Annotated in this window: 49 protein-coding genes (2 of these 49 running past the window's edge); 23 read left to right on the top strand and 26 right to left on the bottom strand. The window is 59.5% G+C overall.

Going from position 1 to position 57671, the window contains the following annotated elements; translation table 11 throughout:
* Positions 1-627, bottom strand: partial view of a tellurite resistance TerB family protein gene (locus tag DOCECA_RS01910; protein WP_434609775.1) — the 5' portion only. Its footprint begins 84 nt before the window's first position; the window shows 627 of its 711 coding nt (coding positions 1-627); the start codon lies at positions 625-627; its stop codon lies off the left edge, out of view.
* A gap of 185 nt (positions 628-812) precedes the next feature.
* On the opposite strand from DOCECA_RS01910, the gene DOCECA_RS01905 reads away from it, so the two are divergent.
* From DOCECA_RS01905 to DOCECA_RS01865, 9 genes are all read left to right on the top strand, one after another.
* Entirely contained in the window at positions 813-1727 is a 915-nt protein-coding gene (locus DOCECA_RS01905; RefSeq protein WP_420764201.1) for a LysR family transcriptional regulator, read from the top strand.
* Positions 1728-1824: 97 nt separating this feature from the next.
* On the top strand, positions 1825-3282 hold the full coding sequence (locus DOCECA_RS01900; protein WP_445571389.1) for a gamma-aminobutyraldehyde dehydrogenase: 1458 nt from the start codon (positions 1825-1827) through the stop codon (positions 3280-3282).
* Positions 3283-3364: 82 nt separating this feature from the next.
* On the top strand, positions 3365-4516 hold the full coding sequence (gene ydcS / locus DOCECA_RS01895; RefSeq protein WP_420764199.1) for a putative ABC transporter substrate-binding protein YdcS: 1152 nt from the start codon (positions 3365-3367) through the stop codon (positions 4514-4516).
* A 193-nt stretch (positions 4517-4709) separates the two neighbouring features.
* The gene (locus DOCECA_RS01890) at positions 4710-5747 is read left to right on the top strand and encodes an ABC transporter ATP-binding protein (protein WP_434609772.1); all 1038 of its coding nucleotides are present in this window, start codon (positions 4710-4712) and stop codon (positions 5745-5747) included.
* A gap of 1 nt (position 5748) precedes the next feature.
* Positions 5749-6696, top strand: a complete 948-nt coding sequence (locus DOCECA_RS01885; protein ID WP_420764197.1) for an ABC transporter permease — start codon at positions 5749-5751, stop codon at positions 6694-6696.
* Positions 6686-7498, top strand: a complete 813-nt coding sequence (locus tag DOCECA_RS01880) for an ABC transporter permease (protein WP_434609768.1) — start codon at positions 6686-6688, stop codon at positions 7496-7498. The genes DOCECA_RS01885 and DOCECA_RS01880 overlap by 11 nt, the downstream gene beginning before the upstream one ends.
* A 146-nt stretch (positions 7499-7644) precedes the next feature.
* Positions 7645-9069, top strand: coding sequence for a gamma-aminobutyraldehyde dehydrogenase (locus tag DOCECA_RS01875; RefSeq protein ID WP_434562487.1), 1425 nt, complete (start codon positions 7645-7647; stop codon positions 9067-9069).
* 145 nt (positions 9070-9214) lie between these two features.
* Entirely contained in the window at positions 9215-9478 is a 264-nt protein-coding gene (locus tag DOCECA_RS01870) for a CopG family ribbon-helix-helix protein (protein WP_420764194.1), read from the top strand.
* Complete coding sequence (locus tag DOCECA_RS01865; protein ID WP_445571388.1) at positions 9441-9740, top strand: type II toxin-antitoxin system RelE/ParE family toxin; 300 nt, start codon at positions 9441-9443, stop codon at positions 9738-9740. The genes DOCECA_RS01870 and DOCECA_RS01865 overlap by 38 nt, the downstream gene beginning before the upstream one ends.
* A gap of 45 nt (positions 9741-9785) precedes the next feature.
* On the opposite strand, the gene DOCECA_RS01860 is transcribed toward DOCECA_RS01865, so the two are convergent.
* Complete coding sequence (locus tag DOCECA_RS01860; protein WP_434562483.1) at positions 9786-9971, bottom strand: hypothetical protein; 186 nt, start codon at positions 9969-9971, stop codon at positions 9786-9788.
* Positions 9972-10330: 359 nt separating this feature from the next.
* Here DOCECA_RS01860 and DOCECA_RS01855 point away from each other — a divergent pair, with 359 nt between their 5' ends.
* Positions 10331-11956, top strand: a complete 1626-nt coding sequence (locus DOCECA_RS01855) for a glucan biosynthesis protein D (protein ID WP_445571387.1) — start codon at positions 10331-10333, stop codon at positions 11954-11956.
* A 76-nt stretch (positions 11957-12032) separates the two neighbouring features.
* Here the strand turns inward: DOCECA_RS01855 and DOCECA_RS01850 are convergent, their stop codons facing one another.
* The 3 genes from DOCECA_RS01850 to DOCECA_RS01840 all read right to left on the bottom strand — a co-directional run bounded on the left by DOCECA_RS01850 (position 12033) and on the right by DOCECA_RS01840 (position 15813).
* Entirely contained in the window at positions 12033-13139 is a 1107-nt protein-coding gene (locus DOCECA_RS01850; protein ID WP_420764190.1) for an NADH:flavin oxidoreductase/NADH oxidase, read from the bottom strand.
* A gap of 264 nt (positions 13140-13403) precedes the next feature.
* A complete protein-coding gene (recJ, locus tag DOCECA_RS01845; protein WP_445571386.1) occupies positions 13404-15113 on the bottom strand; it encodes a single-stranded-DNA-specific exonuclease RecJ in 1710 nt (569 codons plus the stop codon).
* A gap of 157 nt (positions 15114-15270) precedes the next feature.
* Positions 15271-15813, bottom strand: a complete 543-nt coding sequence (locus tag DOCECA_RS01840; RefSeq protein ID WP_434650079.1) for a YaeQ family protein — start codon at positions 15811-15813, stop codon at positions 15271-15273.
* 147 nt (positions 15814-15960) lie between these two features.
* Here DOCECA_RS01840 and DOCECA_RS01835 point away from each other — a divergent pair, with 147 nt between their 5' ends.
* Entirely contained in the window at positions 15961-17160 is a 1200-nt protein-coding gene (locus tag DOCECA_RS01835) for a CaiB/BaiF CoA transferase family protein (protein ID WP_445571385.1), read from the top strand.
* A 245-nt stretch (positions 17161-17405) separates the two neighbouring features.
* Here the strand turns inward: DOCECA_RS01835 and DOCECA_RS01830 are convergent, their stop codons facing one another.
* The 11 genes from DOCECA_RS01830 to ffh form a co-directional block, all read right to left on the bottom strand.
* Entirely contained in the window at positions 17406-17693 is a 288-nt protein-coding gene (locus tag DOCECA_RS01830) for a DUF3509 domain-containing protein (protein WP_420764186.1), read from the bottom strand.
* A gap of 157 nt (positions 17694-17850) precedes the next feature.
* Positions 17851-19227, bottom strand: coding sequence for a transporter substrate-binding domain-containing protein (locus DOCECA_RS01825; protein ID WP_434562475.1), 1377 nt, complete (start codon positions 19225-19227; stop codon positions 17851-17853).
* Between the two features lie 120 nt (positions 19228-19347).
* Positions 19348-20757, bottom strand: coding sequence for a threonine synthase (gene thrC / locus DOCECA_RS01820; RefSeq protein WP_420764184.1), 1410 nt, complete (start codon positions 20755-20757; stop codon positions 19348-19350).
* Between the two features lie 104 nt (positions 20758-20861).
* Entirely contained in the window at positions 20862-22166 is a 1305-nt protein-coding gene (locus tag DOCECA_RS01815; protein WP_420764183.1) for a homoserine dehydrogenase, read from the bottom strand.
* Between the two features lie 132 nt (positions 22167-22298).
* Positions 22299-23030, bottom strand: coding sequence for a DsbC family protein (locus DOCECA_RS01810; RefSeq protein WP_445571384.1), 732 nt, complete (start codon positions 23028-23030; stop codon positions 22299-22301).
* Between the two features lie 161 nt (positions 23031-23191).
* Positions 23192-24088, bottom strand: a complete 897-nt coding sequence (gene xerD, locus DOCECA_RS01805; protein WP_445571383.1) for a site-specific tyrosine recombinase XerD — start codon at positions 24086-24088, stop codon at positions 23192-23194.
* A gap of 125 nt (positions 24089-24213) precedes the next feature.
* Positions 24214-24564, bottom strand: coding sequence for a 50S ribosomal protein L19 (rplS, locus tag DOCECA_RS01800; RefSeq protein WP_003175895.1), 351 nt, complete (start codon positions 24562-24564; stop codon positions 24214-24216).
* A gap of 45 nt (positions 24565-24609) precedes the next feature.
* Entirely contained in the window at positions 24610-25383 is a 774-nt protein-coding gene (gene trmD / locus DOCECA_RS01795) for a tRNA (guanosine(37)-N1)-methyltransferase TrmD (RefSeq protein WP_434562473.1), read from the bottom strand.
* Positions 25365-25901 carry a ribosome maturation factor RimM gene (gene rimM, locus DOCECA_RS01790; protein ID WP_420764180.1) on the bottom strand — a complete coding sequence of 179 codons (537 nt, stop codon included), beginning with the start codon at positions 25899-25901 and terminating at the stop codon, positions 25365-25367. Before rimM ends, trmD begins: the two co-directional genes overlap by 19 nt.
* Before the next feature lie 5 nt (positions 25902-25906).
* Complete coding sequence (gene rpsP / locus DOCECA_RS01785; RefSeq protein ID WP_003198088.1) at positions 25907-26158, bottom strand: 30S ribosomal protein S16; 252 nt, start codon at positions 26156-26158, stop codon at positions 25907-25909.
* A gap of 251 nt (positions 26159-26409) precedes the next feature.
* On the bottom strand, positions 26410-27786 hold the full coding sequence (ffh, locus tag DOCECA_RS01780) for a signal recognition particle protein (RefSeq protein WP_413794151.1): 1377 nt from the start codon (positions 27784-27786) through the stop codon (positions 26410-26412).
* A 206-nt stretch (positions 27787-27992) separates the two neighbouring features.
* Between ffh and DOCECA_RS01775 the strand changes: the two genes are divergently transcribed.
* The 8 genes from DOCECA_RS01775 (at position 27993) to cmoB (ending at position 37359) form a co-directional block, all read left to right on the top strand.
* On the top strand, positions 27993-28805 hold the full coding sequence (locus tag DOCECA_RS01775; protein WP_434562471.1) for a cytochrome C assembly family protein: 813 nt from the start codon (positions 27993-27995) through the stop codon (positions 28803-28805).
* A 12-nt stretch (positions 28806-28817) separates the two neighbouring features.
* A complete protein-coding gene (locus tag DOCECA_RS01770; RefSeq protein WP_434650074.1) occupies positions 28818-30056 on the top strand; it encodes a CNNM domain-containing protein in 1239 nt (412 codons plus the stop codon).
* 429 nt (positions 30057-30485) lie between these two features.
* Positions 30486-31799: an MFS transporter gene (locus DOCECA_RS01765; protein ID WP_434562467.1), complete on the top strand. Its 1314-nt coding sequence runs from the start codon at positions 30486-30488 to the stop codon at positions 31797-31799.
* Between the two features lie 150 nt (positions 31800-31949).
* Positions 31950-34364, top strand: coding sequence for an endopeptidase La (gene lon, locus DOCECA_RS01760; RefSeq protein WP_420764176.1), 2415 nt, complete (start codon positions 31950-31952; stop codon positions 34362-34364).
* A gap of 208 nt (positions 34365-34572) precedes the next feature.
* The gene (locus DOCECA_RS01755) at positions 34573-34965 is read left to right on the top strand and encodes a protease inhibitor I42 family protein (protein WP_434650073.1); all 393 of its coding nucleotides are present in this window, start codon (positions 34573-34575) and stop codon (positions 34963-34965) included.
* Positions 34966-34967: 2 nt separating this feature from the next.
* Entirely contained in the window at positions 34968-35603 is a 636-nt protein-coding gene (locus DOCECA_RS01750; RefSeq protein WP_420764174.1) for a lysoplasmalogenase, read from the top strand.
* 59 nt (positions 35604-35662) lie between these two features.
* The gene (gene cmoA, locus DOCECA_RS01745) at positions 35663-36406 is read left to right on the top strand and encodes a carboxy-S-adenosyl-L-methionine synthase CmoA (protein ID WP_434562463.1); all 744 of its coding nucleotides are present in this window, start codon (positions 35663-35665) and stop codon (positions 36404-36406) included.
* Positions 36403-37359: a tRNA 5-methoxyuridine(34)/uridine 5-oxyacetic acid(34) synthase CmoB gene (gene cmoB, locus DOCECA_RS01740; protein WP_445571382.1), complete on the top strand. Its 957-nt coding sequence runs from the start codon at positions 36403-36405 to the stop codon at positions 37357-37359. Before cmoA ends, cmoB begins: the two co-directional genes overlap by 4 nt.
* Before the next feature lie 197 nt (positions 37360-37556).
* On the opposite strand, the gene tadA is transcribed toward cmoB, so the two are convergent.
* Positions 37557-38054 (bottom strand): tRNA adenosine(34) deaminase TadA, encoded by a 498-nt coding sequence (gene tadA, locus DOCECA_RS01735; protein WP_420764171.1) that lies wholly within the window; start codon positions 38052-38054, stop codon positions 37557-37559.
* Complete coding sequence (locus DOCECA_RS01730) at positions 38054-39430, bottom strand: multicopper oxidase family protein (protein ID WP_445571381.1); 1377 nt, start codon at positions 39428-39430, stop codon at positions 38054-38056. The genes tadA and DOCECA_RS01730 overlap by 1 nt, the downstream gene beginning before the upstream one ends.
* A gap of 352 nt (positions 39431-39782) precedes the next feature.
* On the opposite strand from DOCECA_RS01730, the gene DOCECA_RS01725 reads away from it, so the two are divergent.
* Positions 39783-45734: an RHS repeat domain-containing protein gene (locus tag DOCECA_RS01725; protein ID WP_445571380.1), complete on the top strand. Its 5952-nt coding sequence runs from the start codon at positions 39783-39785 to the stop codon at positions 45732-45734.
* Positions 45735-45920: 186 nt separating this feature from the next.
* On the opposite strand, the gene DOCECA_RS01720 is transcribed toward DOCECA_RS01725, so the two are convergent.
* The 7 genes from DOCECA_RS01720 to DOCECA_RS01690 form a co-directional block, all read right to left on the bottom strand.
* Positions 45921-46214, bottom strand: coding sequence for a hypothetical protein (locus tag DOCECA_RS01720; RefSeq protein WP_445571379.1), 294 nt, complete (start codon positions 46212-46214; stop codon positions 45921-45923).
* 218 nt (positions 46215-46432) lie between these two features.
* Positions 46433-46957, bottom strand: coding sequence for a helix-turn-helix transcriptional regulator (locus tag DOCECA_RS01715; RefSeq protein ID WP_434650066.1), 525 nt, complete (start codon positions 46955-46957; stop codon positions 46433-46435).
* 4 nt (positions 46958-46961) lie between these two features.
* Complete coding sequence (locus DOCECA_RS01710; RefSeq protein ID WP_434650065.1) at positions 46962-47237, bottom strand: hypothetical protein; 276 nt, start codon at positions 47235-47237, stop codon at positions 46962-46964.
* 356 nt (positions 47238-47593) lie between these two features.
* Positions 47594-49171: a glutamine-hydrolyzing GMP synthase gene (gene guaA / locus DOCECA_RS01705; RefSeq protein WP_420764167.1), complete on the bottom strand. Its 1578-nt coding sequence runs from the start codon at positions 49169-49171 to the stop codon at positions 47594-47596.
* 79 nt (positions 49172-49250) lie between these two features.
* Positions 49251-50720 (bottom strand): IMP dehydrogenase, encoded by a 1470-nt coding sequence (gene guaB, locus DOCECA_RS01700; RefSeq protein ID WP_420764166.1) that lies wholly within the window; start codon positions 50718-50720, stop codon positions 49251-49253.
* A 242-nt stretch (positions 50721-50962) separates the two neighbouring features.
* Positions 50963-51511: a sugar ABC transporter ATPase gene (locus DOCECA_RS01695; protein WP_420764165.1), complete on the bottom strand. Its 549-nt coding sequence runs from the start codon at positions 51509-51511 to the stop codon at positions 50963-50965.
* Positions 51512-51581: 70 nt separating this feature from the next.
* Positions 51582-52349: a sulfite exporter TauE/SafE family protein gene (locus DOCECA_RS01690; RefSeq protein ID WP_434562441.1), complete on the bottom strand. Its 768-nt coding sequence runs from the start codon at positions 52347-52349 to the stop codon at positions 51582-51584.
* A gap of 216 nt (positions 52350-52565) precedes the next feature.
* Between DOCECA_RS01690 and xseA the strand changes: the two genes are divergently transcribed.
* Both xseA and DOCECA_RS01680 read left to right on the top strand, forming a co-directional pair.
* A complete protein-coding gene (gene xseA, locus DOCECA_RS01685; RefSeq protein ID WP_445571378.1) occupies positions 52566-53945 on the top strand; it encodes an exodeoxyribonuclease VII large subunit in 1380 nt (459 codons plus the stop codon).
* Positions 53946-53948: 3 nt separating this feature from the next.
* On the top strand, positions 53949-54770 hold the full coding sequence (locus DOCECA_RS01680; RefSeq protein ID WP_445571377.1) for a peptidoglycan DD-metalloendopeptidase family protein: 822 nt from the start codon (positions 53949-53951) through the stop codon (positions 54768-54770).
* Positions 54771-54893: 123 nt separating this feature from the next.
* Here DOCECA_RS01680 and DOCECA_RS01675 read toward each other — a convergent pair whose 3' ends face one another.
* Positions 54894-55841, bottom strand: a complete 948-nt coding sequence (locus DOCECA_RS01675) for an IS110 family transposase (RefSeq protein WP_434649985.1) — start codon at positions 55839-55841, stop codon at positions 54894-54896.
* A 567-nt stretch (positions 55842-56408) separates the two neighbouring features.
* Here DOCECA_RS01675 and leuA point away from each other — a divergent pair.
* Positions 56409-57671: the 5' portion of a 2-isopropylmalate synthase gene (gene leuA, locus DOCECA_RS01670; protein WP_420764161.1), read on the top strand. It continues 417 nt past the right edge of the window; 1263 of the gene's 1680 nt are visible here — the first part of the coding sequence; its start codon is at positions 56409-56411; the stop codon falls past the right edge of the window.

Here is a 57671-nt window from a genome sequence, read left to right as displayed (position 1 = left end):
GTAGGACTTTTCCATGAAATTCTCTTCGTCCACCAACATCACACTGGCGATGTACATCTCTGCGGCGATTTCCGGCGTGCTTGCGGCACGTGCCACGTCGGTGGGGTCCAGCGGTTTGTTGAGCTCGGCATGCAGCCAGTGTTGAAGCTCCTGGTCGTTATCGAGCTTGGTGAATTCGCCTTCGATCAACTGCCGCTCGCGGTCATCCACATGGCCGTCAGCCTTGGCCGCCGCGACCAGGGCCTTGAGGATCGCCTGGCTGTGTTGCTCGACTTGCGCCGCCGGCACGCGGTCCAGGGTCTGCGGCTCGGTTTTCGGCGCGTTGCCCTGTTGGGCCTGCCAATTGCCGTAAGCCTTGTAGGCAATCACGCCCAGGGCAGCCAGGCCACCATAAGCCAGCGCCTTGCCACCAAAATTGCGGGCTTTCTTGTTGCCCAGCAGCATGCCCATGGCGCTCGCCGCCAGCGCCCCGCCCCCCGCGCCGGACAGCATGCCGCCCAGGTTGCCGGAGCCGCCGAGCAACCCGCCCAGGCCGCTGGATGGCTTGCCTTGCGAACCGCCGGCCTTGTTCTGCAACATTTCCTGACCGGACTTGAGTAACTGATCGAGCAATCCACGGGTGTTCATTTGCCGCCTCCACGCATTCGGGTTAACCGGATCATAAGGCCCTCAGCCTAGAACGAAAGTGCCCTACTACCCTTGGTCACATTGCTTCGAGATGTTGCCTGGGCAACCAAAGTCTCGCCGGCAACATTCGATAAAAACGATATACACTTCAAGGTCTCGATAAATCCGATCTCAGGATGTGCGTCATGATGACCCTGCGCCAGATCCGTCATTTCATCGCAGTGGCCGAGACCGGCTCGATCTCCGCCGCCGCGCAGACCGCATTCATCTCCCAATCGACCTTGACCCTGGCAATCCAGCAACTGGAAGAGGAAATCGGCGTCAGCCTGTTCAACCGCCACGCGAAAGGCATGACGCTGACCCATCAGGGACACCAGTTCCTGCGCCAGGCCCATCTGATTCTCGCCACGGTCGATAACGCCAAGCGTAGCCTGCAGCAAAGCACCGACCAGGTGGCCGGCCAGATCACCATCGGCGTGACCAGCCTGGTCGCCGGTTACTACCTGGCGGATCTCCTGACCCGTTTCCAGCGCGCCTACCCCAATGTGGCAATCCGGGTTATGGAGGACGAACGTCCCTACATCGAACATCTGCTGGTCAGCGGTGAGATCGATGTCGGCGTGCTGATCCTCTCCAACCTGGAAGACCGCCACGCCCTGCAGACCGAAGTGCTGACCCACTCACCCCATCGCTTGTGGTTGCCGGCGCAGCATCCGCTGCTTGAAAACGACAGCATCCACCTGGCGGATGTCGCCCGGGAACAGCTGATCCAATTGAACGTCGATGAAATGGACCGCAACGCGCAACGCCTGTGGCGCGGCGCCGGCCTGCAACCGCAAATCACCCTCCGCACAGCCTCGACCGAAGCGGTACGCAGCCTGGTGGCGGCCGGCCTGGGTGTTTCGATCCAGCCGGACATGACCTACCGCCCCTGGTCGCTGGAAGGCGACATCATCGAGGCGCGCCCCATCGCCGACCTCAACCAGACGCTGGATGTCGGGCTGGCCTGGCGCCGGGGAACTGCACGCCCGGCCTCGGTCGACCCGTTCCTGGCGGTCGCTCGGGAACAATCCCATGGCGGACGCAAGCCATCGATTTAATCGAACGCAGCGTTGAGTATTTCGAATTTGTAGGCCTTGCGAGTGCGCACTAGTCTTGCTGAATCCTCAAGACTGCTGACAACTCGAGAAATAAAACATGGCTGGCACGCAAACCCCGTTGTGTACCGCGTTGTTGATCAACGGAGAATTGGCGGCCGGCGAGGGTTTTGTCGAGCCGATTCTCAACCCGGCCACGGGTGAAGTGGTTGCGCAAATCGCCGAGGGCAGTATCGAACAGGTCGAAGCCGCGATCCTCGCGGCTCATCACGCCTTCGGCGGCTGGTCACGTACCACGCCGCAACAACGCTCGAACCTGCTGCTGGAAATCGCCAGCGCCATCGAAAAAAATGCCGATCACCTGGCCCGTCTCGAATCCTTGAACTGCGGCAAGCCCTTGCACCTGGCTCGCCAGGATGATTTGAGCGCCACGGTGGATGTGCTCCGTTTCTTTGCCGGCGCGGTGCGCTGCCAGACCGGCCAGCTCAGCGGTGAATACCTGCCGGGCTACACCAGCATGGTGCGCCGCGACCCGATCGGCGTGGTGGCCTCCATCGCGCCGTGGAACTACCCCATCATGATGGCGGCCTGGAAGATCGCCCCGGCCCTGGCCGCTGGCAATACCTTGGTGTTCAAGCCTTCCGAGCACACGCCGCTGTCGATCCTGGCCCTGGCGCCAATACTGGCCGAGATCCTGCCGCCCGGCGTCATCAACATCATCTGCGGTGGCGGCGAAGGCGTCGGCAGCCATCTGGTCAGCCATCCGAAGGTGCGCATGGTCTCGCTGACCGGCGATATCGTCACCGGCCAGAAGATCCTTCAGGCGGCGGCGAAAACCCTCAAGCGCACGCATCTGGAACTGGGTGGCAAGGCCCCAGTGATTGTCTGTGACGACGCCGATCTCCAAGCGGTGATCGAGGGCGTGCGCACCTATGGTTATTACAACGCCGGACAGGATTGCACCGCCGCCTGCCGGATCTACGCCCAGGCCGGTATCCACGACCGGCTAGTGGCGGAACTCGGCGCGGCGGTCGGCAGCCTGCGCTTTGCCGGCAAGCGCGACGCCGACAATGAAATCGGTCCGCTGATCAGCGTGCGCCAGCGCGACCGTGTCGCCAGTTTTGTCGAGCGAGCCCTTGGCCAGCCGCACATCGAACGCATCACCGGTGCGGCGGTGCATTCCGGGGCCGGTTTCTACTATCAGCCGACGCTGCTGGCCGGCTGCAAGCAAAGCGATGAGATCGTCCAACGGGAAGTGTTCGGCCCGGTGGTCACCGTGACCCGCTTCGACGAGCTCAGCCAAGCGGTGGACTGGGCCAACGATTCGGAATATGGCCTGGCCTCCTCGGTATGGACCCAGAACCTGGACAAGGCGATGCAAGTGGCGGCACGGCTGCAATACGGCTGCACCTGGATCAACAGCCATTTCATGCTGGTCAGCGAGATGCCCCACGGCGGCTTGAAACGCTCGGGCTACGGCAAGGATCTGTCCAGCGATTCGCTCCAGGACTACAGCGTGGTGCGCCATATCATGGCCCGGCATGGCCGGGAGCTTTGAGCTTGCAGCTAAGCTAAAACAATAACCAGCGACACGTTCTCAAAAAACTGCCCCGACCATAATTAAAGCAAGAGGGATTTCCATGTACGCGCACAAGACCGTATTGCTCAGTGCAATCACCACGGCGCTGCTGACCAGCGTCAGCGTCCAGGCCGCCGAACCGCTCAAGGCCATTGGTGCCGGCGAAGGCCAATTGGATATCGTCGCCTGGCCGGGCTACATCGAACGCGGTGAAAGCGACAAGGCCTATGACTGGGTCACCGGTTTCGAAAAGGAAACCGGCTGCAAGGTCAACGTCAAAACCGCCGCCACGTCCGATGAAATGGTCAGCCTGATGAGCAAGGGCGGCTATGACCTCGTCACTGCTTCGGGCGATGCCTCGTTGCGGCTGATTGCCGGCAAACGCGTGCAGCCGATCAACACCGCGCTGATCGCCAATTGGAAAAACCTCGACCCGCGCCTCAAAGACGCGCCGTGGTATGTGGTTAATCAACAGACCTACGGCACGCCCTACCAGTGGGGCCCAAACGTGTTGATGTACAACACCCAGGTATTCAAGCAGGCACCGACCAGTTGGAGCGTGCTGTTCGAAGCCCAGAACCTGCCCGACGGAAAGCCGAACAAGGGGCGCGTGCAAGCCTACGACGGCCCGATCTACATCGCCGACGCGGCGCTTTATCTCATGACCGCCAAACCTGAACTGGGTATCAAGGACCCGTACCAGCTCGACGAAACCCAGTACAAGGCTGTGCTCCAATTGCTACGGGCCCAGCAACCGTTGATTCACCGCTACTGGCATGACACCACCGTGCAGATGAGCGACTTCAAGAACGAAGGCGTGGTGGCGTCCGGCGCCTGGCCGTATCAGGTCAACGGTTTGATGAACGAGAAACAGCCAATCGCCTCGACCATTCCCAAAGAAGGCGCCACCGGCTGGGCCGACACCACCATGCTGCACGCCGAGGCCAAGCACCCCAACTGCGCCTACAAGTGGATGGATTGGTCGCTGCAACCGAAAGTCCAGGGTGACGTGGCCGCATGGTTCGGCTCCTTGCCTGCCGTGCCCGAGGCGTGCAAAGGCAGCGAACTGCTGGGCGCCGAAGGTTGCAAAACCAACGGTTTCGATCAGTTCGACAAGATCGCTTTCTGGAAAACGCCCCAGGCCGAGGGTGGCAAGTTCGTACCGTACAGCCGCTGGACCCAGGATTACATAGCGATCATGGGTGGGCGTTAACGCACTATCTCCGTGGCGAGGGAGCTTGCTCCCGCTGTTGGCGCAGCCATCCCAAAACCAGCCGATGCGGTGAAACAGGCAAGACCGCATCGGTCGGTTTTGGGCGTGCTTCGCCCGCCAGCGGGAGCAAGCTCCCTCGCCACGGGATTGCATTTCAATATTCATAGCGCCCCGTTTTGTGGAGCCCCGCACCATGACACTTGCAGTCCAGTTCACCCATGTGTCCCGTCAGTTCGGCGATGTGAAGGCCGTCGATCGGGTCTCCATCGACATCCAGGACGGCGAGTTCTTCTCCATGCTGGGCCCTTCCGGCTCCGGCAAGACCACCTGCCTGCGGCTGATTGCAGGCTTCGAGCAACCCAGCGCCGGTTCGATCCGTATCCACGGTGAAGAAGCCGTGGGTCTTGCGCCCTACCAGCGGGACGTGAATACGGTTTTCCAGGACTACGCCCTGTTCCCCCATATGAATGTGCGCGACAACGTGGCCTATGGCTTGAAAGTCAAAGGCGTCGCCAAGGCCGAGCGCATCAAGCGCGCCGACGAAGCCTTGGAGATGGTAGCCCTGGGCGGCTACGGCGAGCGCAAGCCGGTGCAACTTTCCGGCGGCCAGCGCCAGCGTGTCGCCCTGGCCCGTGCGTTGGTCAATCGCCCACGGGTATTGTTGCTGGACGAGCCGCTGGGCGCCCTCGACTTGAAGCTGCGTGAACAGATGCAAGGCGAACTGAAGAAGCTGCAACGGCAGCTGGGCATCACCTTCATTTTCGTTACTCATGACCAGACCGAAGCGTTGTCGATGTCCGATCGCGTGGCGGTGTTCAACAAGGGCCGCATTGAACAGGTCGATACGCCGCGCAACCTGTACATGAAACCGGCCACTACCTTCGTTGCCGAATTCGTCGGCACCTCCAACGTGATCCGCGGCGAACTGGCGCGACAACTGAGCGGTTATCCACAGCCGTTCTCGATTCGTCCGGAACACGTGCGTTTTGCCGAAGGACCGCTGGCGAGTCATGAAATAGAGGTCAATGGCCTGCTCCATGACATCCAGTACCAAGGCAGCGCGACACGCTACGAATTGAAGCTGGAAAACGGCCAGACCCTGAGCCTCAGCCAGGCCAACACCCAGTGGAGCGACAACGGCACCCGGCATCAGGCCGGCCAGCACCTGGCCGTGCGCTGGGCCCGCGAGGCGATGGTTGCCCTGCACGACACCGTCGGCAGCGAGGTCTGAGATGAGCACCCTGGCCATGACTCAAACAGCGACGCACGGCTCGGCGTTGCGGCGCTTTTCGAATCTGCTGTACCGACGACCGAATCTGTATCTGTCGATGCTGCTGGTGCCTCCGCTGATCTGGTTCGGCGCGATCTACCTGGGTTCGTTGCTGACCCTGCTCTGGCAGGGCTTCTACACTTTCGACGACTTCACCATGGCGGTCACGCCGGACCTGACCCTGGCGAATTTTTCAGCACTGTTTCAGCCATCGAATTTCGACATCATCGCTCGCACCCTGACCATGGCGATTGCCGTGTCCATCGCGAGCGCCCTGGTTGCGTTCCCGATTGCCTATTACATGGCGCGCCACACCAGCGGCAAGACCAAGGCGTTCTTCTACATCGCGGTGATGCTGCCGATGTGGGCCAGCTATATCGTCAAGGCTTATGCCTGGACGCTGTTGCTGGCCAAAGGCGGCGTGGCGCAATGGTTCGTCCAGCACCTGGGCCTGGGGCCGCTGCTGCAATGGGCGCTGGAGATTCCCGGCGTGGGCGGCAGCACGTTGTCCACATCGCACTTGGGGCGCTTCCTGGTGTTCGTCTACATCTGGCTGCCGTTCATGATCCTGCCGATCCAGGCATCCCTCGAACGCCTGCCGCCATCGCTGCTGCAGGCCTCGGCGGACCTGGGCGCCCGTCCACACCAGACATTCATGCAAGTGATCCTGCCGCTGTCGGTCCCAGGCATCGCGGCCGGCTCGATCTTCACCTTCTCGCTGACCCTGGGGGATTTCATCGTGCCGCAACTGGTGGGCCCGCCGGGCTACTTCGTCGGCAGCATGGTCTACGCCCAGCAAGGCGCCATCGGCAACATGCCCATGGCCGCGGCATTCACGCTGGTGCCCATCGTGCTGATCGCCATCTATCTTTCCATCGTCAAGCGACTGGGGGCTTTCGATGCACTCTGACTCTCGAGCGTCATGGGGCCTGCGCATCGCGGCATGGGGCGGGCTGGTGTTCCTGCACTTCCCGATCCTGATCATCTTCCTTTATGCCTTCAACACCGAAGACGCCGCGTTCAGCTTCCCGCCCAAGGGCCTGACGTTGAAATGGTTTAGCGTGGCCTTTTCGCGCCCGGACGTGCTGGAAGCGATCAAGTTGTCGTTGCAAGTGGCGGCTGTCGCCACGCTGATCGCCATGGTGCTCGGCACCCTGGCCTCGGCGGCGCTGTATCGCCGGGACTTCTTCGGCAAACAAGGCATTTCGCTGATGTTGATCCTGCCGATTGCCCTACCGGGGATCATCACCGGCATTGCGCTCTTGGCGACCTTCAAGAGCCTGGGCATCGAGCCGGGGATGTTCACCATCATCGTCGGCCACGCAACCTTCTGCGTGGTGATCGTCTACAACAACGTCATCGCCCGCCTGCGCCGCACGTCCCATAGTCTGATCGAAGCCTCGATGGACCTGGGCGCCGACGGCTGGCAGACCTTTCGCTACATCGTCCTGCCCAACCTGGGATCGGCCCTGCTGGCCGGCGGGATGCTGGCGTTTGCCTTGTCGTTCGATGAAATCATCGTCACCACCTTCACCGCCGGCCACGAGCGCACCTTGCCGCTCTGGCTGCTCAACCAGCTCAGCCGCCCTCGCGACGTCCCAGTAACCAATGTGGTGGCGATGCTGGTGATGTTGGTCACGATGTTGCCGATCCTCGGCGCGTATTACCTGACCCGTGGTGGCGAAAGCGTGGCGGGGAGCGGTGGGAAATAGATTCGCCGCCAAAATGAATATCCCCTGTGGGAGCGAGCCTGCTCGCGATGACTGACCAGCGCTCAACACAGATGTCGGCTGCAAGGACGCCTTCGCGAGCAGGCTCGCTCCCACAGAAAAGCACTAACGTTCAAGAGGACATGGACATGCAAACCAAACTGCTTATCAACGGCCACCTCGTCAACGGCGAGGGCCCTGGCCAGGCCGTTTTCAATCCGGCCCTGGGCCGGGTGCTGGTGGAAATCAACGAAGCCAGCGAGGCCCAGGTCGATGCCGCGGTCCGCGCTGCCGATAACGCCTTCGAATCCTGGTCGCAGGTGCCGCCCAAGGACCGTTCCCTGTTGCTGCTCAAGCTGGCGGACGCCATCGAGACCCATGGCGAGGAACTGGCGAAACTGGAATCGGATAACTGCGGCAAACCGTTCAACGCCGCGCTGAACGACGAAATCCCGGCAATCGCCGACGTGTTCCGCTTCTTTGCCGGCGCCAGTCGCTGCATGAACGGCTCGGCGGGCGGCGAATACCTGCCGGGCCACACCTCGATGATCCGTCGCGACCCGGTGGGCGTCATCGCGTCCATCGCACCGTGGAATTACCCGTTGATGATGGTTGCCTGGAAAATCGCCCCCGCCCTGGCCGCCGGCAACACGGTGGTGCTCAAGCCGTCGGAGCAGACGCCGCTGACAGCGTTGCGCATGGCGGAATTGGCATCAGAGATATTTCCGGCGGGCGTGCTCAACGTGATCTTCGGCCGCGGGCAAACCGTGGGCAACCCGCTGGTCACCCACCCGAAAGTGCGCATGGTATCCCTCACAGGCTCCATCGCCACTGGCTCGAACATCATTTCCAGTACCGCCGACAGCGTCAAACGCATGCACATGGAGTTGGGCGGCAAGGCCCCGGTGATCATTTTCGATGATGCCGACATCGACGCTGCGGTGGAAGGCATCCGCACCTTCGGCTTCTATAACGCTGGCCAGGATTGCACCGCCGCTTGCCGCATCTACGCCCAGCAAGGCATCTACGACAAGTTTGTCGAGAAACTCGGCGCCGCCGTCGCCAGCATCAAGTACGGTCTGCAGAACGAGCCCGACACCGAGATGGGGCCGCTGATCACTGCCCAGCATCGTGACCGAGTGGCCGCCTTCGTCGAGCGAGCCATTGCCCAGCCCCACATCCGCCTGGTCACCGGGGGCAAGGCGGTAGAAGGCAACGGTTTCTTTTTCGAACCGACAGTGCTGGCCGATGCCCAGCAGGATGACGAAATCGTCCGGCGCGAAGTCTTCGGCCCGGTGGTGTCCGTCACGCCGTTCCTTGATGAAGCGCAAGTGTTGGCCTGGGCCAACGATTCGGACTACGGACTGGCCTCATCGGTATGGACCACCGACATCGGCCGCGCCCATCGCCTCTCGGCGCGGCTGCAATACGGCTGCACCTGGGTGAATACCCACTTCATGCTGGTCAGCGAAATGCCCCATGGCGGTCAGAAACGTTCTGGCTACGGCAAGGACATGTCCATGTATGGGTTGGAGGATTACACGGTGGTGCGGCATGTGATGTTCAAGCACTGATGTAGAGACAACGTTGGCAACACATGCCCATGCCTGCCCCGCGTTCGTCCTGCTAAGGTTTTCGTCGATCGGTGCACGCCGCCGGTTGACGGAGATTCTGGCAGCGCCTAGGGTGTCTACAATGTATACATCCAGGAGATGAACCATGGCCTCGCCCGTTTTGTCCTTTCGTGTCGAAGAAGGTCTGGCCCAGCAATTGGACTTGCTGGCTGCCGCCACCGACCGCGACCGTCAATATCACCTCAAGCGTGCATTGGTTCGATATGTGGAAGCCGAATCGTGGCATCTGCAAGCGATCAGCGAAGGCATGGCGGATGCCGATGCTGGACATCTGACCGACCTGGACGCCGTGAAGGCTAAGTGGGCAAAGCGTGCCGAGCATCGTACTGACCGACAAAGCACAGAGTGACCTCGACTCGATCCATGAATATTACTCCCACGCTATCGGCCCGGACGATGCTGATGAGGTCGTCCTCACGATCCTTGGAACGTTGCAGCAACTGCAGCGTTTTCCTGGCTCGGGTCGTCCCTCACCTGCTCCCGATATCCGAGAGCTGGTGCTGACGCGCTATCCGTTTTTTGCGCCTTACCGACTCTTGCATGGGCAACTGCAGGTCCTGCGAGTATTGCACCAGCGCACCGAGCGCCCCCAGGACTGGTCAGAGCAGTAACGCCGACTAACACGTCCCGACCCAGCCGCCGATCTCCATCGGTATTCAAAACCGCGAAACACTGCGCATCGCATCCAGCAGGTAGCGCATGGCGATCCGGTCGCTTTCCGACAGCTCCCGGTACCGTTCGACCAATCTCAATTCTTCCCGGCTGAGCCGGCGTTTCTTGCGCGCGTTGATCAGGCCCGGGAAGACTCCCAGCATTTCGGTAAGGCCCTGTATTTTCGTCATGACTTGTCCTTCTGTTACGTCGAGTTGACCTGATAGCGCCCGGTGAACCGGTTACATCGTCCTTCACACTCAAGAATAGGGAGGATTCATCGGGTGAAAAGGGAGTTTTAGAGTAATTAGTCAAAAAAACCCAAAATGTTCATAAAAAAGGAAATAACTGTAAGAAATTTTGACCAGGTCACGCTTTCCTGTCTCTCCAAGCTCGCATTTCCCCTATGATTTTGCGCCTCGGTGAACCGATCCAGCTCTCAGGTATCTGTTCTTACGTTCGTCGCGTTTGGCCAAAGGCATGTCCGAACTCCTTTTTCAATCTCTGTTGCCAGGATCGGCTCGGGATTGCTTTGATTAAGGTTGTATTTATGCACCGCAGGAATTTGCTCAAGGCCTCCATGGCCTTCGCCGCCTACACCGGGCTATCGGCGTCGGGACTCATGGCCGCACGCGCCTGGGCCGCTGACCAGACCGCCGACGGCGAAGCCCGTCCCTTCGATTTCAAAGGGCTGAAGGATCAGGCGCGGCGGCTGGCCGAGAGCCGCTACGTCGACACCAAGCAAGTCCTGCCACCGACCCTGGCCCAGATGTCGCCGCTGCAGTTCAATGCCATCCGGTACGACGCCAACCACTCCCTGTGGAATGAGCTGGACGGGCAATTGGACGCACAGTTCTTCCATGTCGGCATGGGTTTCAAGCAACCGGTTCGCATGTACAGCGTCGACCCAAAGACGCGTATGGCCCGTGAGGTGCATTTCCGCCCGGAGCTGTTCAACTACGAAAAGACCACGGTCAATACCTCGCAATTGACGGGTGACCTGGGCTTCGCGGGTTTCCGGGTGTTCAAGGCACCGGAGCTGGACCGGCACGACATCGTTTCATTCCTGGGGGCCAGCTATTTCCGCGCCGTCGATGCCAGCGGCCAGTACGGGCTGTCGGCCCGGGGCCTGGCCATCGACACCTATGCGAAGAAGCGCGAGGAGTTTCCGGATTTCACCAAGTTCTGGTTCGAAACCCCGGACAAGAACAGCACCCGTTTCGTGGTCTACGCCCTGCTCGACTCGCCCAGCGCCACCGGCGCCTATCGTTTCGATATCGATTGCCAGCCGACCCGGGTCGTCATGGAAATCGATGCGCACATCCATGCCCGTACCGCCATTGAGCAACTGGGCATCGCGCCGATGACCAGCATGTTCAGCTGCGGCACGGTCGAGCGGCGCATGTGCGACACCATTCACCCGCAAATCCACGACTCCGACCGGCTGGCCATGTGGCGCGGCAACGGCGAATGGGTCTGCCGCCCGCTGAACAACCCCGCCACCCTGCAATTCAACGCGTTCGCCGACAAGAATCCGAAAGGCTTCGGGCTGGTGCAGACCGACCATGACTTCGACAGCTACCAGGACACCGTGGATTGGTACAGCAAACGTCCGAGCCTGTGGGTCGAGCCTAAGACCGCATGGGGAGAAGGCTCAGTCGATCTGTTGGAAATTCCTACAACCGGCGAAACCCTGGATAACATCGTCGCGTTCTGGACCCCGAAAAAACCCGTCGCCGCCGGTGATTCGCTGAATTACGGCTACAAGCTCTACTGGAGTGCCTTGCCACCCGTGAGCACCGACCTGGCGCGTGTCGATGCCACCCGCTCCGGCATGGGCGGCTTCATCGAAGGCTGGGCACCCGGCGAGCATTACCCGACCGTCTGGGCGCGGCGCTTTGCCGTGGACTTCACCGGCGGTGGCCTCGACCAGTTGCCACCGGGCACCGGTATCGAACCGGTCGTGACCTGCTCCCACGGCGAGGTCAAGGACTTCAACTTGTTGGTACTGGACGCGATCAAGGGCTACCGCATTACTTTCGACTGGTACCCGACCGACGATCGCGTGGACCCGGTAGAGATGCGGCTCTTCCTGCGTTCCAAGGACCGCACGTTGAGCGAGACCTGGCTGTACCAGTATTTCCCGCCGGCGCCGGATCGGCGTAAGTATCCCTGAACCAACTCTGGACACCCGATAAACAAAAAACGAAAAGCCCCGGCCAATGACCGGGGCTTTTTGTTTCATCGCCAATTCAGTCCCGCAGATCCGACTCATGGATCGGCTGGTCCCGATGCGTCGCTCGCTGGTACTGCGCCGGCCAAGTGGCCTTGCGCCCACCCAAGTCATCATCGGCATGCAAGGCCCAATACGGATCGCGCAACAATTCCCGGGCGAGGAAGATGATATCGGCCTGGCAGGTGCGTAGGATGTGCTCGGCCTGGGCCGGCTCGGTAATCATGCCCACGGTGCCGGTGGCAATTTCCGACTCCTTGCGTACCCGCTCGGCGAAGCGGGTCTGATAACCCGGGCCGGTGGGAATTTCCGCATTCGCGGCGGTTCCGCCCGACGACACGTCAATCAAGTCCACCCCCAACATCCTGAATCGTCGCGCCAGTTCCACGGTTTCGTCCGGGTTCCAACCGTCTTCGACCCAGTCGGTGGCGGAGACGCGAACGAACACCGGTAGTTCTTCTGGCCACACCGCCCTCACCGCTTCAGTCACTTGCAGCACCAGCCGGATACGGTTTTCGAACGACCCGCCGTATTGATCGCGGCGCTGGTTGCTCAAGGGCGACAGGAACTGATGCAGCAGGTAACCGTGGGCCGCATGGACCTCGACCACCTTGAAGCCTGCGGTCAGGGCACGCTTGGCCGCGTCCACGAATGCCTGGATCACGCCAGCGATCTGCCCCTCGTCCAATTGCATCGGCTGGGTGTGTTGTGGGTCGAAGGCGATTGGCGAAGGACCGACCGGGACCCAGCCGCCGTCCTCCGGCTTGACGCTGCCATGCTTGCCCAACCAGGGCCGCCAGGTACTTGCCTTGCGACCTGCGTGCGCCAGCTGGATGCCGGGGACGGCCCCTTGGGCGGTGATGAAACGGGTGATGCGTTGCAGCGCCGGGATTTGCTCATCGTTCCACAACCCAAGGTCCTGGGCGGTGATACGGCCGTCCGCGGTGACTGCGGTGGCTTCGGTGAACACCAGCCCGGCGCCGCCCACGGCGCGACTGCCAAGGTGTACCAGGTGCCAGTCGTTGGCCAGGCCATCGACGCTCGAGTATTGGCACATCGGCGAAACCGCGATGCGATTGGGAAGGGTCAATTGGCGAAGGGTATAGGGTTCCAGCAGCAGACTCATGGGGCACCTCTCGAATCAGTGGGCAGGCTCCAGGGTTCTGTTTGAAAAGTCGACGAGTGACAAAAAGGTACAACACCCGCCCCCGCGGGCAAAAAATCCGACAAGACGTCACAAGGGCTATCAAGCAGTGCTTAGAGACTAGTCGACAACTTCGAAGAAGGGAGGGTTCCGATTCCAAAAACCGACCCTGGGCGGCCAAGCTGTTTGCCTGGGTCTTGTGGCAAGCGAGCTTGCTCCCTCGCCACAGGTTTCGCTTGGGTTCTGCTATCGCGGCTCGATATGGGCGATCATCAGTTGCACCGTTTCCTGGCCACGAAACTCGTTGAGGTCAAGCTTGTAGGCCAGTTCCACCCAGCGCACAGTCGGGTTCGGCCAGATCTCACGGTCGATGCCAAAGGCGATGCCATCGAGCTTCAGCGAGCCGCACTCACTTTTGAGAACAACCTTCAAGTGACGTTCGCCCACCACTCGCTGCTCGACCAACTGGAAAACACCGTGGAACACTGGCTCCGGGAAATGCTGGCCCCACGGTCCCGCATGGCGCAGTGCCCGGGCCAGTTCCAGATGGAATTCCTCGACCGCCAGGGTGCCGTCCGACAGCAGTCGTCCAGTCAGGTCCTCCTCACGCAGTTGCCTACGTACTTCAGCGTCGAATGCCTCGGCGAACAACGGAAAATTCGCCTCGGGCAATGTCAGCCCCGCCGCCATGGCGTGGCCGCCGTATTTGCTGATGAGGGTTGGATGCTGTGCCGCAACGACACTCAGGGCATCGCGGATATGGAAGCCCGGCACCGAACGACCGGAGCCCTTCAGAAGACCGTCGCCGGCATCGGCGAAAGCGATGGTCGGACGGAAATAACGCTCCTTCATGCGCGAGGCGAGGATACCGATCACGCCTTGGTGCCATTGCGGGTCGAACAGACACAAGCCGAACGGCATCGACTCCACCGGCAGGTCCTTGAGCTGAGCCAGGGCTTCACGCTGCATGCCCTGCTCAATGGATTTGCGATCCTGGTTCATGCCGTCCAGCTGGGCCGCCATCTCACGGGCCAGCGTTGGGTCGGCGGTCAGCAGGCATTCGATGCCCAGGCTCATATCGTCCAGGCGTCCCGCCGCATTCAGTCGTGGACCGACGATGAAACCCAGGTCCGTGGAGGTGATGCGCGACGGATCGCGCTTGGCCACTTCCAGGATGGCCTTGATCCCGGGACGCGCGCGGCCAGCGCGAATACGCTCCAGACCCTGGTGAACCAGGATCCGGTTGTTGGCGTCCAGGGGCACCACGTCGGCCACGCTGCCCAGCGCCACCAGGTCAAGCAACTCACCAATGTTCGGCTGGGGCGTGCTGGCATACCAGCCCAGGCCGCGCAGGCGCGCCCGCAGCGCCATCAGTACATAAAAAATCACCCCGACGCCCGCCAAAGCCTTGCTTGGGAATTCGCAGCCCGGCTGGTTCGGGTTGACGATTGCATCGGCCTGCGGCAACTCCAACCCAGGCAAGTGGTGATCGGTAACCAGCACCTTCAGGCCCGCCGCCTTGGCCGCCGCCACGCCTTCCACGCTGGAAATGCCATTGTCCACGGTGATCAGTAACTGTGGCTCGCGTGTCAGGGCGACTTCGACGATCTCCGGCGTCAAGCCATAGCCGTATTCGAAGCGATTGGGCACCAGGTAATCGACATGAGCCGCGCCCAGCAGCCGCAGGCCCAACACACCCACGGCACTGGCCGTCGCGCCGTCGGCGTCGAAGTCGCCGACAATCAGGATCCGCTGGCGTTGCTCGAGCGCCGCCACCAACAGATCCACCGCCGCATCGATCCCCTTGAGCTGCTGGTAGGGAATCAGGCGCGCCAGGCTTTTGTCCAGCTCAGCCGCCGATTGCACGCCTCGAGCGGCATAGAGGCGAGTCAACAAGGGCGGCAGGTCACCAAGGAACGGCAGGGTGTCGGGGAGTTGGCGGGGTTCTATGCGCATGGGGGACGGACATTTCTCTACTTTTTGGTCCTGGACCGTGGCGAGGGAGCTTGCTCCCGCTGGGCTGCGTAGCGGCCCCCTTGATTGTGGGCGCTGCGCACCCAAGCGGGAGCAAGCTCCCTCGCCACAATGAGTTCACTCAATACTTGTCAATGGCTCAACCACGCTCACCCAGCAACCATTGCAACTGGACTTCATGCTGGCCACGGTCGTCGGTCACGAAAATGGTCCCTTCGCTGATCATCACGTCCCACTTGATGACGCGGGGCATGTCCTTGGCCAGGGTTTCGAGGACTTCCTGGGGCACGGCGGCGATGTTCACGTTTTTCAGGGTCTTCACGGCTGGAATCACCTTGCCCTCCCAGACACGCAGGCTGCCATAGGCCAGCAGGCTGGTGCGCTCGGTACGACGCGAGCACCACGTCAGGCGTTCGGCATCCGGCTGGCCGACTTCGATCCAATGCAGGACACGGTCATCCAGGCTTTTTTCCCACAGGGCAGGTTCATCGACGTCTGCCAGGCCACGACCAAACGCCAGCAGCTCGTTGTACCAGAACGCGTAGGCCAACAAGCGCACGGTCATGCGTTCCTCGGTTTCCGAAGGATGGCGGGCGATGGTCTGCTTCACGCTCTCATACACACTGCGGTCGAGGTCGGTGAGGTTCAGTTCGAATTTGTAGGTCGTGGACGGCTGGGCCATGAACGGGCTTCTTGATACGAGGAAAGTCGGCAAGTCTAACCGATGAGGCGGCCAATCCACGAATTGCCGACCATCAACCTGCGGCGACAGGCGTTGGCCTATGATAAAACGCTCTATTCGTTCTGCCTTTGTCCTACAGGATTCGTCATGTCGCTTACTGCCAAACCCCTTGCCGGCGTCAAAGTCATTGAACTCGGCACCTTGATCGCCGGCCCTTTCGCCTCGCGGATCTGCGGTGAATTCGGTGCCGAGGTGATCAAGGTCGAATCCCCCGACGGCGGCGATCCGCTGCGCAAATGGCGCAAGCTGTATGAAGGCACGTCCTTGTGGTGGTTCGTCCAGGCACGCAACAAAAAGTCCCTGACTCTGAACCTCAAGCACCCCGAAGGCCTGTCGATCCTGAAACAGCTGATCGGCGAAGCGGACATCCTGATCGAGAATTTTCGCCCGGGCGTGCTGGAAAAGCTCGGTCTGGGCTGGGACGTATTGCACGCGCTGAACCCTAAACTGGTCATGGTGCGGCTCTCCGGTTTCGGCCAGACCGGGCCGTTGAAGGATCAACCGGGGTTTGGCGCCGTCGGCGAATCCATGGGCGGCCTGCGCTACATCACCGGTTTCGAGGATCGTCCGCCAGTGCGAACCGGAATTTCAATCGGCGACTCCATTGCCGCACTCTGGGGCGTGATCGGCGCACTGATGGCCTTGCGTCACCGCGAGGTAAATGGCGGGACCGGACAAGTGGTGGACGTGGCGCTGTACGAGGCGATCTTCGCCATGATGGAAAGCATGGTGCCGGAGTTCGATGTGTTCGGCTTCATCCGCGAGCGCACCGGCAATATCATGCCCGGCATCACCCCGTCATCCATCCACACCAGTGCCGACGGCAAGCACGTGCAGATCGGCGCTAACGGTGACGCAATCTTCAAGCGCTTCATGCAGATCATCGGCCGCGACGACCTGGCCAACGACCCGCAACTGGCCGGCAACGATGGACGCGACAGTCGCCGCGACGAGCTGTATGGCGTGATTGATCGCTGGGTCAACTCACTGCCGCTGGAGGCTGTCATCGACCAACTGAACCAGGCCGGAGTACCGGCCAGCCGGATCTTCAGCGCCGAAGACATGTTCAGCGACCCGCAGTTTCTCGCCCGGGAAATGTTCTTGCAGGCCAAGCTGCCGGACGGCAAGGCGTTCAAGATGCCGGGCATCGTACCGAAACTGTCGGACACGCCGGGCACATCCGAATGGGTCGGGCCGGCGCTGGGTGAGCACACGGCACAGGTACTCGGCGAGCTGGGCTACGATGCGCAGCGGATCGCCAAACTGCGGGCCGATGGTGCTATTTGAGATAAGCAGCTAAAGCACGTTGTCAGATCTGTAACTGTGGGAGCGATGCCCCTTGGCGGGATAGAACGAGCCAAGCCCTGAACGCCAGGCAAAAAGAAACCCCGAGAAGTGGGGAGACAACTCGGGGTTAAACGTGACCATTCAAGGTCCGTGCAACAAGCGACAAGCACCGGAGCACAATGCTCGCTCTTGTTGGTAAAAGGTCTGACTCACAGGGACGTAGGAAGGTTCCCTCAAACCGTCGCTCAATTAGGGACAGCCATGGCCTTGTCCCCTGCCAGATTACGCAAAGCCGCGATCACGCAGGGCTCCAGGCGGCCTTCGGCGATCAGTACATCGCGGTGCAGGCCATCGACCACGTCGGTGAGCTGGCGCTTGTCGGCCAGCTGGGCCTGGTTGAACACCCGCTCGACCATGATGGCCCCCGTGGGGTTTTTCAGCGTTACCAGGCATTCACCCTTGGCACCGGAGGGAGTGAGCGTGACCTGATACGGGCTCAAGGCTTCATTCAGCAACAGGCTGATACTTTCCATTCGATCACCCTTCAATAGTCCGAGAAAACAACTGCACATTAAGTGACCGTGGGCCATGGCCTAAAGTTCTGCCAGCGCAACGAACCGACACTTTTGCAGCGTGTTCAACCGAGCATGCGCGCCCAATATGACAGGTTGGCAACAGGCACGGCCATCATCAAGCCAGGAAGCGGTTGCGGCGCCAACGATGCCCAACATCGATCCACCCTCCCAGCAGACCGCGCAACTGACCATCGGCCCCATAGAACGGCACTGACCAGTGATAGATGTCCCGCAAGCCACCGCTGAACATCAGTTGGCGGTCCACAAAACGCGGCTGGCGGGTTTGCAGCTGCTCCATCAACTCGCCGTGCAACAATTCGGCGGTTGCTGCTGGAAACGTCGCGGAATCGGTCAGGCGCGTGCCCAGCAGCTTCTCGAAGCGAGTCTCGAACTGATCCTCATAACTTTTGTTGCACATGATCAGGCGACCTTCCAGGTCGCGAATGAAGATCGGATCGGGGATCGCGTCCATCAGGGCTCGCTGGAACTTCAGTTGGTCATTGAGTACGGCCTCGACCTTGAGCCGTTGATCAATCTGGACCTGCAGGCGTCGGTTCCATAACAGCGACAGCAGGGACAACAGGCCAAACACCCCGAACACGACCACACACCAGTAGCCCCACTGTTTGATGTACAACCAGGAAGACGGTGACGGATGGGGAGCGATGCCTGTCAGCCACTTCGAGCGCAGCGCTCGCATCTCTTCGGCGGGGAACGCTTCCAGCGCCTTGTTCAGGATGCTTAACAATGGCCGAAGGTCTTGGCGCACAGCCAGATAGTCGGGCTCCCACTTGCCTTCGAGATTGCTTCCTACTTGCAGCTGCCCCGCAGGGTACAGGTGCGCGCCGGTTTCATTTTCAATGGTGGCGTAGGCTTCACCGCTTTCCACCAGCGCCCGAGCTTCACCGTACGTCTTGACCGTGCGCAACTCGATGGCTGGATGATTGCGCCTGATCTCCGACTCCAACGCATGCCGTGCCGGCAACACCAGCACCTTGCCTTCGAGTTGCTCCAGCGAACGAAGTGCGGGCTCTGCGTCACGTCCGACGAAGACCCAGCCGGAACCTCCGAACGCGTGGCTGAAACTCAAGAACTCCCTGCGCTCGTCATTCATCGCCAGGGTAGTCGTCATGTCGGCCTCGCCTTTTTCCAACAGGGCCATTAATTGATCGGGAGAGAACGACTCCCGATGAACGAATTCAAGTCCGGTCATGTGCTCGATACGCCGGAGAATATCGTCGTTCAGCCCGTTCCATTGCCCACGTTCATTTTTGAACAGGTACAACGGGAACTGCATCGAGGCGACGACGACGCGAGGGTTCTCGCTGATCCACTTCAGCTCCTGGGCATCGAGCGCGATCCGTCCGCTGGATTCGAACGGTGGCTTGCCAGAGGCCGCCAACTGGGCCGCGCCTCCCCATGGCGCCCCAAACAAAAACACCAGGCCCATCATCCAGCTCATCACTGGTTTGCAACGTATAAAGAACAACATCTGCACTTCCTTCGAGATTACCCGCCCGTCCCTCCAAGGGCGGAAACCCGGCCAGTTTGGCATGCAGAAACAAGAAAGCCCGTCAGGAGACGGGCTTCAAAATGTGACAACTTCCAGCTATCAGAGAGGCTTGCCGCGGTTGCCATGCTGGCTGACAAAGGCCTGCACGGCTTTCAAGTCATTGGGCAACACCGTGCAACGCTCGTTTCGCTCAAACAAATCCGAAAGATGTGCAGGCAGTTCAAGCGCTTTTCCTACGCCAGCTTTCTCCACGGCTTCCGGAAACTTGACCGGGTGTGCGGTGCCCAGGACGACCATCGGGGTATCCAGGCTGCGGCGGCACTCGCGTGCAGCTCTCACGCCAATGGCGGTGTGTGGGTCGAGCAGCTCACCGCTCTGCTCGAACACCTCGGCGATGGTTTCGCAGGTCTGTGCGTCATCCACTGCAAGGGAGTCGAACAGCTTGCGGGCTTCGGTCCAGCGCTCGGCTTCGACGCTGAAACCGCCACCCTGGCGGAAGCTGTCCATCAGGCCGGCAATCGCGGCGCCATTGCGACCGTGCAAGTCGAACAACAGGCGCTCGAAGTTCGACGACACCATGATGTCCATCGAAGGTGACAGCGTGGCGTGCAGGGTTTCCTTGACGTACTGGTTACCGCTCATGAAGCGATGCAGGATGTCGTTGCGGTTGGTGGCGACGATCAATTGGTTGATCGGCAGGCCCATGTTGCGCGCCAGGTAACCGGCGAAAATATCGCCGAAGTTGCCGGTAGGCACCGAGAACGCCACCGAACGGGCCGGGCCGCCCAACTGCAGCGCCGCGTGGAAGTAGTAGACGATCTGGGCCATGATCCGCGCCCAGTTGATCGAGTTCACCGCCACCAGCCGGGTGCCCTTGAGGAAGCTCTGGTCGGCGAAACTGGCCTTGACCATTTCCTGGCAGTCATCGAAGTTGCCTTCGATGGCGATGTTGTGGATGTTGTCGCCGAAGATCGTCGTCATCTGCCGACGCTGCACTTCCGAGACGCGGTTGTGCGGGTGCAGGATGAAAATATCGACGTGCTCGCAATGCTTGCAGCCTTCGATCGCGGCCGAGCCGGTGTCGCCGGACGTTGCGCCGACGATCACCACGCGCTCGCCACGCTTTTGCAACACGTAGTCCAACAGGCGGCCGAGCAGCTGCAGGGCGAAATCCTTGAACGCCAGGGTCGGACCGTGGAACAGCTCCATGACCCATTCGTTACCGTTTAGCTGGCGCAACGGTGCGATGGCATTGTGGGAAAAGACCCCATAGGTCTCTTCCAGAATCTTTTTGAAATCGGCGTCCGGAATGCTGCCGGCAACAAACGGGCGCATGACCCGGAAAGCCAGCTCGTGGTACGGCAGGCCGGCCCAGGAGGCAATCTCTTCCTGGGTGAAACGTGGCAGGTTCTCCGGCACATAAAGACCGCCATCCGTGGCCAGGCCGGCCAGCAGGACATCTTCGAAATTCAGGGCCGGTGCCTGGCCGCGGGTGCTGATATAGCGCATAGGGGCAAACCTTCGGTTTGAGCTTCAAGCCTCAAGCTGCAAGCTACAAGTGAAAAGCGGTTCGGCTTTTACTTGCAGCTTGCAGCTTATAGCTTGCCGCTAAATTAGTTCAAATGTTCGACGCGGATACGGACCACTGGGCCAACGACCCCCTGGAGCGCCTCCAATGCCGCAATCGCATCGTTGATGCGCTGCTCGACCACGCGATGGGTCAGCAGGATCATCGGCACCAGGCCATCATGTTCCTCGACTTCCTTCTGCATGATCGACTCGATGTTGATGCCGCGCTCCGAAAGAATGCTCGCCACCTGGGCCAACACGCCAGGATGGTCCTTGGCCTGGATACGCAAGTAGTAGGCACTTTCGCAAGCATCGATCGGAAGAATCGGATGGGCCGACAGCGAATCCGGCTGGAAGGCCAGGTGCGGCACTCGGTTCTCTGGATCCGAGGTCATCGCGCGAACCACATCCACCAGGTCGGCGATCACCGACGATGCAGTCGGCTCCATGCCCGCGCCAGCCCCGTAGAACAGCGTCGACCCGGAGGCATCACCATTGACCATCACTGCGTTCATCACACCGTTGACGTTGGCGATCAGGCGGTCGGCCGGGATCAGCGTCGGGTGTACGCGCAATTCGATGCCGCTGGCGGTGCTGCGCGCCACGCCCAGGTGTTTAATGCGGTAGCCCAAGGCTTCGGCATAGTTCACGTCAGCGGTGGTCAGCTTGGTGATGCCTTCGGTGTAGGCCTTGTCGAATTGCAGCGGTATACCAAAGGCGATGGAAGCCAGGATCGTCAGCTTGTGCGCCGCGTCGATGCCCTCCACGTCGAAGGTTGGATCCGCCTCGGCATAACCCAGGGCCTGGGCCTCGGTGAGGACGTCCTCGAAGGTGCGACCTTTCTCGCGCATCTCGGTGAGGATGAAGTTGCCGGTGCCGTTGATGATTCCCGCAAGCCAGTTGATACGGTTGGCCGACAGGCCTTCGCGAATCGCCTTGATCACTGGGATGCCACCCGCCACGGCGGCTTCGAACGCCACGATCACGCCTTTCTCTCGTGCCTTGGCGAAGATTTCATTACCGTGAACGGCGATAAGCGCCTTGTTCGCGGTGACCACATGCTTGCCATTCTCGATGGCCTTGAGTACCAGCTCTCGGGCAACGGTATAGCCGCCCATCAGCTCTATTACGATGTCGATCTCAGGGTTCGTGGCCACTTCGAAGACATCGTTGGTAATCGCAATACCGGTCGTCTGGAACTGAGGCTTTGGCGTGCGCATGGCAATTTGTGCCACTTCGATTCCACGCCCGGCACGACGAGCAATTTCCTCGGCGTTGCGCTGAAGTACGTTGAAGGTGCCGCCACCGACGGTACCTAACCCACAGATGCCTACTTTGACCGGATTCACTCTTGACTCCCCATGAAACGGCCGACGCAAGGTCGGCCGTGAAATACAGCCGCGCAGCAACGCGACTTTGTGTTTAACGGCCCGACGAACGTTTTCGCCGAGCCGTGATCTTCAAAAGCGGATCGACGCAGGTCATTTTGCGTCCAAAGCCAGTTTGGCGACTTGCGGCGCCGGCTGATAGCCCGGAATCACCTGGCCGTCCGCCAAAACGATGGCCGGCGTACCGTTGACGCCGATGGACTGGCCGAGGGCGAACTGTTTGGAAACCGGATTCTCGCACTTGGCGGACTTGATCTCCTTGCCGTCGACCATCTTGTCCATGGCTGCTTTCTTGTCCTTGGAACACCAGACCGCCTGCAACTGCTCGTCACCCGGCGAGCCCAGACCCTGGCGCGGGAACGCTACATAACGCACTTCGATGCCGCGCTTGTTGAGCTCGGGCACTTCAGCGTGCAGCTTGTGGCAATAAGGACAGGTGGTGTCGGTGAACACGGTGATGTGCGACTTGGTTTCGCCGACCGCTGGATAGACGACGGTTTCGGCGACCGGGATGCCGTTGATCAACTTCGAAATGCCGTGGCGTTCGGTGATCTCGGTGAGATTGACCGGCTTGCCGTCCTTGAGCGTGAACAGGTTGCCCTGGACGATGTACTGGCCGTCGGCGCTGGCGTACAGCACGCGGCTGCCCTTGAGCTTGACTTCATAGAGCCCGGACATGGGACTGGCAGAGATGGCTTCGATCGGCACTTCGAGCTCGAGGTTGGCCAGGCTCTTGCGGATAGCCTGGTCAGCCGCGTCGTCGGCGATGGCAAAGGTGCTGGCCAACGCAATGGCGGCGGCGGTGAACATCTGGATCAAACGCATGAGGACTCCTGAGGCGAACAAATGGGACGGGAACCAACGACCCGCAGATTCGGGTTCCAGCCGCCCACCGTGCAAACCGGGAAAGCCTACCACATAAGGCTGGCGTGGCCGAATGCCGGTGATGCAAGGCAATGGCGAGCGCTTATCTGTGGGGTTCTTCTTCAGCCGCGGGGATGATGCTTGGCGTGCAGGTCCTGCAACCGCGCCCGAGCCACGTGGGTGTAGATCTGGGTGGTGGACAGGTCGCTATGCCCCAGCAACATCTGTACTACCCGCAGATCAGCGCCATGATTGAGCAGGTGCGTGGCGAAGGCATGGCGCAAGGTGTGGGGGGACAGCGATTTATTGATTCCCGCCACCTTGGCCTGGTGCTTGATGCGGTGCCAGAAAGTCTGGCGGGTCATCTGCTCGCCGCGCAGGCTCGGAAACAGCACATCGCTGGGACGCCCACCCAGCAGGTCATGACGCGCATCGCGCATGTAGCGCTCGACCCAGACGATCGCTTCCTCGCCCATGGGCACCAGGCGTTCCTTGCTGCCCTTGCCCATCACCCGCAGCACGCCCTGGCGCAGGTTCACTTGCTCAAGTGTCAGGCTGATCAATTCGGTGACCCGCAAACCACAGGCATACAGCACTTCCAGCATCGCTCGGTCGCGCTTGCCGATGGGGTCACTGAGGTCGGGGGCCGCCAGCAATGCTTCCACGTCCGCTTCCGACAGGGATTTTGGCAGCGGACGGCCCAGTTGCGGCATTTCCACGCGCAAGGTCGGGTCCACCGCAATCACTTTTTCCCTCAGCAAATAGCGATAGAAGCCACGCAACCCGGAAAGAAATCTGGCGGTAGAGCGGGGTTTATAGTTCTGCTCCAAACGCCACGCCAGATGGTCGAGGATCAATTCCCTTCCGGCGTTGATCAATTCCAGGTTCTGTTCCTGCAACCAGCCATTGAACAAGGCCAGGTCGCTGCGATAGGCGCCGCGGGTGTTATCGGAGAGCCCCTTCTCCAGCCACAGGGCGTCGAGGAACTGGTCTATCAGTGGATGGTCGATGGCTGGCATAAAGACTCATGAGCTAGCGAAGGCTGCGTCGCATAAAAAACGACGAGTGAAGAGTGCTCAAAGCACAAATCGCAGGCAACAAAAAAGCAGCCCGCAGGCTGCTTTTTTTGCATCGGAAGCTGGACTTAAGCCAGTTTTTCCTTGATGCGAGCTGCTTTACCCGACAGGTCACGCAGGTAGTACAGCTTGGCTTTACGCACGTCACCGCGACGCTTCACAGCCATGCTGTCGATTTGCGGGCTGTAGGTCTGGAAAGTACGCTCTACGCCAACACCGTTGGAGATTTTACGAACGGTGAATGCACTGTTTACGCCGCGGTTACGCTTGGCGATAACAACGCCTTCGAACGCTTGCAGACGCGAACGGTCGCCTTCCTTCACTTTCACCTGAACGACAATGGTGTCGCCTGGGGCAAAGGTAGGGATCTCTTTGGTCATCTGCTCTGCTTCGAGTGCAAGGATGATTTTGTTAGTCATGCTGTGCTCCTAAGGCAAGTCAACGGACTTACCATCGATACGTTGTTAACTATCGTCCCGCTCGCGGATGTATTCCTCGAGCAGCTTCTTCTCTTCTCCAGAAAGCGAGCGGCTTTCCAGAAGATCGGCGCGTCGTTCATAGGTCCGACCAAGGGACTGCTGTAAACGCCAACGCCGGATGTGCGCGTGGTTGCCACTTAGCAACACGTCGGGAACACGCTGATCCGCATACACCTCCGGTCGGGTGTAGTGCGGGCAATCCAGCAGACCATCCGTAAAGGAATCTTCCTCGGCGGAATCCGCATGCCCTAAAGCTCCAGGCAGCAGTCGTGTAACCGCATCGATCAGGACCATCGCCGGCAGCTCGCCGCCAGACAGTACATAGTCGCCAATCGACCACTCTTCATCGACATGAGCTTCAATGAAACGCTCGTCAATGCCTTCATAACGGCCGGCAATCAGGATCAATGCATCCGAATTCGCCAGCTCGCGTACCGCCGACTGAGTCAGCTGACGGCCTTGGGGCGACAGGTAGATCACCTTCGCACCCTCCCCGGCTGCCATCCTGGCCTGAACCAGCGCATCTTCCAGGGGCTTGATCTTCATCACCATGCCCGGACCACCGCCAAACGGGCGATCGTCCACAGTGTGATGCCGATCCGTGGTGTAGTCTCGCGGATTCCAACAGGTGAGCTGCAACAGCTCCTGTTTCACCGCGCGGCTGGTTATGCCGTATTCGCTGATGGCGGAAAACATCTCGGGAAACAGCGTGATGACTTCAACGCGCAAATTAGCCACGTTTAGAAATCCGCATCCCATTCCACCTTCATCTCGCCTGCTTCAAGGTCGACTGCCAACACGCATTGCTCCGTATAGGGCAACAGGCGTTCGCGATCATCCAGGCTGCCGACGCAAGGCTTGACCACCATGACATCGTTCGAACCGGTCTCGAGCAGATGATCGATCTTCCCGAGCAATTGCCCGAGGTGGTCGATGACCTTCAGACCCACCAGCTGGTACCAGTAGTACTCGCCGTCGGTCAGTTCAGGGAACAGGTTGCGCGGCACGCAGATCTCATAACCGGCCAGAAGACGCGCTTCTTCACGATCATCGAGACCCTTGAGCTTCGCGACCAGGAACTTGTCGTTCCCGCGTCCGCTGACCAGCTCCACCTGTTTCACGCTACCTTCGCGCTTGAGCGTCCAGGTTTTGTAGTCCAACAGGTTCTTGATCGGATCAGTAAAGGAATACACCTTCACTTCGCCGCGAACGCCATGTACAGAGTAGATCTTGCCGACAACGATCAAATCACCGGCATCTTTTGGCGTCGCGTTCATATTGCTCAGGCCGCGGCCTTAGCCGATTCCTTCAACAACTGAGCAACACGCTCAGAAGGTTGTGCACCAACGCTCAGCCAGTAGGCTACGCGCTCTTGGTTCACGGACAGACGAACTTCCTGACCACGGGCAACAGGGTTGAAGAAACCAACCTGTTCCTTGTGGGAACCGTCACGCGGGTTGCGGCTGTCGGTTACGGTCAGGTGGTAAAACGGGCGCTTTTTGGAGCCGCCAAGGGCAAGACGGATTGTTAGCATGTGAACATCGTTCCTGTAGTCGGTGCTGCAAATCTAAATGCACAGCGGGCATAGGTGCCCGAAAGGCCGCATATTCTAAGGAATATCCGGACTTTTGCAAATGACTTTTTCCGGCGCCTGGCGCGGTGCAATCAAGATTTGCCATAGAGCCGTCATGAAAAACGGCGGGTCAGCTCCCGCGTAGCGCGGGTTTGCTGGAAATCCCCGCTTCCGTGCGGGGCAACGCCGACATGACAGCCGGCGCAGATTCTTTACATTTTCGGCATGCCGCCGCCGGGCAACATACCGCCCATGCCGCGCATCATCTTGGCCATCCCGCCCTTGGCGGAGAATTTCTTCATCATCTTCTGCATCTGCTTGTGCTGCTTGATCAAGCGTCCGATGTCCTGCACCTGGGTGCCGGAACCCATGGCGATACGACGCTTGCGCGAACCGCTGATCAGCTCAGGGTCGCGGCGCTCGGCCGGGGTCATGGAGTTGATGATGGCTTCCATCTGTTTGAACTGCTTTTCAGCCGCGCCCTGGGCATTGCCCATCTGCGCCAGGTTCACGCCGCCGATGTTCGGCAGTTTGTCCATGAGGCCGCCGAGGCCGCCCATGTTCTTCATTTGTTGCAGCTGGTCGCGGAAGTCTTCGAGGTCGAAGCCCTTGCCCTTCTTCAGCTTCTTGGCCAGTTTGTCGGCCTTGTCCTTGTCGAGGGTCTGTTCGGCCTGCTCGATCAGGCTGAGCACATCGCCCATGCCGAGGATGCGCGAAGCGATACGCTCGGGGTGGAACGGCTCGAGCGCTTCGCTCTTCTCGCCCATGCCGATGAACTTGATGGGCTTACCGGTGATGGCGCGTACCGACAGCGCGGCACCGCCACGGGCGTCGCCGTCGACCTTGGTCAGGATCACGCCGGTCAGCGGCAGTGCGTCACCGAACGCCTTGGCGGTGTTGGCCGCGTCCTGGCCGGTCATGGCATCCACCACGAAGAGCGTTTCCACGGGGTTGATCGCGGCATGCAGCGCCTTGATCTCACCCATCATCTCTTCATCGATGTGCAGGCGACCGGCGGTGTCGACGATGACCACGTCGATGAATTTGAGCTTCGCTTCCTTTATAGCCGCCTGGGCGATGTCCACCGGCTTCTGGCTCAGGTCGGACGGAAAGAACGTCACGCCGATATCGCTGGCCAGGGTTTCCAGCTGCTTGATTGCCGCCGGACGGTAGATGTCCGCCGACACCACCATCACCGACTTCTTCTTGCGCTCCTTAAGGAAGCGCGCCAGCTTGCCGGCGGTGGTGGTCTTGCCCGCGCCCTGCAGACCGGCCATCAGCACCACCGCTGGCGGCACGGCGCTGAGGTTCAGGTCTTCGTTGGCGGCGCCCATCAGGCTTTCGAGCTCGGCCTGGACGATCTTTACGAACGCCTGGCCCGGGGTCAGGCTGCGGGACACTTCGGTGCCGACGGCGCGTTCCTTCACCGAATTGACGAAGTCCTTCACCACCGGCAGGGCAACGTCGGCTTCGAGCAACGCCATGCGCACTTCGCGCAAGGTGTCTTTGATGTTGTCTTCGGTCAGTTTCGCCTTGCCGGTGACATGGCGCAGCGTCTGCGAGAGACGGTCGGTTAGGTTTTCAAACATGCGCGATCCTTTCAGGCCCAGATAAGACCGGGATAATGGCGGCCCAGACCGTGAAATATGTGCTCGGCGAGCCTGCGGCGTGGGCAGGTCGCGGATTATAGCGAAGAAGCGTGCGACGTACACCTCGCCGTCGGTTGCGGCGGTCTTTCGTGCGGTAGGGGTTCTATGCCAAACTCAGCGCCTTTCGGGCCTGCCTAACAGGATTTATGCTCCCCTTGTCACCCAGCTTGCTTGCAACCCTCGCCGCCGCTTGTCTTTATGCCGCTGCGACCTTCTATCAGGGCACCCGTCTGGCCTCCGGCGCCAAGGCGAACAAGCGCCTGCTGGTCACGCTCGGCGTGCTGGCGGTGCTCGGCCATGCGGTCAGCCTGTTCACCCACTTGATGACGCCGATCGGCCTGGGCCTGGACTTCTTCAACGCCGCCAGCCTGATCGCCATGGCCGTGATCGCGCTGACGCTGCTGGCCTGCTCGCGCATCCCCGTGGAAAACCTGCTGGTGCTGCTGTTCCCCCTCGGGCTGGCCACGGTGCTGCTGGCGCAATTCGCGCCCTCGGGCACCGTGCAGATCATCGACGAGGAACCGGGCATCCTGGCGCATATCCTGTTGTCGATCCTCGCCTACGGCCTGTTCACCATCGCGGTGTTCCAGGCACTGCTCCTGCTGTTGCAGGACCACCAGCTCAAGCACAAGCACCCCTCCGGTCTGATCCGCAATTTCCCGCCCCTGCAAACCATGGAAAGCCTGCTGTTCGGCTTCCTCTGGGCCGGCTGGACCCTGCTCTCGCTGTCGTTGATCTCCGGCTGGCTGTTCGTCGAGAACCTGTTCGCCCAGCATCTGGTGCACAAGACTCTGCTGGCGTGCCTGGCGTGGGTCGTTTTCAGCGTGCTGCTGTGGGGTCGCAACCGCCTCGGCTGGCGTGGCCACAAAGCCATTCGTTGGACCCTGGCGGGATTCTGCCTGCTGATGCTGGCCTACTTCGGCAGCAAGCTGGTCCGCGAATACATCCTGCATGTCTGACGGACGACGCTGATGGATAGGCTGCCCTTGGGGCCATTGTTTGCGGTAATGGTCGTGCTGATCCTGTGGTCAGCCCTGTTCACGGCCATCGAAGCCGCCCAACAGTATCTACTCGCCCAACGCAGGGCCTCGCGCTCCGGCGACAAGCCATTGGCGAAGCTCAGCTTTCCCTTGGCCAGCCTGATCCTGTGCAACACCCTCTGTCGCGCCCTCGCCGTGGTCATCGGCACGTGGCTGGCTATTTTCACCTGGCTGGAAAACGGCCCCTGGCTGGCCTGGCTCGGCACCAGCGTGGCCCTGCTGGTTTTCGCCGACTACCTGCCACGCACGCTCGCCACCCGTCATCCCGATGCGGTGCTGGCCCTGGGCAACGGTTTGCTGGGCGTTCCGTTGAAAATCGTTTATCCGGTGGCCTGGCTGCTCAATGGCCTCAGCCAGTTGCTGCTGCGCCCTTTTGCCCGCAAGGCTGGCGCGGTCCAGCAAAGCGACGACGAGCCCCCCGCGACGCCGCGTGCCGAGGAACAGGAACAGACCAGCGGTCGGGTGCATCCGGTTTCCGGTATCCACGCGCTGGACAACATCACCGTCAACGACATCCTCGTCCCTCGCAGCGAGGTGGACGGGATCAATCTCGACGACCCCATCGGCGACATCATCGAGCAGTTGCGCCTGAATCGGCGAACCCGCCTGCCCGTGTTCCACAGCGATATCAACCAGGTCGAAGCAGTCCTCAATACCCGCCAGGTTCGCCATCTACTGGCGGATGCGAGCCTGACCAAGGAAGCACTGCTGGCTGCCTGCCACGAACCGTATTTCGTTCCCGAGAGCACCCCGCTGCAGCTGCAGCTGCTCAACTTCCACAAGCAGCAACGCCGCTTGGGCATGGTGGTGGACGAATATGGCGAAGTCATGGGCATCGTGACCCTGGAGGACATCCTGGAGGAGATTGTCGGCGAGTTCGAAAGCGAGCACAGCCTCGACAATCCCCACGTTCATCCCCAACCCGACGGCCGCTTGATGATCGATGGCGCCGCGTCGATCCGCGAGCTGAACAAGACCCTCGGTTGGCATTTGCCCTGCGACGGCCCCAAGACGCTCAATGGCTTGGTGACCGAAGCATTGGAAACCATCCCGGAAAGCCCGGTGTGCCTGAAGATCGGCCGCTACCGCCTGGAAATCATCGAGACCGTCGACAACCGCGTCAGCCAGGTGCTGGTGTGGCATAACAGTTCGGTGCCTGCTGTTTCCTGAATCCCTGTCTGGACCTGATAGCCCTTGTGGCGAGGGAGCTTGCTCCCGCTGGGCTGCGCAGCAGCCCCAAAAGCAGCCCCCCCCTCCAACCTGCCTGACACACCGAGTGATCAGGTTTCAGGGCCGCTTCGCAGCCCAGCGGGAGCAAGCTCCCTCGCCACAAAAAGCTCGGCGCACGCCTCAATATTGTGTGCGGGCTCACTTGTTGATTCATTAGCCTCCTTCCTATACTCAAACCGCTTACCCAGCCCCGCCCGAACCTCGTGCCTACCCTGCACTTGGCTGGTTCCGGCCACACCATCGGCAAGATCCGCAGCAACCCCGGGACTGTTCCTACCCGAAACAGCGACGGGATACCCGCCCACATCCCTGGGGGTTCGACCATAATAATTCGCTCCAACGGAGCATATGACTGTCAGGGACAACCGCATGACAACCACTACCTGCAACGAAGCAGTGCCTGTCGAGCCGACCAACTCCGCCACCCGCGTGGCGACCGCGAGCTTCATCGGCACCGCCATCGAGTTCTATGATTTCTACGTCTATGCCACCGCCGCGGCCCTGGTGATCGGACCGGTATTCTTTCCGCAGACCTCAGGCACGGCACAGATGCTGTCGTCCTTTTTGACCTTCGGTATCGCGTTTCTCGCCCGCCCCCTGGGCTCGGCGCTGTTCGGCCACTTCGGCGACCGCATCGGGCGCAAGTCGACACTCGTGGCCTCGCTGCTGCTAATGGGCGTGTGTACCACGCTCATCGGCGTGCTGCCTGGCTACGCCAGCATTGGCGCCTGGGCCCCGATTCTCTTGTGCCTTTTGCGTTTCGGCCAAGGGTTGGGGCTTGGCGGCGAATGGGGCGGCGCGGCCTTGCTGGCCACCGAGAACGCCCCAAAAGGCAAGCGCGCCTGGTTCGGCATGTTCCCGCAACTGGGCCCCTCCATCGGTTTCCTGGCGGCCAACGGATTGTTCCTTACCCTTGCCATGACCCTGGATGACGAGCAGTTCCGCTCATGGGGCTGGCGGATTCCGTTCTTGCTCAGCGCCGTATTGGTGATCGTCGGCCTCTATGTACGTCTCAAGCTCCACGAGACGCCGGTGTTCGCCAACGCCATGGCCCGCCAGGAACGGGTGAAAATCCCGCTGGTGGAGTTGTTCAGCCAGTACTGGGCGCCGACACTGCTTGGCGCGGCCGCGATGGTGGTGTGTTACGCCCTGTTCTACATCTCCACGGTATTTTCCTTGAGCTATGGCGTCGCGACCCTGGGCTATAGTCGCGAGACCTTTCTCGGCCTGCTGTGCTTTGCAGTGTTGTTCATGGCCGCCGCCACGCCGCTGTCGGCCTGGGCAAGCGACCGGTTTGGCCGCAAGCCGGTGCTCATCACCGGCGGCCTGCTGGCGGTGGCCTCGGGCTTCCTCATGGAGCCCCTACTGACTCAAGGCTCCACGGGAAGCGTGGCGCTGTTCCTGTGCATCGAGCTGTTCCTGATGGGCGTGACCTTCGCGCCCATGGGCGCGTTGCTGCCGGAGCTGTTTCCTACGCATGTGCGCTACACCGGCGCGTCGGCGGCCTACAACCTGGGTGGCATTGTCGGCGCTTCTGCGGCACCGTTCTTCGCGCAGAAGCTGGTGGCGATGGGCGGCCTGAGCTACGTCGGCGGTTACGTATCCGCTGCCGCGGTGCTCAGCGTGATCGCGGTGCTGTGCCTGAAGGAAACACGCCACAACGACCTGAACCGCGTAGGCTGAAACGCGTGGCGAGGGGGGCACCCCCTCGCCACGCCAACCTGTCGCCCACCTGAATACCCATCAATGAAATAACCGCTGACAATTGCCCGCCATTGAAACAACCCCCTGCCCGCCCCATCTAAGGTCCATACCCCATTGCGCAGGTGCCCCATGAGCGACCAGCACTCTACTGAAGCGAATAACGAATACACAGAATCCGAGCACATCGAACACACCGTTTCCGGCACCGGCCTGGCCCTGCCCGGCCAGAGCCTGCCGGACAAGGTCTACATCATTCCTATCCACAACCGCCCGTTCTTCCCGGCCCAGGTGCTGCCGGTCATCGTCAACGAAGAGCCGTGGGCCGAAACCCTGGAACTGGTGGCCAAGTCCGAACATCATTCCCTGGCGCTGTTCTTCATGGACTCACCCCAGGAAGACCCGCGCCATTTCGACACTTCAAAGCTGCCGCTCTACGGCACGCTGGTAAAGGTCCACCACGCCAGCCGTGAAGCCGGCAAATTGCAGTTCGTTGCCCAGGGCCTGACCCGCGTGCGCATCCGCACCTGGCTCAAGCACCACCGCCCACCGTACCTGGTGGAAGTCGAATACCCGCACCAGCCGAGCGAGCCGACCGACGAGGTCAAGGCCTATGGCATGGCGCTGATCAACGCGATCAAGGAGCTGCTGCCGCTCAACCCGCTGTATAGCGAAGAGCTGAAAAACTACCTCAACCGCTTCAGCCCCAACGACCCGTCACCGCTGACCGATTTCGCCGCCGCGCTCACCTCCGCCACCGGCAGCGAATTGCAGGAAGTACTCGATTGCGTGCCGATGCTCAAGCGCATGGAAAAAGTCCTGCCGATGCTGCGCAAGGAGGTCGAGGTCGCGCGGTTGCAGAAAGAAATTTCCGCCGAGGTCAACAGCAAGATCGGCGAACATCAGCGCCAGTTCTTCCTCAAGGAACAACTCAAGGTCATCCAGCAGGAGCTGGGTCTGACCAAGGACGACCGTAGCGCAGACCTGGAACAGTTCGAACAGCGCCTTGAAGGCAAGGTATTGCCGGCCCAGGCCGAGAAGCGCATCGAAGAGGAAATGAACAAACTCTCCATCCTGGAAACCGGCTCACCGGAGTACGCCGTCACACGCAATTACCTGGACTGGGCAACATCAGTGCCTTGGGGCGTGTATGGCCAGGACAAGCTCGATCTCAAGCATGCGCGCAAGATTCTCGACCAGCACCACGCCGGGCTGGGCGACATCAAGGAGCGCATCCTGGAATTCCTCGCCGTGGGCGCGTACAAGGGTGAGATCAGCGGTTCCATTGTGTTGCTGGTGGGCCCGCCCGGCGTGGGCAAGACCAGCGTCGGTAAATCCATTGCCGAATCCCTCGGGCGGCCGTTCTATCGCTTCAGTGTCGGCGGCATGCGCGATGAAGCCGAGATCAAGGGTCATCGGCGCACCTACATCGGTGCCCAGCCGGGCAAGCTGGTGCAGGCGCTCAAGGATGTCGAAGTGATGAACCCGGTGATCATGCTCGACGAAATCGACAAGATGGGCCAGAGCTACCAGGGCGACCCAGCATCCGCGCTGCTGGAAACCCTCGACCCCGAGCAGAATGTCGAATTCCTCGATCATTACCTGGACATGCGCCTGGACCTGTCGAAAGTGCTCTTTGTGTGCACCGCCAACACCCTCGACTCGATCCCCGGCCCGCTGCTGGACCGCATGGAAGTCATTCGCCTGTCGGGCTACATCACCGAAGAGAAGGTTGCCATCGCCAAGCGTCACTTGTGGCCCAAGCAACTGGCCAAGGCCGGCGTGTCCAAGGGCAGCCTGAGCATCAACGATAGCGCCCTGAAGGCCCTGATCGACGGCTACGCCCGGGAAGCCGGGGTACGCCAGTTGGAGAAACAACTGGGCAAACTGGTGCGCAAGGCCGTGATGAAACTGATCGAGGATCCAAAAGCCGTGATCAAGCTCGGGCCCAAGGATCTCGAAGCCTCCCTGGGCAAACCGGTATTTCGCAACGAGCAGGTGCTGTCTGGCGTCGGGGTCATCACCGGCCTGGCCTGGACCAGCATGGGCGGCGCCACGTTGCCGATCGAGGCAACGCGGATCCACACTCTCAATCGCGGCTTCAAGCTCACCGGGCAACTGGGCGAGGTGATGAAGGAGTCTGCGGAGATAGCCCACAGCTACGTCAGCTCCCACCTGAAGCAGTTCGGTGGCGATCCGAAGTTCTTTGACGAGGCCTTCGTGCACCTGCACGTACCGGAAGGCGCCACGCCCAAGGACGGCCCGAGTGCCGGCGTAACCATGGCCAGCGCCTTGCTGTCCCTTGCGCGCAACCAGCCGGCGAAGAAAGGCGTGGCCATGACTGGCGAATTGACACTTACCGGCCACGTCCTGCCGATTGGCGGCGTACGCGAAAAGGTCATCGCGGCGCGCCGGCAGAAAATCAATGAGTTGATCCTGCCGGAAGCCAACCGTGGCAACTTCGAGGAGCTGCCGGACTACCTGAAGGAAGGCGTCACGGTGCACTTTGCCAAGCGGTTTGCGGATGTGGTGAAGGTGTTGTTCTGATGTTCCTGTAGCGGCTGGACTGGCCTCATCGCGAGCAAGCTCGCTCCCACAGGGTTCGGTGTGGATCACAAATGCTGTGAACACCACAAATCCCCTGTGGGAGCGAGCTTGCTCGCGATGAGGCCTTAACAAACAACACATCTCCAGCTGACACACCCAGTAGCATCTTCGGTTATGCTCGCCGTTCGTCGTGAATGCCGGAGCCCTTATGTCCCTCACCCGCCTGCTTGTCCCCGTCAGCCTCGCCTTGCTGAGCGCCTGCGCCACACAGCCGAAACACAATGTGACGGTGGAAAAACAGAGCCAATGCCCGGTGCAGCTCAAAAACGGGCAGAACCTGATCCTGAGTTTGCCGAGCAATCCCACCACCGGTTATCGCTGGAGCATCCAGGATTCGGCCGGCGGTGTTCTCAAAGGCCTCGGCCCCGAGGTTTACCGTAACCCGGAAGACGCCGGCATCGTCGGCGCCGCCGGTGTCTCGACTTGGCGCTTCCAGGCGTTCGACGCCGGCACCGGGCGCTTGCGCCTGACTTATCAACAGCCATGGGCACCCGAAGTGCCACCCGTGGAAACGTTTGACTGCGCTATTTCGGTGAAATGACTGTGGGTTGGCTGATCCTCGCGCTGATGGGTGCGGCCACCTTTCTATATGGCCTGAGCGTGCATGCCACGTTGCTGTGCCTGCTGGTCAAGCCAATGCCGGTGCTGGCCCTGCTGGGCTGGCTGCACGACGCGCCGCCGGGCGAATACCGACGCTGGATAAGCCTGGGCCTGATATTTTCAGTGGTGGGCGACGTATTGCTGGCCTGGCCAGGAGATTTGTTTGTATTGGGGCTCGGCGCTTTTTTGTTGGCTCACCTGGCCTATTTGAAAGCCTACCTCAGTGACTGCCGCCGCCCGGCGCTCATGCCGTTGACGATTGCCTTGTTCATTGGCGCCTTGCTGTTGGGAATACTGGTGTCGAACGGCCTCGGGCCGCTGCTGGTGCCGGTGGTCGTCTATGGCTTGGTCATCAGCGCTATGCTCTGGAGGGCCCTGGCGCGCTTGGGGACCGAGGTGCCGAAACGCTCGGCCCTGCTCGCAGCCGTTGGAGCGCTGGGGTTTGTCTTTTCCGACAGCCTGATCGGGATCAACCGGTTCGTGGCGCCGTTCCATGCCGCGCCCTACCTGATCATCATCAGTTACTGGCTGGGACAGTGGGGCATCACCGCATCGGCGTTCCCCCGAAAGCCGCACTAAAGCAGCATTTTTCTGGTTAAAATGCCGGCCTTTTCAACACCCCAGCCGCTGGAACCGCCGTGAGCAAAGAGCCCGATCGCCTATTCGCCCAACCCTTGGCCCAGGTGCCCGACTTCGCCTTCAATGAAGACGTGGTGCGGGTGTTCCCGGACATGATCAAGCGGTCAGTGCCAGGCTACCCGACCATTGTCGAGAACCTCGGCGTGCTCGCGGCGCAATTTGCCCAGCCCAACAGCGTGCTTTATGACCTGGGCTCCTCCCTCGGAGCGGTGACCCAGGCATTGCGCCGCCACGTGCGCACCGAGGGTTGCCGGGTGATTGCGGTGGATAACTCTTCGGCCATGGTCGAGCGCTGCCGCGAATACCTCAACGGCCAGGACTCGATGTTCCAAGAGCTGCTGCCGGTGGAAGTGATCGAAGGTGACATCCTGGCCCTGACGTTTCAACCGGCCTCGGTGGTGGCGTTGAACTTCACCCTGCAATTCATCGCGCCGGACCAGCGCACCGCGCTATTGGGCCGCATTCGCCAATCGTTGCTACCCGGCGGCGCCCTGATCCTTTCGGAGAAGCTGCGCTTCAACGATGCCGAGGAACACGCGTTGCTCACCGAGCTGCACGTGGCGTTCAAGCGCGCCAACGGCTACAGCGAACTGGAAATCGCCCAGAAACGCAGCGCCATCGAAAACGTCATGAAGCCCGACAGCCTCGAAGAGCACCGCGAGCGCCTGCTGGCCGCCGGGTTCTCGAAAGTCGTGCCGTGGTTCCAGTGTCTTAACTTTGCCTCGTTGATTGCCCTGCCATGATCGATCTGTCTCCCCTCGCCCGCCATCTGGCCGGCACACCTCTGGCCGACTGGGCCGCGACGTTGCAAACGCAGCTCGACGTCAAGATGGAGAAGGGTCACGGCGACCTGGAGCGTTGGCAAAGCGCCCTCGATGCGCTGCCGCTCTTGCAGCCCACCACGGTGGATTTGCTGAATGGGCTGACGCTGGACGCCGATTGCTCCGACGAAACCCGCGCCCAAATGCGTACCGCGTTGATGGGCCTTTCGCCTTGGCGCAAGGGTCCGTTCGATCTGTTTGGCGTGCATGTGGATACCGAATGGCGCTCGGATTGGAAATGGTCGCGCGTCGCCCCGCATCTGGATCTCAAGGGCAAGCGGATCCTCGACGTTGGTTGCGGCAACGGATACTACATGTGGCGCATGCTGGGCGCCGGAGCCGACACGGTGATCGGCGTCGACCCGAACTGGCTGTTCTTCTGCCAGTTCCAGGCGGTACAGCGCTACCTGTCCCAGCCCAACGCCTGGCATCTGCCGTTCCCCTTCGAGGCCCTGCCGCCAGAGCTCGAAGGCTTCGATACGGTGTTTTCCATGGGCGTGTTCTACCACCGCCGCTCGCCAATCGAGCATCTACTTGCTTTGAAGGATTGCCTGGTCAAGGGCGGCGAACTGGTGCTGGAAACCCTGGTGATCGAGGGCGACGAGCATCAAGTGCTGGTGCCCGAAGATCGCTACGCGCAGATGCGCAACGTGTGGTTCCTGCCATCGGTTCCGGCCTTGGAGCGCTGGCTGCGTCGCGCCGGGTTCAGCGACGTGCGCTGCGTGGACGTGAGCCTGACGACCGTGGAGGAACAGCGCGGCACCGAATGGATGAAATATCAATCCCTAAGTGACTTCCTCGACCCCGCCGACCACAGCAAAACCGTCGAAGGGCTGCCAGCGCCGATGCGGGCGGTGATTGTGGCGCGCAAATAAATCGCCCGAGCCCCCTGTGGGAGAGCAACCTACTCACTTAAGGGCTGCCAATCATTGTGGCGAGGGAGCTTGCTCCCGCTCGGCTGCGCAGCAGTCGTAAAAGCTGCCAACCGTTTTTCCTGATGCACTGTGTTGAACGGTTTGGGGCTGCTGCGCAGCCCAGCGGGAGCAAGCTCCCTCGCCACAAGGGTATGTGTTCAACCTTGCGATTTGGCTCTTCGTGTCTTGAAGAACTCACTCAGCACCGTGCTGCACTCCTCAGCCAGCACCCCGCCCTCGAACAGTACCCGATGGTTCAAGAACCCCTGGCTGAAAAACTGCCCCTGACTCTGCACGATTCCGGCCTTGGGCTCCAATGCGCCGTAGACGACCCGGGCGATGCGTGAATGCACGATCAGCCCGGCGCACATGCTGCACGGCTCCAACGTGACATAAAGGGTGCTACCCGGCAGGCGATAGTTGCTCACCGCCTGGGCGGCGGCACGGATGGCGACCATTTCGGCATGGGCGCTGGGGTCGTGGCCGCTGATCGGGCAGTTGAAACCACGCCCGATGATTTCGCCATCCTGCACCAACACCGCGCCCACCGGCACTTCGCCCAAGGCGGCGCCCTGTGCGGCGAGGGCCAGGGCTTCGCGCATGAAATCCTGGTCACGGCTACGATCAATGATCTTGGCGGGACGAATCTGGCGCATCACGCCACCTCGATGGCGGCCATCAGGCCGGTTTCCATGTGGTCGATCACATGGCAGTGGAACATCCACACGCCTGGATTATCCGCCACCAGCGCCACCTGCGCCCGCTCGTTCTTGCCCAGCAAGTAGGTGTCTGTGAAATACGGCACCACCTTGTGCCGGTTCGACGCAATCACCTTGAAGCTCATGCCGTGCAAATGGATCGGGTGCTGGTACTGGGTCATGTTTTTCAATTCGAAAATGTAGCTCTGGCCTTTCTTCAGCGTGGCGATCGGCCGGTCGGAACAGGTCTTGTCGGTAATGTCCCAGGCCTTGCCGTTGATTTGCCACAAGCTCGGCGGCTTGCCGTTGTCGACATTGACCGACACCGAGCCAACCCATTCGAAATTGAAGTTGAGTTTCTCGGCATTGGCCAGGTCCGGCTCGGCCACCGGGTTGGGCGGCAATGCTGGTGGCCATGGGGTCGGCGCGTCATTGTTTGGCACCGAACGCAGGGTCCCCAAGCGCACCGGGCCATTGCGCAGCGACAATTCTTCACCGGCCGGCGGGGCCTTGATCGCCAGGCAAATGCGCATGCCTGGCCCCAGCCAGTATTCCTTGCCCAGCGGACGCGGCTCGATGGGGTTGCCATCCAACGCATAGATCTGCGCCTCTACGCCTGGAATGTTGATGCGATAGGTAAGCGTGTTGTCGAGGTTGAGCAAACGCACCCGGGTAATCTGCCCTGCCGGCAGATCGATTACCGCCTGCGGCACGCCGTTGATGGTCGACAACCGTCCAGCCGTACCACCACGCGCAGCCTCGCGGGGAATGCTGAATTCGACGAACTGGCCCTGCTCGTCCACGTGCCAGCTCTTGAGGCTCAGGGTCTGTTCGAATTTGAAACCGGTGGGCTCGCGCTCTTCAACGATCAGCGGCCCCACCAGCCCGCGCCCGAGTTCTTCGCTGCTGTTGACGTGGGGGTGATACCAATAGCTGCCGGCGTCCGGCACGCGGAATTTGTAGTCGAAGTACTCACCCGGCAGCACCGGCAGTTGCGAGACATAAGGTACGCCGTCCATCTCCAGCGGCAAACGGATACCGTGCCAGTGAATGGTCGTCGCGACCGGCAAATGGTTGATAAAGCGAACCCGCAACCACTCGCCCTGACGCACCCGCAACTCCGTCCCCGGTGCCGAGGGGCCAAACGCCCAGGCCTGGGTCTTGTGCCCGGCCACCAGCTCCACGTCCAAAGGCGCCGCGATCAGCTCGTAGTCGTGACCGGCCTCGGCATCGGCCATTTTCCCCAGCCAGTACCGCGACGCGCCTCCCGCCCCCACACCAACGACAACAAGACCGGCCAGGCCACCGAGTATTTGGCGACGCGTGAAAGACATGAACGCAACTACCTCTGGATCTGCGACGGACCGGTGGGCCCGCAAAAGGCGAATACGATACACCCGCAGATGAGAAACGGTAAGGAAAGGAAGATGAAAAAACATATAGGGGTATGCCACACACCCGTATCGACAATGCAAATGACACTAGCTCGCTTCCCCAAAGCGGATCACCGTTGGTCGTCACTGTCAGGTCTGACAGTAGGCGCTAGCAAAACCGACTTCTAGCATCCCTTCCATACCGGACAGAAGAAGGCAACTTAATCAGTGCAGGCTCCCGTCCATTCCTGGGAACGCTCTTATAAAAGTCAGCAAGAGCAAAATTCCCAATCAGTCTGAGGAGAATAACAGCATGAGCTTTCCCATACCGGTTTCAATCAATGCTCCCGTAGGGCCTGTTTCACCTTTCACCATCAGCGGTGTGGCCAGCCCCGGTGCCAAGGTTGTGGTCTATGCCCCCGGTGGCGCCGTTCGCTACGACAATAACAAGCTTTACGCTGATGCCAATGGCAATTGGTCGATCACCAACGTTAGGAAGCCCGTCGGGACCTATCCGGTCACCGCCCAGCAGTCTCTGAATGGCCAGACATCTGGCTGGTCAACCACGCAAAAGTACGTCGTCAGCACCTGGTCGGCCGCGCCGAGCAAGAGCCCTCTCTCTGCGCCGTCGATCATCCCGCCCCCGGCAAATCATGTTTTCTCGCCGTTCACCATCAGCGGCAAGGCAGCACCCGGCGCCAAGGTCGTCGTTTATTCTTATAGTCGCGACGTTCGCTACGATGACGACAAGCTCTACGCTGACGCCAACGGCAATTGGTCGGTCACTAACATTGAGAAACCCGTCGGGACCTATCCGATCACCGCCCAGCAATTGATGGGTAGCCAATACTCCCCATGGTGTGCCAAACAGGATTATTCGGTGCAAGAAGCCCCGATGCAGCTCCGCGCCCTTGCAACGCTAAAAATCGACTCTCCACGACCAGGATCAGACCATGGGCGCAAACCCGTAATCACCGGAACATGCTTTCCCAGGAAGTACAACGACGGTATTTTAGAGGTAAGAGATACTGCTGGAACTTTAATTGCGCACACAACAATAATGCCGGACCAGCAAAGTTGGGCCATAAACGTCGACTTCCCGCTGTCGCTGGGCAAACACACGATACATGCACAAATAGGTACGAAAAATAACGGCTGGGAAGAGACCAGCGAGAGCGTCACCTTTAACGTAGAACTCCCGGAGTGGGAAGCGCTCCCAGCTCTATTCTCCAACCGAAACCTGGAAACAGAAGGCGTCAATCCTCTAACCGGGCAATTTTACACATCACTTCCTATTGCCACTCTTATTGGCAACGCAGGCCACGGCCCAGCCCTGGACCTGACCTTGTCTTATTCAGCAGAGCGTTTCATTGATTTTGGCAATTGGGCATTAAATATTACTTATTGCCGCGTAATCAAAAAGAACGACACCTGCACCGCAGAACTTTTCATAGCCAACGAACCCAAGGCAATCGAAATCCGGCTAAACGTAGCACCTACCGACACCAATATCGGAACCTATGCGGCACACTATAAAATCATACCGCTGCATTCGAACAATATATCTGAAGGTTTAAAAGTCATAAGATCTGATGGCACCACCGAGATACTCGTGCCGTTTAAGTCAGACGTGGCAGTTAATCGCGGTCATTTTTATTTGGTACCCGAAAAAATAATCACAAAATTGGGCTTCGCACTCAATTTTTCCTGGGAAACCCACCCAATCTCGAACAATTTCCAAGCCCCTCGCTTGACCGCCATTACCGACGAGCAGCAGACGCTTTTCAGTATTAATTACAACGCCGACTCTGCAGTTATGAGCGTTAACAGTAGCCGCCACAGCCACGAACTAAAAATCGACAATAACAAGCTGACAGAAATAATCCTATCCACACCGGAAAATCAAACATTCAAAAAGACGTTTACCTACAGCACCACGCCAGGCATTGGTGTGCCTGACAATTTCAAAGTCATGACCATCAGTGATTCCTGCGGCCTTGCCACCGAGCTAAAATATGGCGACTTCAACAAGGTCGTCGAAAAAACAGATAGCATCCCAACTGATATACCAAGCACAACCACGTACACTTATGAAAACAGTCAAGATACACGCACAAAAGTGCAAACTGTCGCCGAGCAAGTTAAAACCAGCATCTTTGAGTATGATGAGAGTCACGCCCTGAAGAGCGTTACTTCCTACCTGAACGATGACACACAGAACACCACGGTCACCACTTTCAAGCTCTCAGAAAGTGAAACAATCACCCAAACATATCACCACAGTGCAAACACCACTAATCCCTCCCCTAGCACCGTATCCACCCTGAAATTTGATAAAAATGGTAATTTAAGTAGTAAAACAGTGAACAATATCACAACCGAGTACACTTATCACTTCGGTGGCCCTAGACACACAACTACTACAAAAACAGGCGAATACGAGGTCGAATATAACCCAGATGATTACTCGGACGCTTCAGGAAAAGTATTCGGTGCAATCGGCTACGGGGTAAATTGGGCAGCGGACAATCTAACCCCATACGGCCTATTGAACAAAATATTCAACAAAAAAGGTTTTACCTGGGCCAGGTATTACGAAGTTACCGAGACAATTTCAGCATGGGAACAATTTAGAAAAGAAGAATACCAGCTACCCGTTTACGTCGGCACAGATGGTGACCCGAACTACTTCAGCACATATCTGGAGTGCGAAAAAAGCTATCAAATCATCGATGGAAAGAGAGTTGATTTGCAATGGATTTACTATAGCTATCGCGCTGGAGCTGCTAAAAGCAGCGAAGTAGCAGATGGTCCTCTTCAGCCCGTGCAGAAATTAACTATCTTGAGGCCCGTTCCTACTCCAACTTTTATGGGACTAGCGCAGTACCAAGAGTCCTCGATGCTCCTGGAATCAATTGACTGGGGTGAAGATCCATCGGATATCGCGACTTATGGCCGAGTTCTCTCTCGCTATAAACAAACCCTGGACGCGGGCGGCTATGTCATACCTTCCACCCGTCAGCAATCCGTATTCACTTACAGCCTCGACAACGACCGCCTGACCACCAACGTAGAAACAATCGTTGATGGCATCACCCAAACAACACAAAAGACCACCTCGACGATGACTGGCCAATTGCTCAGCGTCATTGATGAGTTAGGTAACACGACTGAATATAGCTACGATTCATTTAACCGTGTGATCACTCAGGTTAATTTCGCCCAAGACCCTCAGTTACGCCGGGAGACTCATTATATCTATCAGCTCAACGGCGATGGTCATACCATCCAAGTGATTTACCCTGATAACGAACAGGTCCGGGAGGCCTATGACGCACTAGGCCGTTTGATGTACACGGAAAACTGGCACGCTCCGACGTCAGCATGGAAACGGCTCACAGAGATCGGTTACAACTTCCAGGATCAGGAGACCTCGATAAGAGAATATGATTACGATCCGGGCGGGGTACAGATAATTGACCGACTGACGAAGTTAACCTATGACGCTTGGGACAATCCATTGTCAAGAGAAACAGTCGGCGCAGGCACACAATACGCGCAAATTTCACCCGAAAAGCTGACCCTGACGCAGTGGCGAAAATATCCGGATGGTAGTTCGAGCGGTAAAGTCGTTAGCTCATACAACACACATGGACAAGTTGAGAAAATCAGCTTCCAAAACTCCAGGGGCTCTGAATACCAGTCACACAGGTACGTCTACGACACCTGGGGATGTCTAAGCGAGGAGATCCCCTCCAACAATCCGACCAGCACGTATGCTTACGATACCAGCGGTCGAATGACCAGTCGAAGCTGTAATGGTACGACTATCAAACGCAGTTATCCGCCAAGCATGATGTTATCCGTTGCCACAGACATATCCATTGAATCGTCTTCTGATGGCGCAGCGTACGAGCTTGGTAAACGTAGAATAGACGGGCTTGGGCGAGTTGCTGGCATCGATGTTGGCGGACGCAGCTTGAGCTTTTCTTACGACGGCAGCTCACGCTTCGGATATGCTAATACAGTGTCCCCTCCCAACAGCTCTTTTGTCATAACCTCAAGCTATGACCCTGGCACTGGAATACTCACTGAATTCAATACCCCAACCGAGAACGTGCACAATGGTTTCAAGGGGGATAAATCGGCCACCTATTCTCATTCGTTACGAGGTCTCTTACTTTCCGAAACAGATGTCTATGGAAATCGTACAGAGCATCAGTACGACGGTCTTGGACGACTTAGTCAATCCTCCAGCCAAAAAGTTGAGCGAAGAATAACCTATGACAGTGCGCAGCGGCTCCAGGAGGAATATGTCACCGACAAGGGTCGAAACACTACGATGCAGATCACTTACACTTACGACGATCAGGATCGGGAAATTCAACGCAGCTTCAAAATCGAGAGTTCAACACTGACATTTAAACAAGTATACAACAAGGAGGGACGCCTGGATAAAACCGACATCATCCTAGACAATTCTCCGTTGCGCCATGAGCTTTTCACCTACGATGACAATAAACGACTGTATAGCTATGTCTGCTCCGGACCAGTAAAACCTACAGATGCTCACAATAATATCCTGAACGCCCAAGACTTCCACTACAACGCTCTTGGTGGAATCACTGAATACACCAGCTATTCAGATACTGGCAACATTAGGTATATTTATGAATACGACACTGCTGACCGGACTCAGCCAAGGACAATCAGCAAACCGGACTCTACAGTCGACCTGGAATACGACGCATCAGGACAGCAGACCAAAGACCAACTAGGAGCATCGTACACTTACGACGCCGCAGGTAACTTGCTAAATTATATTAAATCGCATCAACAGTACACTTTCCTTTACGACTCCCTAGGCCGGCAGAGTGCCTGCGAAGGGCTCGATTATTATGAACGTTACTTTTACAATGGGCAGTATCAATATGCCAGGCAAGGCCAATTCAATCACAACAGTATCTTGTATTCAAGAACTTCAGTACTTCTGAATCGCAGTGCTGGCTGTCGGCTCATGGAGCAGGAACTGAAACCCGATGGGGGAGCAAGCGAATTTTCCAACAGTTTTGAAATTCTGGATGCCAGAGGTAATTTGCTGGCCAGCTACGATTTACAAAACCAGTCGTTTACTCACTTCGCCTATACTCCGTTTGGCTATCGCCCCGACAGTTGGGAAAACAGAAGCTGGCTCGGCTTCAATGGCGAGCCGCTGGACCGGAGCTCAGGTCTTTATCATTTGGGCAATGGTACGCGCAGTTATAGTCCGATGAGCCAGTGCTTCCTGGCCTATGATGAATACAGCCCATTCGACGAAGGAGGTATCAACGGCTATGCCTACTGTGGCAACGACCCTATTAATTTCAGCGACCCAACGGGCCTGACCGAGGTAGTACGTAAATACATAGAGATGCCCCATCAACCCCTTATTTATAATCGGGTCGCCCAAGCCATCCTCATGGGTGGCATTGGGGTGGCACTTGCTCCGTTTACTGGAGGAGGCTCCTTAGGCGTGGCCGCAGCGATGACAGGACTGGCAATTGTATCGGCAGGGTTCGGCGTCGCCGCTGCGGCAACTTCTGATAGCAATCCGGAACTGTCGACTTTTTTCGATGCGATGTCGATCGGAACAGGTCTTATCACTGCCGGAAAATTTGCCGGAGCTGCAAGAGGCGCTGTCTACAAGGGCATGCCGAAGACCATGGCTCGAAGCAGCCCACGCGGATTGGTTACAATGGGCGGCAAAATGCAGGAGGTGACGCAAATTAACGGGGAGTTCTACACCTTCGTCGACCGCTACAAAGGACTGGATCGCCTGAATGTCGCGGTCCACGGTGTTGACCTCAATATCGTAGAACGATATTTCAATAAGTCATCTAAAGCCCTACTCAACAACGCGGAGTTAACTGCTGCTGAACTAATACAGAATTTACGAAGCAAAGGCTTCGACCCTTCCAATTATCCTAATACCCGCTTGTTGATTTGTTTCTCTGCCAACGGCGGGGATGCTTCACTTGCCGCGGACTTCCAACGACTGACACAACGTAACGTCAAGGCCTTTTTGGGAAAGGTAACAATGGATCGGGGATCGACGGCCATGGCAGAAATTTTTGCTGACCCAAAATATACGGCTGCTGAAATACGGCAGATTTTTGCCGATAAAATTACTCATAATGTCCCAAAAACCAACCCATATAGTTTTACTACAGAACCTTTGGACTTTCTGAAGTGGGAATATAAACCAATACACTTCCCGCAAAAATAAGAGCGGACAAAGCCTGAAGGCCGGTGGTTTAATTATCGACCTTCAGGCTTCCCACTGCATCAAAAGGCTGCCGCAGGCTTTCTTTCACAACGTGACCTCAACGCCACTTGGGTAAGCGGGTAGATACCTGCCCTTGGCCTGCTGCCAGCTCAGAACATCCCCTAAGTACCAGATCGATGCAGTGCTTCAAGCAAGGCGTCGGGACGCTGCCGAGATGAGCGCCAACATCGATTTGCGCATATTCTGTTGCGATACACCTACGATCTCAGCGACGTCGGTCAACCGCCCAGGTGCAACCCGTTTGGCCACTGGCAGCGCGCGATGAACGTCGGCCAGAGCACTAAGCACTGCCTTGACCGCATCAGGCGCATCGCGACTGAACTCAAGCGCCAGCCGCCCCGGCTGCCCGATAGCGACCAGGGCATCGTCGCAGCCCGCTTCACCCAACCACTTGACCAATTCATCCGGGGGCACAACCATTGTCCGTCCATTTATCTCAAAGGCCCGCGACACGGCCTCAACGATTGAGGCCCACTCCGACCTGTTCCGGCACGGGCATTTCAAAAATATGCCGTGCACCTGATACTGCCAGCTAACGGTTAAGGTTGTGAAAAACGATTAGATAACAAGAGCCGCGCAAAAAAACGATTGCTCCTGACAACCAACTCATCAAACTGAGGAGGAGGCTAGGCATGGCGTCATCCAACCAAAGCGTCCAACTCTTTGGAAGCCATGCCAGATAACCGTCGCCCCTCTTTCGCAACGTTGACCTGCAACGCTACCTGGGCCACATCCAACACATTCTGGGTAAGCGAATAGCTGCCCTTGGCCTGCAGCCAGGTCAGTACATCCGCCAGATGCCAGATAGATGCACTCCCCTCGTGCACCGGTGTCGGGAAGCTGCTCGGATGAGCCAACATCAGCTTGCGCATATTCTGCCGAGACACGCCTACGATCTCCGCTACATCGGTCAGCCCAACCAAATCAGGCGCAACCTCGATCAATTTGGCCGATGGCACTGCGCGATGGACGTCGGCCAGAGCGCTAAGCACCGCCTTGACCGCATCAGGCGCCTCGCGGGTGAACTCAAGCGCCAGCCGGCCCGGTTGCCCGATGCCGACCAGAGCATCGTCGCAGCCCGCTTGTCCCAGCCGCTCCACCAGTTCATCCATGGCACAGCCATCGTCAGCAAGCTGATATTTCAAGGTAAAAATATATTCCATTGTTCTATTCCTCATCATCGCCATCAGCGCCGCGCCGATTGCGATGCGCAGTGCAATTATCCACGACGCGTCGCAATGCTCGCGCGTGGTTGCCAGGATTCTTCGGCGTGCTCCATATCGATGTGATACAGAATTCGCCACAGCGGCATTCCGCGTCTTTGTACGGGCAATAAATCCGCCCCCAAGCGTGACTGCCACCAGCGTCTATGCGCCACCCCTGCCCTTCGGCATACCTAAGCGTTTCTTCGATTTCTTTTTTCGGGTGCGTTGGACGAATCATCCGTGATCTCCAGTATTCGCATGACCAGCAAGGTTGTCAAATGACAACCTTGCTCTTTCTTTCAAACGATGCTCTGCCCAGTGGGGGTCACGTTTGCCCGGTCGCAGCATGGATACAGCGGGAGCAAGCTCCCTCGCCACGGTTTTGTGTTTGGCGGGCAATGACGCGAGCCTTTCAAGTCTCATCACGTCAGTGACAAAGTGCTGATCCAGCAATAGAAGGATCTGGAAGCCGACCGCGTGCTGGCGCGGACCGACTACAAGGAGGTGCCGAACCCCAAAATGCCAAAAGCCCGCAATCAAGCGGGCTTCAGGGTGTTCCTTGCTAGAGGCTACCGGTCAGCGCCGGACGCCCCGTCACTCCCATTCAATCGTCGCCGGCGGCTTGCTCGACACGTCATACGTGACGCGAGAAATGCCTTCGATTTCGTTGATGATCCGCCCGGAAACGGTTTCCAGCAGCTCGTACGGCAGGTGTGCCCAGCGAGCGGTCATGAAGTCGATGGTTTCCACGGCGCGCAGGGCCACGACCCAGGCGTAGCGACGGCCATCGCCGACCACGCCGACCGATTTCACCGGTTGGAACACCACGAATGCCTGGCTGACCTTGTGGTACCAGTCGGCCTTGCGCAGTTCTTCGATGAAGATGTGGTCGGCGCGACGCAGCAGGTCGGCGTATTCCTTCTTCACTTCGCCGAGGATCCGCACGCCCAAGCCTGGGCCCGGGAATGGGTGGCGGTAGACCATGTCATACGGCAAGCCCAGTTCCAGGCCGAGGCGACGCACTTCGTCCTTGAACAGTTCGCGCAGTGGTTCGACCAGCTTCAGGTTCATCTCTTCCGGCAAGCCACCAACGTTGTGGTGGGACTTGATCACGTGGGCCTTGCCGCTCTTGGCGCCGGCCGACTCGATCACGTCAGGGTAGATGGTGCCCTGGGCGAGGTACTTGATGTTGTCCAGCTTGCAGGATTCGGCATCGAACACGTCGATGAAGGTACGGCCGATGATCTTGCGTTTCTTCTCCGGGTCGGACTCGCCGGCCAGGTTGTTCAAGAACTGCTCTTCGGCATTGGCGCGAATCACCTTGACGCCCATGTTCTCGGCGAACATGGCCATCACTTGCTCGCCTTCGTGCAGGCGCAGCAGGCCGTTGTCGACGAAGACGCACGTCAGCTGGTCGCCGATGGCCTTGTGCAGCAGTGCGGCAACCACCGAGGAATCAACGCCGCCAGACAAGCCCAGCAATACGTTGTCGGTGCCGACCTGGGCGCGGACCTGGGCGATGGCGTCTTCAGCGATCTTCGACGGAGTCCACAAGGCTTCGCATTCGCAGATGTCGAGGATGAAGCGCGACAGAATGCGGCCGCCCTGCTTGGTGTGGGTCACTTCCGGGTGGAACTGCACGCCGTAGTAGCGACGCTCGTCGCTGAACATGCCAGCGATCGGGCAGCTCGGGGTGCTGGCCAGGATGTGGAAGTCTTCAGGCATCTTGGTGACTTTGTCACCATGGCTCATCCACACGTCGAGGCCGAACAGGCCGTCGGCGTCGATATGATCCTCGATGCCGTCCAGCAGGCGGCTCTTGCCGACCACGTCGACGCGAGCGTAACCGAACTCACGCAGGTCGGAACCCTCGACCTTGCCGCCCAGCTGTTCAGCCATGGTCTGCATGCCGTAGCAGATGCCGAACACCGGTACCCCCAGGTCGAACACCGCTTGCGGGCAACGCGGGCTGTTGGCTTCGTGCACGGACTCGGGGCCGCCGGCGAGGATGACGCCTTTCGGAGCGAATTCGCGAATCGCTTCGTCATCCATGTCGAACGGATGCAGTTCGCAGTACACGCCGATCTCACGCACGCGGCGGGCGATCAGCTGGGTGTACTGGGAACCGAAGTCGAGGATCAGGATGCGGTGAGCGTGAATGTCGAGGGCCATGACTCATTCTCATGTAGTGAATCAGAAACAACTCGGGGCTGAATGAACAGCCCCGGTGATTAACGTTTTGCTGGAAGCCTTAACCTACGCGGTAGTTCGGCGCTTCCTTGGTGATCTGCACGTCGTGTACATGGGACTCGGCCATGCCGGCGCCAGTGATGCGCACGAATTCCGGCTTGGTGCGCATCTCTTCGATGTCAGCGCTGCCGGTGTAGCCCATCGAGGAACGCAGGCCGCCCATCAGTTGATGGATGATGGCGCTCAGGGTGCCCTTATACGGCACGCGACCTTCGATGCCTTCCGGCACCAGCTTCTCGGCACCCGCGGAGGAGTCCTGGAAGTAACGGTCGGAAGAACCCTGGGCCTGGGACATGGCGCCCAGCGAACCCATGCCGCGATAAGCCTTGTAGCTACGGCCCTGGAACAGTTCGATCTCGCCTGGCGCTTCTTCGGTACCGGCGAACATCGAACCCATCATCACGCAGTAGGCACCGGCGACGATGGCCTTGGACAGGTCACCCGAGAAACGGATACCGCCGTCGGCGATCAACGGCACGCCGGTGCCTTCAAGGGCAGCGGCGACGTTGGCGATGGCACTGATCTGCGGCACGCCGACACCGGCGACGATACGGGTAGTACAGATCGAGCCTGGGCCGATACCGACCTTGACCGCGTCGGCGCCCGCTTCGGCCAGGGCCTTGGCGGCAGCGCCGGTGGCGATGTTGCCGCCGATCACCTGTACGTCGGGGAAGTTCTGCTTGACCCAGCGCACGCGGTCGATCACGCCTTTGGAGTGACCGTGGGCGGTGTCGACCACCACCACGTCAACGCCAGCGTTGACCAGGGCGGCGACGCGGTCACCAGTGTCCTTGCCGGTGCCGACAGCGGCGCCGACGCGCAGACGACCCTGGTCGTCCTTGCTGGCCAGCGGGTAGGCCTTGGCTTTTTCGATGTCGTTGACGGTCATCATGCCCTTGAGGGCGAATTTGTCATCGACGATCAGCACGCGCTCGATGCGGTGCTTGTGCAGCAATTCGCGGACGTCGTCCTTGCTGGTGCCTTCCTTGACCGTGACCAGGCGCTCTTTAGGCGTCATCACCTGGCGAACAGAGGCGTCCAGGCGGCTTTCGAAGCGCACGTCACGGGAAGTAACGATGCCGACGAGGTCGCCATCGTGCAGCACCGGAACACCGGAGATGTTGTGCATGCGGGTCAGTTCGAACAGATCCCGGACCGTGGCGTCAGCCTCGATGGTGATCGGATCCTTGACCACGCCAGCCTCGAACCGCTTGACCTTGCGCACTTCGGCGGCCTGTTGTTCGATGGTCATGTTCTTATGGATGATACCGATACCGCCTTCCTGGGCCATGGCAATGGCCAGACGGGCTTCGGTCACGGTGTCCATGGCGGCGGAAACCAGGGGGATATTCAGTTCGATGCCACGGGTGAGACGGGTTTTGAGACTGACTTCGTTAGGCAGCACCTCGGAATAACCGGGCACTAGGAGAATGTCGTCGAAGGTCAGAGCTTCTTGGCTGATACGCAGCATCGCGGGGGCTCCCGAGCGGGAAAATGGAAGCGCGCCATTATACTCATGCACCCCGTCTGGCTCAATGTAAAACTCTGTCTATTATTGGCGGGGTGATTGACGGGCTGAAACCTACCTCATTGCAACACAATCCCCTGTGGGAGCGAGCTTGCTCGCGATAGCGGTGGATCAGCCAGCAACAATGTTGAATGTGCCGCCGCCATCGCGAGCAAGCTCGCTCCCACATTGGCTCATCGGCGCTCTTACAATTCCACCTTCACCCAACTCACCGGCTGATCCAGCCAGTCGGCGAATTCATCAAGAAACCCCTGCTTGAACCCCGCCTCCAGCCAGTTATTGAAGATGAACCCCAGGTTGGAGAACGCGCAGGGTTGCAGGAACAGGAAGCCATTGATGTCGTCCTCATGCCCGCACTCAGGACAAGTGAAGTTGTCGGTGCGCCCCGGCATCCAGTCTTCCAGGCTTTCGAACAGCGCTTCGCCGACTTCCTTGCGGCACTCGGCGCAACCGGCCTCCTCCAGAAAACCCTTGGCCGGGGTATAGATGCAACGCTTGGTGATGATCTCCAGGCCGTTGATCGGCTCGCCGAACGGCAAGGCTTCGGGATGCATGACCACGTCGCGCGCACCGGGAGCGATGGCGTGGGCCATGCGATTGCCGGTGCGGCCGCAAGTGGTCAATTGCTCTTCGATAATGTTCTTGCGCACCAGCCAGCGCACGATTGCCCGGGCCCGAGGCTCGTGGACCGGCAGTGTGGAGATTTTCGGGACGATAATGCTTTGCGAATTCATGGCGAGGCCTGGCTGTTTCCCTGGCAGGATCTGATAAAAGGCCGGCAGCTTAATCCCTGGCCGTGCCAGGTCAAGCACTCAGGTAACGGCCGATCAACGCCAGCCCGCTGGCGAGCACCAGCCAGGTGACCAAACGCACGAACGCTTCGCGCGACATCTTCAGGGTCAGGCGACGCCCCACCCACAACCCCAGCGCCATGGCCGGCAATAAACACAGCGCCAGTACCAGCAAGGGTAGCTCGGCATACACGCCCGCAATGACAAACAAACTCAAGCGCACCACAGTGCTGCAACTGATCAGCGCACTCTGGGTCGCCCGCGCCGCCTCCTTGGGCAAACGGCTGTTCAGGTAGATGGCATATAAAAAGCCGCCACTGCCAAACAACGCGCCGAACATCCCGCCCACCGTGCCCATCGGCAACGCCCACAATGAAGATAACTGCTTGGGCCTGGTTTTTATCAACAGGCTGTAGATCGCATAGGCGCTAATAAACAGCCCCATCAACAGCAGCAAAAAATCTGACTTGAGGTTGAGCAGGAAAATTACACCCAAGGTGCAGCCCACAGCCATGCAGGGCAGCAACCGCAGCAGCTCCGGCCGGGACACGTCCCGCCGCGACGGCAACAAGTTGCCAAAGGCGGCGACAAAATCCAGCAAGACCAATAGCGGGACAATCTTCGACAGCGGCATGAACAACAGCAGGATCGGCGCGGCCACCAGGGCGGTGCCGAACCCGGCGATGCCGAACACGATGTAGGCCAGGACAATGGCCGAAGCGATTACCAGCCATTCCATCGGGGCAAATGCCCACTGACCCAACCATGGGAGAAGATTCATCCGGCACTTCCTTGATGAGGAGAGCGGGGACTTTAGCCAGATGTGTCGGGGCATATCCAGTATTTGTGCTGACTGGGCTACTGCTATCGCGAGCAAGCTCCCACACTGGATCTTCGGTGCGACATGGATCCCCTGTGGGAGCGAGCTTGCTCGCGATGCAGACAACCCGGTCTAATTGTCTGCACACCATTGGCGAATCCCCTTATCATGCCGCCCATGATTAAAGATCCCTTTGCCCGACTGGGCCTGGACCGCGAGGTCCTGACTGTCAGCCAACTCAACGGCCGTGCACGGGTGTTGCTGGAAGACGTGTTCAGCAACATCTGGGTCGAGGGCGAGATCTCCAACCTCGCCCGCCCGGCTTCCGGCCACGTGTATTTCACCCTCAAGGACAGCGGCGCCCAGGTGCGCTGCGCGCTGTTCCGGCAGAACGCCGCACGGGTGCGCCAGGCCTTGAAGGATGGGTTGGCGGTGAAGGTGCGCGGCAAGGTCTCGCTGTTCGAGGGCCGTGGCGACTATCAACTGATCCTCGACACCGTGGAACCGGCCGGCGATGGTGCCCTGCGCCTGGCCTTCGATGCCCTGAAGGAAAAGCTCGCCGCCGAAGGGCTGTTCAGCGCCGAACGCAAAGTGCCGCTGCCGGCCCATCCGCAACGCATCGGCATCATCAGTTCGCCCACCGGCGCGGTGATCCGCGACATCATCAGCGTCTTCCGCCGCCGCGCGCCGCAGATTTCCCTGACCTTGATTCCCACCGCAGTGCAAGGCCGAGAAGCCACCGGGCAAATTGTTCGCGCCCTGAAACTGGCCGATGCCCGCGGCTTCGACGCGCTGATCCTGGCCCGGGGCGGCGGTTCGCTGGAAGATTTGTGGTGCTTCAACGAAGAAGCCGTGGCCCGGGCGGTGGACGCCTGCGTCACGCCGATCGTCAGCGCCGTGGGCCATGAGACCGACGTGTCCATCAGCGATTTCGTCGCCGACGTCCGCGCCCCGACCCCGTCCGCCGCCGCCGAACTGCTGGCGCCGGATGCCGGCGACCTGGTGCGCCGGGTCGAAAGCCTGCATCGCCGGCTGGTGATGCGCATGCGCGACCGGCTGATGCGCGATCAACTGCGCCTCGAAGGCCTTACGCGTCGCTTGCGCCATCCCGGCGAACGCCTGCGCCAGCAGGCCCAGCGCCTCGACGACCTGGACATGCGCATGCGCCGGGCCTTCGAACGCAGCCTCAATACTCGCCGCGAACGGCTGATCCGCCTGGAAACCCGCCTGGCCGGGCAACACCCGGGCCGACAGTTGGCCATGTTGCGCCAGCGCCTGGACAGCCTGGCCGAACGCCTGCCCCGGGCCATACGCGAAGGGCTCAAAACGCGACGCGTGCAGTTGCAAAACCAGATGCAGACGCTGCACATCGTCAGCCCGCTGGCGACCCTTGGTCGTGGCTACAGCATCCTGCTCGACGAGCGCGGCCATGCCATCCGCAACGCCGGGCAAACCCAGATGGGCCAGCGCCTGACCGCCAAGCTCGGCGAAGGCGAACTGCTGGTGCGGGTCGAAGACAACCACCTGACGCCAGTCACCCTTTCTTTATTGGATTGATTCATGCCGCGATTCCTCGCTCCGCTGCTGTTGCTGTGCCTGACCTTCAACGCCCACGCCGACAGCTACATCACCCGCCTGTTGAACAAACCGGTGCCCGGCGGTGTGGCCGTGGTGGACCTGGGCAGCGCGGCCCAGGCGCCAAAAGCCACCTACCAGGGCAAACCGGTGCTGGTGGTCAAGGAGCAACAGAACTGGCTGGCGATTGTCGGCATTCCGTTGACGGTACAACCCGGCACGCAGCAGATCAGCAGCGGCGGCAGCACTCAGCCCTTCGTGGTCGGTTACAAGAAGTATCCCGAGCAGCACATCACGCTGAAGAACAAGCGTCAGGTCAACCCTAACCCGGCGGACCTTGCGCGCATCGACGCCGAGCTGGCGGTGCAGTTGAAGGCCTACCGCAGCTTCAGCCCGAACATCCCCAGCAATCTGTTGCTGGATAAACCGGTCAACGGCCCGCTGTCGAGCAAGTTCGGTGTGCGCCGTTTCTTCAACGGCGAGGAACGCAACCCCCACGCAGGCCTGGACTTCGCCGTGCCCGCCGGCACACCGATCAAGACCCCGGCCGCCGGCAAGGTGATCCTCACCGGCAACTATTTCTTCAATGGCAACACGGTATTCGTCGACCATGGCCAGGGCTTCATCAGCATGTTCTGCCACATGTCGAAAATAGATGTGAAGGTCGGCCAGCAGTTGGCCCGTGGCACAGTGGTCGGCAAGGTCGGCGCCACCGGCCGGGCGACCGGGCCGCATATGCACTGGAACATCAGCCTGAACGATGCTCGTGTGGATCCGGCGATTTTTATCGGGGCGTTTCAGCCCTGAGCATTTCGGTCAGGCTACTGGCCTCTTCGCGATCAGGCTCGCTCGCACATTGGGATCTGCGCAGACCACAACATTGCAACCACAAAGATCCCTTGTGGGAGATTCTATGGTGCATGGCTAGCCTTAGATGCCTTTTGGTAGGTATTCGCTCTGGTTCTTCAACAGAGCGAATACCACTCGGGCAAGCTTGCGGGCCAGTGCCACTAATGCTTCGGTTGTGCTTAGCCCTCGAGCCCGCAGAGCCCCATAAAAACCCTTCCACGCCGCTGTGCGGCTCGCCGACATCGCGGCGTTGTGCATCAATCGGCGCGCCTCCGGGTCACCTCGCTTAGACAGGCAGCGGCGTCCCTTCTTTTTTCCCGAGTCCGATATGCGCAGGTCCAGCCCTAGAAAAGCGATGAAGGCATCGGCATTTCTGAAATCTCCACGCTGAAACGACGTAAGTAAACGCGCACCGCTCAACAGCCCGATTCCTTCGACTTTCATGCAGCGCTTGAGCTGACTGCCCAGACCGGCTGCATCCAATTGCGTCTGGATTGTTTTCTCAAGCAAGATTTCCAGTCGCTGCATGGCCTTTATCTGGTTCTCAAAGGCCGTTTTGAGCAACGGTTCGTTCGACCAACTTTGCTTGAGGCTGACACGCGCCTGAACCAAGGCTGCCCGGCGCCGGAAAAGGCTTATAAGCCGGCAATACAGGGGCGATGGCGGGGTCCACGGGTGCAACTGGTGGCCTTCGTTGTTCAAGTAGCGAGCCAACAACCGAGCATCCAGCGCATCGGTTTTGGCGCGAACTTTCACACCTTTGCGGTAATGGCTGAGTTCGTAGCCGCCGATCATGTAGATCACACAGCCCTGCGCATAAGCCAGGTCGGCGAAGTCCTGGTGATAGATATTGGTGGCCTCGATGGCGACATCCACTGGCGCAGGCAATTCCTTGAGCCACTTCTGGATCGCAGCTTTGGTGTTGGGGATCGCTTCCAGTCGATCTGTTTCTGCGTGATAAATCACCAACTCATCTTTGGCGACATCAACCCCCACGATCGGCTTTGCGACAGAAACCGGCATTGCCATTGAAAATCCTCCGCGCTAAGGTTTGAACACTTGAAGGGTTCACCCAGAGGCGCAGGCTTGTTCCTATCGTCGGTCTAGGCCAGATGCATTCTTTATCGGCGCTTGGGTGAAAGGAGGAGGGGTGAAATCTCCCACGGTCTGTACTGCGCGAACAGTCAGAATCGAGCCTTGTCCCTCCTCCTCCCTTCAAGTCCTACCATACAAGCGAGCCTGCTCGCGACGACGTAGGCCCTGGCACCACCATCCTTGGAATTGCCGAGCCCGAAATATCAACGCAATCCTTTGAGCCTATTCTGACTGCTCACGCGATTAAATCTCGCAAACCCATCCAAAAACAGAACTTCTCCCAATTTTTTCCGACTGCTTGCAACCCCCCGTCCACGCGGTTAGGGTTGAGGGCATGAAAACATCTCACACCCTCATTCAGCTTCGTCAGCACCGCAGCCTGTGCCTCGTCAGCGCACGACTGCCGGGCTGAATCGCGGCAACTCGTCCCGGCTGACAAGCCACCCCATTCGAACCACCGGCAGGCCGCCTTTATCCGGCCACGACAATAAGGATTTCCTCATGAGCATGCTCAAAGACCCGTCTTCGAAATACCGCGCCTTCCCGACCATCAACCTGCCGGATCGCACCTGGCCGTCGAAGACCATCACTGCCGCGCCGATCTGGTGCAGTTCCGACCTGCGTGATGGCAACCAGTCGCTGATCGAACCCATGGACGCGGCCAAGAAGCTGCGCTTCTGGAAAACCTTGGTGGCGGTGGGCGTGAAAGAAATCGAAGCATCGTTCCCGGCCGCTTCCCAGACTGACTTCGACTTCGTGCGCACCCTCATCGAAGAAGGCCACATCCCGGACGACACCACCATCCAGGTGCTGACCCAGGCCCGCGAAGACCTCATCGCCCGTACCTTCGAATCCCTGCGTGGCGCGAAGAAAGCCATCGTCCACCTCTACAACGCCACCTGTCCGTCGTTCCGCCGCATCGTGTTCAACCAGGACAAGGAAGGCGTGAAGGAAATTGCAGTGAACGCGGCCAAGCTGTTCGTCAAATACGCCGCCCAGCAGCCGGAAACCCAGTGGCAGTTCGAATATTCCCCAGAAACCTTCAGCGCCACCGAGCTGGAGTTCGCCAAGGAAGTCTGCGACGCCGTGATCGAAGTGTGGAACCCGACCCCGGAGCGCAAGGTGATCCTTAACCTGCCCGCCACCGTGGAAGTCGCCACGCCGAACATCTACGCCGACCAGATCGAGTGGTTCCACCGCAACATCAGCCGTCGTGACAGCGTGCTCATCAGCCTGCACACCCACAACGACCGTGGCACCGGCGTGGCCGCTACCGAGCTGGGCCTGATGGCCGGCGCCGACCGTGTCGAAGGCTGCCTGTTCGGCAACGGCGAGCGCACCGGCAACGTCGACCTGGTGACCGTCGCGCTGAACCTCTACACCCAGGGTATCGACCCTGAGCTGGATTTCTCCGACATCGACGGCGTACGCAAAGTGGTCGAAGAGTGCAACCAGATCGCGGTGCACCCGCGCCATCCATATGTAGGCGACCTGGTCCACACTGCATTTTCCGGCTCGCACCAGGACGCGATCCGCAAGGGCTTCGCCCAGCAGAAACCCGACACCCTGTGGGAAGTGCCGTACCTGCCAATCGACCCGGCTGACATCGGCCGCAGCTACGAGGCGGTGATCCGCGTGAACAGCCAGTCGGGCAAGGGCGGCATCGCCTACCTGCTGGAGCAGGAATACGGCATCAGCCTGCCGCGTCGCATGCAGATCGAATTCAGCCAAGTGGTGCAGCGCGAAACCGATCGCCTGGGCCTG

The sequence above is a fragment of the Pseudomonas sp. E102 genome (genome assembly GCF_052660185.1).
Note: the sequence above shows the minus strand (reverse complement) of the source record. Positions and strands in the feature narration are given on the sequence as shown.

Coding starts and splice junctions, on each gene's coding strand:
- DOCECA_RS01860 (WP_434562483.1), bottom strand. CDS start 9,971: ATGACGAAAATACAGGGCCTTACCGAAATGCTGGGAGTCTTCCCGGGC.
- DOCECA_RS01755 (WP_434650073.1), top strand. CDS start 34,573: ATGTCCCTCACCCGCCTGCTTGTCCCCGTCAGCCTCGCCTTGCTGAGC.
- DOCECA_RS01675 (WP_434649985.1), bottom strand. CDS start 55,841: ATGGCAATGCCGGTTTCTGTCGCAAAGCCGATCGTGGGGGTTGATGTC.
- DOCECA_RS01715 (WP_434650066.1), bottom strand. CDS start 46,957: ATGGAATATATTTTTACCTTGAAATATCAGCTTGCTGACGATGGCTGT.
- rplS (WP_003175895.1), bottom strand. CDS start 24,564: ATGACTAACAAAATCATCCTTGCACTCGAAGCAGAGCAGATGACCAAA.
- DOCECA_RS01720 (WP_445571379.1), bottom strand. CDS start 46,214: ATGGTTGTGCCCCCGGATGAATTGGTCAAGTGGTTGGGTGAAGCGGGC.
- DOCECA_RS01850 (WP_420764190.1), bottom strand. CDS start 13,139: ATGAGTCTGCTGCTGGAACCCTATACCCTTCGCCAATTGACCCTTCCC.
- DOCECA_RS01810 (WP_445571384.1), bottom strand. CDS start 23,030: ATGCGTTTGATCCAGATGTTCACCGCCGCCGCCATTGCGTTGGCCAGC.
- tadA (WP_420764171.1), bottom strand. CDS start 38,054: ATGCGCCAGATTCGTCCCGCCAAGATCATTGATCGTAGCCGTGACCAG.
- DOCECA_RS01725 (WP_445571380.1), top strand. CDS start 39,783: ATGAGCTTTCCCATACCGGTTTCAATCAATGCTCCCGTAGGGCCTGTT.
- DOCECA_RS01905 (WP_420764201.1), top strand. CDS start 813: ATGATGACCCTGCGCCAGATCCGTCATTTCATCGCAGTGGCCGAGACC.
- DOCECA_RS01765 (WP_434562467.1), top strand. CDS start 30,486: ATGACAACCACTACCTGCAACGAAGCAGTGCCTGTCGAGCCGACCAAC.
- guaB (WP_420764166.1), bottom strand. CDS start 50,720: ATGCTGCGTATCAGCCAAGAAGCTCTGACCTTCGACGACATTCTCCTA.
- xseA (WP_445571378.1), top strand. CDS start 52,566: ATGATTAAAGATCCCTTTGCCCGACTGGGCCTGGACCGCGAGGTCCTG.
- DOCECA_RS01900 (WP_445571389.1), top strand. CDS start 1,825: ATGGCTGGCACGCAAACCCCGTTGTGTACCGCGTTGTTGATCAACGGA.
- DOCECA_RS01830 (WP_420764186.1), bottom strand. CDS start 17,693: ATGGAAAGTATCAGCCTGTTGCTGAATGAAGCCTTGAGCCCGTATCAG.
- DOCECA_RS01825 (WP_434562475.1), bottom strand. CDS start 19,227: ATGTTGTTCTTTATACGTTGCAAACCAGTGATGAGCTGGATGATGGGC.
- ffh (WP_413794151.1), bottom strand. CDS start 27,786: ATGTTTGAAAACCTAACCGACCGTCTCTCGCAGACGCTGCGCCATGTC.
- DOCECA_RS01710 (WP_434650065.1), bottom strand. CDS start 47,237: ATGATTCGTCCAACGCACCCGAAAAAAGAAATCGAAGAAACGCTTAGG.
- DOCECA_RS01835 (WP_445571385.1), top strand. CDS start 15,961: ATGTCGCTTACTGCCAAACCCCTTGCCGGCGTCAAAGTCATTGAACTC.
- lon (WP_420764176.1), top strand. CDS start 31,950: ATGAGCGACCAGCACTCTACTGAAGCGAATAACGAATACACAGAATCC.
- xerD (WP_445571383.1), bottom strand. CDS start 24,088: ATGCCAGCCATCGACCATCCACTGATAGACCAGTTCCTCGACGCCCTG.
- DOCECA_RS01840 (WP_434650079.1), bottom strand. CDS start 15,813: ATGGCCCAGCCGTCCACGACCTACAAATTCGAACTGAACCTCACCGAC.
- DOCECA_RS01695 (WP_420764165.1), bottom strand. CDS start 51,511: ATGAATTCGCAAAGCATTATCGTCCCGAAAATCTCCACACTGCCGGTC.
- guaA (WP_420764167.1), bottom strand. CDS start 49,171: ATGGCCCTCGACATTCACGCTCACCGCATCCTGATCCTCGACTTCGGT.
- DOCECA_RS01885 (WP_420764197.1), top strand. CDS start 5,749: ATGAGCACCCTGGCCATGACTCAAACAGCGACGCACGGCTCGGCGTTG.
- ydcS (WP_420764199.1), top strand. CDS start 3,365: ATGTACGCGCACAAGACCGTATTGCTCAGTGCAATCACCACGGCGCTG.
- DOCECA_RS01730 (WP_445571381.1), bottom strand. CDS start 39,430: ATGTCTTTCACGCGTCGCCAAATACTCGGTGGCCTGGCCGGTCTTGTT.
- recJ (WP_445571386.1), bottom strand. CDS start 15,113: ATGCGCATAGAACCCCGCCAACTCCCCGACACCCTGCCGTTCCTTGGT.
- DOCECA_RS01680 (WP_445571377.1), top strand. CDS start 53,949: ATGCCGCGATTCCTCGCTCCGCTGCTGTTGCTGTGCCTGACCTTCAAC.
- DOCECA_RS01770 (WP_434650074.1), top strand. CDS start 28,818: ATGGATAGGCTGCCCTTGGGGCCATTGTTTGCGGTAATGGTCGTGCTG.
- DOCECA_RS01855 (WP_445571387.1), top strand. CDS start 10,331: ATGCACCGCAGGAATTTGCTCAAGGCCTCCATGGCCTTCGCCGCCTAC.
- DOCECA_RS01880 (WP_434609768.1), top strand. CDS start 6,686: ATGCACTCTGACTCTCGAGCGTCATGGGGCCTGCGCATCGCGGCATGG.
- thrC (WP_420764184.1), bottom strand. CDS start 20,757: ATGCGCTATATCAGCACCCGCGGCCAGGCACCGGCCCTGAATTTCGAA.
- trmD (WP_434562473.1), bottom strand. CDS start 25,383: ATGGGATGCGGATTTCTAAACGTGGCTAATTTGCGCGTTGAAGTCATC.
- DOCECA_RS01875 (WP_434562487.1), top strand. CDS start 7,645: ATGCAAACCAAACTGCTTATCAACGGCCACCTCGTCAACGGCGAGGGC.
- DOCECA_RS01775 (WP_434562471.1), top strand. CDS start 27,993: ATGCTCCCCTTGTCACCCAGCTTGCTTGCAACCCTCGCCGCCGCTTGT.
- DOCECA_RS01890 (WP_434609772.1), top strand. CDS start 4,710: ATGACACTTGCAGTCCAGTTCACCCATGTGTCCCGTCAGTTCGGCGAT.
- rimM (WP_420764180.1), bottom strand. CDS start 25,901: ATGAACGCGACGCCAAAAGATGCCGGTGATTTGATCGTTGTCGGCAAG.
- rpsP (WP_003198088.1), bottom strand. CDS start 26,158: ATGCTAACAATCCGTCTTGCCCTTGGCGGCTCCAAAAAGCGCCCGTTT.
- cmoB (WP_445571382.1), top strand. CDS start 36,403: ATGATCGATCTGTCTCCCCTCGCCCGCCATCTGGCCGGCACACCTCTG.
- DOCECA_RS01870 (WP_420764194.1), top strand. CDS start 9,215: ATGGCCTCGCCCGTTTTGTCCTTTCGTGTCGAAGAAGGTCTGGCCCAG.
- DOCECA_RS01690 (WP_434562441.1), bottom strand. CDS start 52,349: ATGAATCTTCTCCCATGGTTGGGTCAGTGGGCATTTGCCCCGATGGAA.